The sequence below is a fragment of the Kitasatospora sp. MAP5-34 genome, from assembly GCF_029894335.1.
In the GTDB taxonomy this organism is placed as follows: Bacteria; Actinomycetota; Actinomycetes; order Streptomycetales; family Streptomycetaceae; genus Kitasatospora.
Genome location: NZ_JARXZC010000011.1, coordinates 113,361 through 161,293 on the forward strand (window position 1 = coordinate 113,361; position 47,933 = coordinate 161,293).

At 70.4% G+C, this 47,933-nt stretch carries 46 protein-coding genes and 1 pseudogene (1 of these 47 only partly in view); 18 read left to right on the top strand and 29 right to left on the bottom strand.

What is annotated here, in order from left to right; genetic code table 11:
* The 3 genes from P3T29_RS12620 to P3T29_RS12630 form a co-directional block, all read right to left on the bottom strand.
* On the bottom strand, positions 1-296 hold the 5' portion of the coding sequence (locus P3T29_RS12620; RefSeq protein WP_280716472.1) for a DUF4231 domain-containing protein. The gene continues 604 nt to the left of window position 1, outside the view; only the first 296 of its 900 coding nucleotides appear in the window; the start codon lies at positions 294-296; its stop codon lies beyond the left edge, outside the window.
* Between the two features lie 212 nt (positions 297-508).
* Positions 509-2,203, bottom strand: coding sequence for an LCP family protein (locus P3T29_RS12625; protein WP_280716473.1), 1,695 nt, complete (start codon positions 2,201-2,203; stop codon positions 509-511).
* Positions 2,196-2,651: a DUF6542 domain-containing protein gene (locus tag P3T29_RS12630; protein ID WP_280716474.1), complete on the bottom strand. Its 456-nt coding sequence runs from the start codon at positions 2,649-2,651 to the stop codon at positions 2,196-2,198. Before P3T29_RS12630 ends, P3T29_RS12625 begins: the two co-directional genes overlap by 8 nt.
* Positions 2,652-3,234: 583 nt before the next feature.
* Here P3T29_RS12630 and P3T29_RS12635 point away from each other — a divergent pair.
* From P3T29_RS12635 to P3T29_RS12650, 4 genes are all read left to right on the top strand, one after another.
* Positions 3,235-3,666 (top strand): BlaI/MecI/CopY family transcriptional regulator, encoded by a 432-nt coding sequence (locus P3T29_RS12635; RefSeq protein ID WP_280716475.1) that lies wholly within the window; start codon positions 3,235-3,237, stop codon positions 3,664-3,666.
* Positions 3,667-3,671: 5 nt separating this feature from the next.
* Positions 3,672-4,604 (top strand): M56 family metallopeptidase, encoded by a 933-nt coding sequence (locus P3T29_RS12640; RefSeq protein WP_280716476.1) that lies wholly within the window; start codon positions 3,672-3,674, stop codon positions 4,602-4,604.
* An 80-nt stretch (positions 4,605-4,684) separates the two neighbouring features.
* A complete protein-coding gene (locus P3T29_RS12645) occupies positions 4,685-5,401 on the top strand; it encodes an ABC transporter ATP-binding protein (RefSeq protein ID WP_280716477.1) in 717 nt (238 codons plus the stop codon).
* A complete protein-coding gene (locus P3T29_RS12650) occupies positions 5,398-7,182 on the top strand; it encodes a DUF6297 family protein (RefSeq protein ID WP_280716478.1) in 1,785 nt (594 codons plus the stop codon). Before P3T29_RS12645 ends, P3T29_RS12650 begins: the two co-directional genes overlap by 4 nt.
* Before the next feature lie 62 nt (positions 7,183-7,244).
* Here the strand turns inward: P3T29_RS12650 and P3T29_RS12655 are convergent, their stop codons facing one another.
* Positions 7,245-9,029: a SpoIIE family protein phosphatase gene (locus P3T29_RS12655; RefSeq protein ID WP_280716479.1), complete on the bottom strand. Its 1,785-nt coding sequence runs from the start codon at positions 9,027-9,029 to the stop codon at positions 7,245-7,247.
* Between the two features lie 130 nt (positions 9,030-9,159).
* Between P3T29_RS12655 and P3T29_RS12660 the strand changes: the two genes are divergently transcribed.
* Positions 9,160-9,942, top strand: coding sequence for a VOC family protein (locus tag P3T29_RS12660; RefSeq protein WP_280716480.1), 783 nt, complete (start codon positions 9,160-9,162; stop codon positions 9,940-9,942).
* 80 nt (positions 9,943-10,022) lie between these two features.
* On the opposite strand, the gene P3T29_RS12665 is transcribed toward P3T29_RS12660, so the two are convergent.
* From P3T29_RS12665 to P3T29_RS12680, 4 genes are all read right to left on the bottom strand, one after another.
* The gene (locus tag P3T29_RS12665; RefSeq protein WP_280716481.1) at positions 10,023-11,417 is read right to left on the bottom strand and encodes an ABC transporter substrate-binding protein; all 1,395 of its coding nucleotides are present in this window, start codon (positions 11,415-11,417) and stop codon (positions 10,023-10,025) included.
* A 63-nt stretch (positions 11,418-11,480) separates the two neighbouring features.
* Positions 11,481-12,287 (bottom strand): carbohydrate ABC transporter permease, encoded by an 807-nt coding sequence (locus tag P3T29_RS12670; RefSeq protein ID WP_280716482.1) that lies wholly within the window; start codon positions 12,285-12,287, stop codon positions 11,481-11,483.
* Positions 12,284-13,186 carry a sugar ABC transporter permease gene (locus tag P3T29_RS12675; RefSeq protein ID WP_280716483.1) on the bottom strand — a complete coding sequence of 301 codons (903 nt, stop codon included), beginning with the start codon at positions 13,184-13,186 and terminating at the stop codon, positions 12,284-12,286. The genes P3T29_RS12670 and P3T29_RS12675 overlap by 4 nt, the downstream gene beginning before the upstream one ends.
* Positions 13,187-13,429: 243 nt before the next feature.
* The gene (locus P3T29_RS12680) at positions 13,430-13,936 is read right to left on the bottom strand and encodes a universal stress protein (protein ID WP_280716484.1); all 507 of its coding nucleotides are present in this window, start codon (positions 13,934-13,936) and stop codon (positions 13,430-13,432) included.
* 364 nt (positions 13,937-14,300) lie between these two features.
* On the opposite strand from P3T29_RS12680, the gene P3T29_RS12685 reads away from it, so the two are divergent.
* Positions 14,301-14,483 carry a hypothetical protein gene (locus P3T29_RS12685; RefSeq protein ID WP_280716485.1) on the top strand — a complete coding sequence of 61 codons (183 nt, stop codon included), beginning with the start codon at positions 14,301-14,303 and terminating at the stop codon, positions 14,481-14,483.
* A 15-nt stretch (positions 14,484-14,498) separates the two neighbouring features.
* Here the strand turns inward: P3T29_RS12685 and P3T29_RS12690 are convergent, their stop codons facing one another.
* Complete coding sequence (locus tag P3T29_RS12690) at positions 14,499-15,122, bottom strand: universal stress protein (RefSeq protein WP_280716486.1); 624 nt, start codon at positions 15,120-15,122, stop codon at positions 14,499-14,501.
* Positions 15,119-15,355: a universal stress protein gene (locus P3T29_RS12695; RefSeq protein WP_280716487.1), complete on the bottom strand. Its 237-nt coding sequence runs from the start codon at positions 15,353-15,355 to the stop codon at positions 15,119-15,121. The genes P3T29_RS12690 and P3T29_RS12695 overlap by 4 nt, the downstream gene beginning before the upstream one ends.
* Before the next feature lie 360 nt (positions 15,356-15,715).
* Here P3T29_RS12695 and P3T29_RS12700 point away from each other — a divergent pair, with 360 nt between their 5' ends.
* Positions 15,716-16,189: a hypothetical protein gene (locus P3T29_RS12700; RefSeq protein ID WP_280716488.1), complete on the top strand. Its 474-nt coding sequence runs from the start codon at positions 15,716-15,718 to the stop codon at positions 16,187-16,189.
* 64 nt (positions 16,190-16,253) lie between these two features.
* Here P3T29_RS12700 and P3T29_RS12705 read toward each other — a convergent pair whose 3' ends face one another.
* The 4 genes from P3T29_RS12705 to P3T29_RS12720 all read right to left on the bottom strand — a co-directional run bounded on the left by P3T29_RS12705 (position 16,254) and on the right by P3T29_RS12720 (position 20,454).
* Positions 16,254-17,030 carry a VIT family protein gene (locus P3T29_RS12705; RefSeq protein WP_280716489.1) on the bottom strand — a complete coding sequence of 259 codons (777 nt, stop codon included), beginning with the start codon at positions 17,028-17,030 and terminating at the stop codon, positions 16,254-16,256.
* A 115-nt stretch (positions 17,031-17,145) separates the two neighbouring features.
* Positions 17,146-17,784 (bottom strand): TetR/AcrR family transcriptional regulator, encoded by a 639-nt coding sequence (locus P3T29_RS12710; protein ID WP_280716490.1) that lies wholly within the window; start codon positions 17,782-17,784, stop codon positions 17,146-17,148.
* Between the two features lie 206 nt (positions 17,785-17,990).
* Positions 17,991-19,355, bottom strand: a complete 1,365-nt coding sequence (locus P3T29_RS12715) for a DUF3533 domain-containing protein (RefSeq protein ID WP_280716491.1) — start codon at positions 19,353-19,355, stop codon at positions 17,991-17,993.
* A gap of 193 nt (positions 19,356-19,548) precedes the next feature.
* Positions 19,549-20,454 carry a S41 family peptidase gene (locus P3T29_RS12720; protein ID WP_280716492.1) on the bottom strand — a complete coding sequence of 302 codons (906 nt, stop codon included), beginning with the start codon at positions 20,452-20,454 and terminating at the stop codon, positions 19,549-19,551.
* Positions 20,455-20,511: 57 nt separating this feature from the next.
* Between P3T29_RS12720 and P3T29_RS12725 the strand changes: the two genes are divergently transcribed.
* The gene (locus P3T29_RS12725; protein WP_280716493.1) at positions 20,512-21,117 is read left to right on the top strand and encodes a winged helix-turn-helix domain-containing protein; all 606 of its coding nucleotides are present in this window, start codon (positions 20,512-20,514) and stop codon (positions 21,115-21,117) included.
* 145 nt (positions 21,118-21,262) lie between these two features.
* Positions 21,263-21,559 (top strand): hypothetical protein, encoded by a 297-nt coding sequence (locus P3T29_RS12730; protein ID WP_280716494.1) that lies wholly within the window; start codon positions 21,263-21,265, stop codon positions 21,557-21,559.
* A 349-nt stretch (positions 21,560-21,908) separates the two neighbouring features.
* Here the strand turns inward: P3T29_RS12730 and P3T29_RS12735 are convergent, their stop codons facing one another.
* Positions 21,909-22,127 carry a hypothetical protein gene (locus P3T29_RS12735; RefSeq protein WP_280716495.1) on the bottom strand — a complete coding sequence of 73 codons (219 nt, stop codon included), beginning with the start codon at positions 22,125-22,127 and terminating at the stop codon, positions 21,909-21,911.
* Positions 22,128-22,346: 219 nt separating this feature from the next.
* Here P3T29_RS12735 and P3T29_RS12740 point away from each other — a divergent pair, with 219 nt between their 5' ends.
* Entirely contained in the window at positions 22,347-23,057 is a 711-nt protein-coding gene (locus P3T29_RS12740; protein ID WP_280716496.1) for a hypothetical protein, read from the top strand.
* A gap of 207 nt (positions 23,058-23,264) precedes the next feature.
* On the opposite strand, the gene P3T29_RS12745 is transcribed toward P3T29_RS12740, so the two are convergent.
* From P3T29_RS12745 to P3T29_RS12780, 8 genes are all read right to left on the bottom strand, one after another.
* Positions 23,265-24,488, bottom strand: a complete 1,224-nt coding sequence (locus P3T29_RS12745; protein WP_348532821.1) for a helix-turn-helix domain-containing protein — start codon at positions 24,486-24,488, stop codon at positions 23,265-23,267.
* A 555-nt stretch (positions 24,489-25,043) separates the two neighbouring features.
* The gene (locus P3T29_RS12750) at positions 25,044-25,352 is read right to left on the bottom strand and encodes a DUF4193 domain-containing protein (RefSeq protein WP_280716497.1); all 309 of its coding nucleotides are present in this window, start codon (positions 25,350-25,352) and stop codon (positions 25,044-25,046) included.
* 266 nt (positions 25,353-25,618) lie between these two features.
* Positions 25,619-26,770: a glycosyltransferase gene (locus P3T29_RS12755; RefSeq protein WP_280716498.1), complete on the bottom strand. Its 1,152-nt coding sequence runs from the start codon at positions 26,768-26,770 to the stop codon at positions 25,619-25,621.
* A gap of 86 nt (positions 26,771-26,856) precedes the next feature.
* Entirely contained in the window at positions 26,857-27,420 is a 564-nt protein-coding gene (locus P3T29_RS12760) for a hypothetical protein (protein ID WP_280716499.1), read from the bottom strand.
* A gap of 133 nt (positions 27,421-27,553) precedes the next feature.
* Positions 27,554-27,967 (bottom strand): VOC family protein, encoded by a 414-nt coding sequence (locus P3T29_RS12765; protein ID WP_280716500.1) that lies wholly within the window; start codon positions 27,965-27,967, stop codon positions 27,554-27,556.
* Positions 27,968-28,064: 97 nt separating this feature from the next.
* On the bottom strand, positions 28,065-29,009 hold the full coding sequence (locus P3T29_RS12770; protein ID WP_280716501.1) for a phosphotriesterase: 945 nt from the start codon (positions 29,007-29,009) through the stop codon (positions 28,065-28,067).
* The gene (locus P3T29_RS12775; RefSeq protein WP_280716502.1) at positions 29,006-29,437 is read right to left on the bottom strand and encodes a carboxymuconolactone decarboxylase family protein; all 432 of its coding nucleotides are present in this window, start codon (positions 29,435-29,437) and stop codon (positions 29,006-29,008) included. Before P3T29_RS12775 ends, P3T29_RS12770 begins: the two co-directional genes overlap by 4 nt.
* 234 nt (positions 29,438-29,671) lie before the next feature.
* Positions 29,672-29,839: a hypothetical protein gene (locus P3T29_RS12780; protein ID WP_280716503.1), complete on the bottom strand. Its 168-nt coding sequence runs from the start codon at positions 29,837-29,839 to the stop codon at positions 29,672-29,674.
* A gap of 312 nt (positions 29,840-30,151) precedes the next feature.
* Here P3T29_RS12780 and P3T29_RS12785 point away from each other — a divergent pair, with 312 nt between their 5' ends.
* The 3 genes from P3T29_RS12785 to P3T29_RS12795 all read left to right on the top strand — a co-directional run bounded on the left by P3T29_RS12785 (position 30,152) and on the right by P3T29_RS12795 (position 33,263).
* Positions 30,152-30,991 (top strand): IS5 family transposase, encoded by an 840-nt coding sequence (locus tag P3T29_RS12785; RefSeq protein ID WP_280716504.1) that lies wholly within the window; start codon positions 30,152-30,154, stop codon positions 30,989-30,991.
* Positions 30,992-31,059: 68 nt separating this feature from the next.
* Positions 31,060-31,566, top strand: a complete 507-nt coding sequence (locus P3T29_RS12790) for a hypothetical protein (RefSeq protein WP_280716505.1) — start codon at positions 31,060-31,062, stop codon at positions 31,564-31,566.
* A gap of 113 nt (positions 31,567-31,679) precedes the next feature.
* Positions 31,680-33,263: a pentapeptide repeat-containing protein gene (locus P3T29_RS12795; protein WP_280716506.1), complete on the top strand. Its 1,584-nt coding sequence runs from the start codon at positions 31,680-31,682 to the stop codon at positions 33,261-33,263.
* Between the two features lie 72 nt (positions 33,264-33,335).
* Here the strand turns inward: P3T29_RS12795 and P3T29_RS12800 are convergent, their stop codons facing one another.
* Both P3T29_RS12800 and P3T29_RS12805 read right to left on the bottom strand, forming a co-directional pair.
* Positions 33,336-34,586: an FAD-dependent monooxygenase gene (locus P3T29_RS12800; RefSeq protein ID WP_280716507.1), complete on the bottom strand. Its 1,251-nt coding sequence runs from the start codon at positions 34,584-34,586 to the stop codon at positions 33,336-33,338.
* 197 nt (positions 34,587-34,783) lie between these two features.
* Positions 34,784-36,052, bottom strand: a complete 1,269-nt coding sequence (locus P3T29_RS12805; protein ID WP_280716508.1) for an extracellular solute-binding protein — start codon at positions 36,050-36,052, stop codon at positions 34,784-34,786.
* Positions 36,053-36,666: 614 nt separating this feature from the next.
* Here P3T29_RS12805 and P3T29_RS12810 point away from each other — a divergent pair.
* From P3T29_RS12810 to P3T29_RS12825, 4 genes are all read left to right on the top strand, one after another.
* Entirely contained in the window at positions 36,667-38,661 is a 1,995-nt protein-coding gene (locus P3T29_RS12810) for a ricin-type beta-trefoil lectin domain protein (RefSeq protein WP_280716509.1), read from the top strand.
* Between the two features lie 226 nt (positions 38,662-38,887).
* The gene (locus P3T29_RS12815) at positions 38,888-39,439 is read left to right on the top strand and encodes a hypothetical protein (RefSeq protein WP_280716510.1); all 552 of its coding nucleotides are present in this window, start codon (positions 38,888-38,890) and stop codon (positions 39,437-39,439) included.
* A gap of 150 nt (positions 39,440-39,589) precedes the next feature.
* Positions 39,590-40,306, top strand: coding sequence for a hypothetical protein (locus tag P3T29_RS12820; protein ID WP_280716511.1), 717 nt, complete (start codon positions 39,590-39,592; stop codon positions 40,304-40,306).
* A 308-nt stretch (positions 40,307-40,614) separates the two neighbouring features.
* A complete protein-coding gene (locus P3T29_RS12825; RefSeq protein ID WP_280716512.1) occupies positions 40,615-41,772 on the top strand; it encodes a CopD family protein in 1,158 nt (385 codons plus the stop codon).
* 197 nt (positions 41,773-41,969) lie between these two features.
* Here P3T29_RS12825 and P3T29_RS12830 read toward each other — a convergent pair whose 3' ends face one another.
* The gene (locus P3T29_RS12830; protein WP_280716513.1) at positions 41,970-43,316 is read right to left on the bottom strand and encodes a HAMP domain-containing sensor histidine kinase; all 1,347 of its coding nucleotides are present in this window, start codon (positions 43,314-43,316) and stop codon (positions 41,970-41,972) included.
* A 148-nt stretch (positions 43,317-43,464) separates the two neighbouring features.
* Positions 43,465-44,142 (bottom strand): response regulator transcription factor, encoded by a 678-nt coding sequence (locus tag P3T29_RS12835; RefSeq protein ID WP_280716514.1) that lies wholly within the window; start codon positions 44,140-44,142, stop codon positions 43,465-43,467.
* Between the two features lie 508 nt (positions 44,143-44,650).
* On the opposite strand from P3T29_RS12835, the gene P3T29_RS12840 reads away from it, so the two are divergent.
* The gene (locus P3T29_RS12840; protein ID WP_280716515.1) at positions 44,651-45,937 is read left to right on the top strand and encodes an endonuclease/exonuclease/phosphatase family protein; all 1,287 of its coding nucleotides are present in this window, start codon (positions 44,651-44,653) and stop codon (positions 45,935-45,937) included.
* Positions 45,938-46,004: 67 nt separating this feature from the next.
* Here the strand turns inward: P3T29_RS12840 and P3T29_RS12845 are convergent.
* Both P3T29_RS12845 and P3T29_RS12850 read right to left on the bottom strand, forming a co-directional pair.
* Positions 46,005-46,184 (bottom strand): annotated as a pseudogene (locus P3T29_RS12845) (hypothetical protein); the annotation flags it as partial.
* A 1,328-nt stretch (positions 46,185-47,512) separates the two neighbouring features.
* Positions 47,513-47,933 (bottom strand): transposase (locus P3T29_RS12850; RefSeq protein ID WP_280716516.1); only part of this gene is annotated, 421 nt, incomplete at its 5' end.

Here is a 47,933-nt window from a genome sequence, read left to right on the forward strand (position 1 = left end):
CAGGCCAGCGCCTTCACCGACTCGGCCGCCGCCCGGGCCTCGTGCCAGCGCCGCTGCGGGTTGTTCTGCCGTAGTCGGTACCAGTAGTACCCGGCGGCCAGGAAGGCGGCCACCGACAGCAGCGGCGTGACGTCGCCGTCGCCGCTGTGTTGCGGGCCCGGCACGGCGGCGATGGCCGCCGCCAGCACCAGGAGGGTGATCTGCCCCCGGTACCAGCGCACGGTCAGCCGCTGCCCCTGCACGGACGCCCGGTCCGCCGTCCAGAACGGTTCGGGCAGCAGCTCAGCCTCGTCCACCCCGGGTGGATCCTCTCGCACCATCTGCCAAAGCCCCCCTCGCGTCAGCCCCAGACAGTATGCCCACCGTCAACTGCCTTACCCGGGGTGACGGTTACCAATCCGTATCGGTGTCGATCGGTGCAGACCGGCGACCGGTTCCGATCGGAACCGGTCGCCGAATCGTGCTGGTAGCAGACTGGTTGCAGATCCGGGCGGGGTACCCGGGCTGGTCAGTCGACGCAGGGAATGCCGTTTCCGCCCTTCACGGCGGGCCCCTGCATCGGCAGGGTCGCCGCCGGGTCCGGGGCGTTGTCGGACGAGGACGAGGAGCCGCCGCTCTGGTCGCCGCCGGAGGGGGCACCGCCGTTCGCCTGGGGGCCGGTGTAGCCGGTGCCGAGGGTGACCACGATGTGCCCGGCCGGGACGGCCGAGGAGGCGGTCGCGGTCGCGCCGTAGCGGGCTGCGGCCGCCTCGGCGCCGCTCTTGGCCCCGGCGCCGTACGTCACGGTGGTGGACTTGGGGTGGGTGGTCGGCGGACCGATCCGGCCCTCCTTGAAGCCCATGCCGACCAGCGCCTTGGACTCGTCGGCGGCGGCGCCCTGAACGGTCGAGGCGTTGTACACGTCCACCGTCCCCGAGGCCTTGCCCGCCGGTGCGGCAGGTGCGTTCGACGAGCCGTCGCTCGGGCTGGAGGGGTCGGCCGCCGGTGCGGCGGGGGTCTCGTGGCCGAAGATCTGCTGGACGATCTTCTTGATCAGGTCGGGGTTGACCGTGTTGACGGCCTCGCCGCCGATGGTCTTGAACCCGGAGATCGGCAGCGTGTTGAACTCGACGTTCCCGCCCGTCAGGTTGGGCGCCTGCTGGGCGAAGTCCAGGATGTTCCACTGGTTGTCGATCACCACGTCCTTCTGCACCACCCCGAACAGCTTCTGCATCGCGCCCAGGTCGTTGAAGACGCCCTGCTGCTTGAGCTTGTACTCGACCGAGGAGATGAACGCCTGCTGGCGGTGGGTCCGGTCGAGGTCGCCGTTGGTGAGGTTGTGCCGCTGGCGGACAAAGGAGAGCGCGTCCGCCGCGTTGAGCGAGTTGATGCCGGCCGGCAGCTTGAGCCCGGTGCCGCCGCCCTCGTGGGTGGCCGTCCGCGAGATGATCGGGTCGCTGACCGCGTGGTTCAGGCAGACCTGGATCGGCTGCAGCGCCGCCGCGATGTCGTAGAAGCCGATCAGGTTGACCTCGGCGAAGTGGTCGATCGGGATGTTGAGGAAGTTCTGCACGGTCTGGATGGTGGCCGAGCGGCCCGCGTCGCGGCTCTGCTGCTCCATCTGCGGCTTCGTGAGGCCCTTGCCGGCGAGCTTCTGCTCGGCCGCGTCCTTGGCGATCCCGTACGCTTCCTTGATCTTGTGCATCTTGCCGTCGGCGCCGACGGTCTGCACGTAGTCGTCGCGCGGGATCGACAGCGCGGTGACCTTCCCGCCGTCCGCCGGGATGTGCATCACCATCAGGGTGTTGGTGTTGTAGCCGCCGATGTCGCTGCTGCTGCCGGCGTGCAGTTCGTCGGAGACGACGTTGTCGGGCAGCGGGTTGCCGTTCATGTCGTTCCGGCTGTCGAGGCCGATGAGCAGCAGGTTGACCGACTTGTCCAGGTGCGGCGGCGCGCTCTTCTTCGCGGTGTCCAGCGCGCTCGACGTCGTCAGGCCGTCGTTCAGGCTCTTGTACGCGTACCAGGTGAAACCGGTGGTGCCGAGCACGGCCAGCGACACGCCGCAGGCGACGGTCCGTCCGGCCACCACGAGCGGGGGCGTCCGCCGCTTCGGCGCGCCGCCGCCCGGGGGGCGGGTCCGGCGGGCCGCCCGGCCGTCGGCGGGGCCGTCCGGGCGTCCGCCGCCACGGTTGTCGTACCGGTTGTCATGTCGGTTCTCAGCCACGACGGCCCCGCCCATCCTTGACGATCCTGATCAGTACGACGAGCAGCGCGGCACCGACGGTTGCGGCCATCACGGGGAATCCGTGGATGGCCCAGCCGGCCGCGCCGGTGGCCAGGGCCTTGCCCTGGTACTTCGCCCCGTGCACGACCATCTCGGCGCCCGCCGTCAGCGCCAGCACGATTATCGGCGGGGCGGTCACCACCCACCACCAGCCCGGCCGGCTGCTGACCAGCGCGGCCAGCGCCGTACCGAGGACCGCGCACACGGCGAAGACCATGCCGATCCCGGAACCGATGGTCTCGTCCACCGCCGCTCCGAGCAGCGGCAGCCCGACCGCGAACAGCGCGGCCTTCCCGCCGCTCGTGCGGGTCGGCTCGCCACGGCGCTGAGCGCGCCCCTCGCCGCGACGGTCGGCCGCCCGGCCGCCGGTCATGGGTTCGTTACGCACAGGGTTGTCTCCCACGGACCGCTGGTCCCACGCTGAGTGTTCGGATCGGCGCTGAGCCGGTGGCGCGACTGCGCCGTGCGGGGCGTTGTGGCGCCCCGGTTCTGGGCTGCGGTCAGCAGTCCCTGCCCTCTGGCCTGACATTCGATCACCCTTCACCGGCGGCCGGAACAGCCTGCGGGACGGAACTGTCCGGGCAGATTACCCCGGAGTACACGCAGGAGCAGTGCCTCCTGAGCCGTTGCCGGAGCACGGCCGACCTGGAAGCTTTCATCTTCTACATGAGTGTAGAGACTGGCCGGATCATACAAAGACATCAGCTCGAAGTCACGGGGCGGGTCTCTACAACACTGTAGAGAGTACGGACTCCCGGGGTAGACTCGCGCATCGGCGAGGATGAGCCGGGAACCGGGTGTGGGGCCTCTGCCACTACAGACGCTTGCCGGAGGCGTTTCGTCACACCCTTGGGCGACCGAGGTGTGTGACGGAGCCCGCCTCCGACCGCCGGCCCGCGATCTGTCAGTGCGGCCGGACCCGGTAGCACCCCGGGGCGCGGGGTGATACGACCGAGAGGAGCAGTCTCCGGATGGGCGAGGAAACGGACGGTCCGCAGCAGCGGCCACGCGGCCGCAGGCGAGGGCAGGGCGAGCTCGAAGCCCAGGTGCTCGCGCTGCTGCAGCGGGCATCGGCGCCCACCACGGCGGGCTGGCTCCAGCAGCACCTCGAGGGCGACCTCGCCTACACCACGGTGGTGACCATCCTCTCCCGGCTGCACGCCAAGGGAGCCGTCCACCGGAACCGGGCCGGCCGCTCGTACGTCTGGCTGGCCGCCGCCGACGAGGCCGGACTCGCCGCCCTCCGGATGCGCCGCGTGCTCGACAGCGGGACCAACCGCGACGCCGTGCTCGCCAGCTTCGTCTCGACGCTGTCACCGCACGACGAGCAGGTGCTGCGAGCACTGCTCAACGAGGCCGGGCCACAGCACGCAGACGCCCGGCCGAGCACCCCCGAGGGCTGAAGCCGATGGGTGTCTTCTTCTTCCTCCCGCTCGTCCTGCCGCTGACGGTCCTGCCGATCGCCCGGCTCGCCGGTCAGCACCTGCACCCACGGAGCGCCACCCGCCTGCTGACCGTCGTCGGCAGCGTGCTCGCCCTGTGCAGCACGGTCTGCCTGGTGATGCTTGTGGTCGTCGGCACGGCCCAGGTCCCAGGTAACCCGCTGCCCGACGGCTGGTCGGACCCCGACGTACGGGCGGCGGTGCCGTACGCCGAGTTCTCCGGCACGCTGGCCACCGCCGCGCTCGCCGTCGCCTGCGCCGGCTGCGCGAGGGTCATCGCGCAGCACTGCCGGATCAGACGCCAGGCGCGCCTGGCGCTCGGCGAGCTGTCGGCCATGCCCGAACTGGCCATCCTGCCCGACGCGATCCCCTACGCATACGCACTGCCCGGCGCTCCCGGCCGGATCGTCGTCTCCACCGGCATGCTCGCCTGCCTGGACCCGGACGAACGACGGGTCCTCGTCGCCCACGAGCGCGCCCACCTGACCGGGCGGCACCACCGCTTCCTGCTCGCCACCCAGGTCGCCGCCAGCCTGAACCCCTTCCTGCGGCCGCTGCGCGCCGCCGTCGCCTACAGCACCGAGCGGTGGGCCGACGAGGAAGCCGCCCAGGTGGTCGGCGACCGCCGGCTGACGGCCCGCGCGGTCGGCAAGGCGGCTCTCAGCTCGCAGTCAGTGCACCACACCGGCGTACTCGGCTTCGCCACGTCCGGACCGGTACCGCGCAGGATCGCCGCCCTGCTCGCCCCGGCGCCGCCCACCCGCCGATGGCCCCCCGCCGGCACCCCCGCCGGTCTCGCCGCGCTGGTCGCCGCCGCCGGCACCACCGCCTCGGCCCTGTCGGCCCTCAACGCGGCCGTCGCGCTGCTGCTGGTCCTCCGCGAGGCCACGCCCCTCTGAAGCAGTGCAACCGGCCGTGGCCGGGCACCGTGACCCGCTCGGTAGAGTGGACGGACACCCGCAGCGAGAGGCACCCGTTCATGGCCAAGACGCCCACCGAGCCGCGCAAGGCTCTGCTCCAGCTGACCGGTGTGAGTCGCACCTACGGCGAACGGCAGGTCCTGCACCCCGTCAGTCTGAGGCTCGCGGCCGGTGAGTGTGTGGCGCTGCTCGGCCACAACGGCTCCGGTAAGTCGACCCTGCTGCGGATCGCGGCCGGACGCGAGCTGCCGACCAGCGGGACGGTCCGCTTCGACGGCCTCCCGATGGACGAGAACGACCCCCGGATCCGGGCCAGGGTCGCGGTCGTCGGCGACACGGTCGCCTGCTACCCCGACCTCTCGGTGCGCGAGCACCTGCTGCTGGTCGCGGTCGCCCACGGCGTCGCGGACGCGCGGGCCTGGATCGAGCACGTACTGGTGGACCGCAACCTCGCGGACCGTGCCGACGCCCTCCCCTCGGCACTGTCCTCCGGCCAGATGCAGGCGCTGCTGCTGGCCTGCGCGATGGTCCGGCCCCGGGACCTGCTGCTGCTCGACGAGCCGGAACAGCGCCTGGACCCGGACGCCCGGCGCCGGCTCGCCGACCTGCTCAAGGCCGAACTCGCGGACGGGGTCGCCGTCCTGCTCGTCACCCACCACACCGACCTCGCGCTCGAGGTGGCCGACCGGGTCGTGATGCTGGAGGACGGGAAGGTGCTGGCCAAGGGTGCCCCGCACACCGTCCTCGCCGCGAGCGCCCGGGGAGGCGCCCGGTGACGAGCACCCCTCTCGAAGCGGTGGACCCCGAAGCGGTGGACCCCGACGCCATAGATCCCGACGAGGTGCCGGACGGCGACGCGGACCACAGCGAGCCCGCGCCCGAGTGGACCGAGGACGACGACTGGACCGGCGAGGCGCTGGCCCTGCTGCGCACGCTCCGCGCGCCGCACCGCCGCAGCCGGGCCGGCCAGATCGGCTTCACCGTCTACTGCACCCTGCTGATCCTGGTCGTCTGGGGTGTGACCCCGAGCTTCGGGCTGTTCCTGCAGTCCTCGATGGGCGCCGACTACACCGGCAACGGCCCGGCACTGCTCGCCGCCCTCCCCAGCGGCATCGCGGCGGTAGCGCTGGCCACCCTCCTGTTCGCCGCCCGGGACGGCCTCTGGCGCGGCCCGGTGATCCCGCCGAGGGCGACGGCCGACTGGCTGCTGCCGCAGCCCGTCCGGCCGGGCCGGGTGCTGCGGCCCTGGTTCTGGCTCTCCGGCGCGCTGGCGGTGGCGCCCGGGATCGTCGCGGCGGCCGCCGGCATGGTCGCCCTCGGGCTGACCGTGAAGACCGGCCTGTTCGCCGCCTTCGGCTGGTGCCTGCTCGGCGGGGTCTGCCTGCCGCTGCTGGCCACCTGCGCGGGCCTGGCGGTCGAGCTGGACGACCGGGTGGCCGCCCTGGTCCGCAGGCTCACCCCCCTGCTGACCGTGGTCGTCCTGCTGCTCGTCGCACAGAGCGCCCTCGCCGTGCAGGGGCACCGGGTGCCCTGGCTGGAGCGGGTCGAGCTCTGGTCCGGCCCGTGGGGCTGGGCCGGTCTCGCCGCCCTCGCCCCGACGCCCGCGGCACAGCCCGGAGCCTGGGTGGCGGCCGGACTGCTGCTGCTCCTCACCGGGGTCTGCGCCTGGTACGCCGACCGATCCTGCGGCAACATCCAGCCGGCCCGGCTCCGCGAGCGCGCCCGGACGGCGGCCGGGGTGCTGGCCGCACTGCGGACCGTCGAACTGCGGGCGGCCCGCCTCGCCGTCACCAGCGCCGCGCCCGGCGCCGGACCGCGACGCCTGCTGAGCCTGCCCGCGCCCCGGGCGGCCTGGCAGGTCGTACCTTGGCGCGACGCCCTCGCGCTGCTGCGCTCCCCGGCCCGGCTGGGGCGCTCGCTGCTGCTGGCCGTACCCGCGATGGTGTGCGCGTTCCTGGTGCACTCGTCCAGCGGTGCCGTCTCCTGGGCGGGCACCGCGCTGGCACTGGTCTTCGGCTACCTGGCCGTGGCGCAGCTGCTGGAACCCGCGCGGATCGAGACGGACGACCTCAGGCGGGCCTCCTGGTCGCCGTACCCCTTCCCCGAGCTGATGCTGCGTCATGCGATCGTGCCTACCGTCCTCGGCGTTCTGCTGGGTTCGGTGTGCGCGCTGGTCGCTCTGCTGTCCGGCGGCGGGGCCGAGGCCTGGCTCGCACCGGCGGCGGTGCCCGCGCTGGTCGGCGCCGGGCTGGTGAACGCCTGTCGGGGCGTCGTGCGGCAGGACCTGATGGTCGGCTCCTCGCCGACACCGGGCTCGGGCATCGGCCCGTTCCTGTTCGCCGCCTGGTACGCGGCGGGCCCGGCCGTGGCGGTCATCGTGCTCACGGTGCCGTTCACCAAGGCCTTCACCGGCGGTTCGGCCGCCGCCACCCTCACCGCCGTGCTCTGGTGCGTCGCGGTGGCCGCCGTACTCCTCTGGTGGGCCCGCGAACGCGCCGCGAAGCTGACGCCCAGGGGCCGGAGCGGCGGTACGGCCACCGCGCCCGCCGCGCGGTGATCCGGTCGGGTCACGGCCGCGCGGGTCACGCCGGTCGGGCTACGGTCGGGCGTCCCCAGGGTTCACCTCGGGCGGACCCGCGCGGCGAGCAGGGCGATGTCGTCCTCGGCGGCATGCGGGGTCACCCCGTCCAGGACGGCGTCCAGCACGTGGTCCAGAGCCCCGGCGGCCGGTAGTCGCAGGGCGGCGAGCCGGGCGAGGGAGGCGTCGATGTCCTCGCCGCGCCGCTCGACCAGGCCGTCGGTGTAGAGCAGCAGCACCTGGCCGGGGAGCAGCTCGCGGGTGTTCTGCTCGTAGCCGCCGAAGCCGGTGCCGAGCGGGGGGCCGGTCGGGACCTCGATCAGCTCGGTCGGCCGGTCGGCGGTGATCAGCGCGGGCGGGAGGTGACCGGCGCTGGAGAACGTCCAGCGGTTGCGGGCGGGGTCGGCGAGCGCGAGCAGGCAGGTGGCCGGGCGGGCCGAGTCGCTCTCGGAGATCACCTCGTCGAGCTGCCGGAGGATCCGGTGCGGGGGCAGGTCCATGGCGGCGACGTACCGGAGCGTCGAGCGGTAGTAGCTCATGTCGACGGCGGCCTCGACCCCGTGGCCCATCACGTCGCCCATCACCAGCAGGGTGCGGCCGAACGGCAGCCGTACGGTCTCGTACCAGTCGCCGCCGACCACCGAGCTGGTGCCCGACGGCAGGTAGCGCGAGGCGAGTTCCAGGTTCGGGTGCGGGTTGCCCGGCTCGGCGAGCAGGGCCCGCTGAAGCTCCACGGCGATGCCCTGCGAGCGGGCGAAGCGACGGGCGTTGTCGATGCTGGTCGCGGCGCGGCGGGCGAGCGCGTCGATCAGCTCCGCGTCGTCGGCGGTGAACCCCTCGGACGTGCCCCGGACCCGGGCCAGCGACAGCACGCCTATCAGCTGCCCCCGGGCGAAGAGCGGCACCGCCAGGATCGAGCCGACCCCGACGGAGCCGTAGGCCGCCTGGCTCGCGGGGTGCCCGGCGGAACGGGCCAGCTCCTCGTCGGACCGTACGTCGGCGATCACCGCTCTGCCCTGCTCCAGGCTGCGCGCGACGGCGGAGCCCTCCCGGTAGCGCACCGGGCCGCCGGGCAGGGTGAACGCCTCGGCCCGGGCGCGGAGCGCGGGCGCGCAGGCGACGGCCGCCCGCCGCAGGCGCGGCAGACCGGAGGGCGGGCCGCTGCGGTGCTCGGCGGTGTCGGGCGGCAGCACGTCGACGGCCGCCAGGTCGGCCATCGCGGGGACGGTGAACTGGGCCAGCTCGGCGCAGGTGGTGTCGACGTCGAGGGTGGTGCCGATCCGCTCGGCGGCGGTGTCCAGCATGGCCAGCCGGGCGCGGGCCTGCGTCAGCTCGTGCCGCCGGTGGTCGTCCTGTCGGCGCTCGTCCTGCTGCCGGTCGTCCTGCCGGCGGTCGTTCTGCTGCCGGTCGGGCGGGTCGGTGGGGCTGAGGACCACGAGGAGCAGACCGGCCACCTGTCCGTCGACCACCAGGCGCTGGCAGCGGACGGGGAGGCCGCCCGGGCCGCCCGGCGCGCCGATGGTCAGCTCGCGCGGGTGGCCGTCGGCGAGGACCTGGCGGAGCATGTCGCCCGAGACGGGCGCGTCGCTGCCGAGGTCGGCCGCTCCCAGACCGGTCGCCAGGGCGAACGCCGGGTTCAGGTACTGCCACCGCAGGTCCGGGCCGACCAGTGCGAGGCCGACCGGCGCGTCCTCGACGACGGCGCGCAGCAGATCGGGGTTGCTGGTCGCCAGGGCGTCGGCCGCCGAGTCGATCAGGGCATCGGCGAGGGCGTCGCGGCCGGAAGCCTTGGGGTGCACCGCGTCCTCCTCTATCGCGCGCCGCAACGGCGGACACCTCCTATGGTCGCCCGGGCGGGCGTGCCTCAGCGATGTTGACACGTCCCGCGTGTTCCGGTGGCGGGCGGGGCCGTGCAAGGCCAAGGTGTTCACCGGGGGTCACCACTTGGGAGACGAGATGCCTGAAGTCACCACTGCGTACGCGCCCGGCACTCCCTGCTGGGTCGATCTGATGGCCAAGGACCAGCAGTCCGCGCTGGACCTGTACCGTGACCTGTTCGGCTGGCAGGGCCAGGTCGGCCCGGCGGAGTTCGGCGGGTACGCGATGTGCACGCTGAACGAGAAGCCGGTGGCCGGGATCGGCCCGGCGATGGCGCCGGAGGGACAGCCGACGCCGCCGACCGTCTGGACGTCCTACCTGTCCACCAACGACGCGGATGCCACCCAGGCCGCCATCACCAAGGCCGGCGGCACCGTGATCGTGCCGGTGATGGACATCGGCACCGTCGGCCGGATGCTGGTCGCCTCGGACCCGACCGGCGCCGTGTTCGGAGTCTGGCAGCCGGGGGACTTCTTCGGCGCGCACGTGGTCAACGAGCACGGCGCGCTCACCTGGAACGAGCTGCACACCGCTGACGTCCCCGCCGCGACCGCCTTCTACCGGGCCGTCTTCGGCGCCGAGATCGCGCCGATGGAGGGCATGGAGGGCGAGTACTTCGCGTTCAACATCGACGGCAGCGCCAGGGGCGGCGTGGCGAAGCTGCAGAACGACCCGCCCGGCACGCCGGCCCACTGGCTGACGTACTTCGCGGTGGACGACGCGGACAGCACGGTCGACGCGCTCGTGAAGAGCGGCGGCAGTGTGCTGGTCCCGCCCTTCGACATGGTGGCGGGCCGGATGTCGGTCGTCTCCGACCCGCAGGGCGCGATCTTCGCGGTGATCAAGACGAAGCCGATGTAGCACCCGTCGCCGAATAGGGCCGAACAGCCGCGCCCGGCGGGATCGATCCCGCCGGGCGCGGCTGTTCGGTGCCAGGAGGGTCAGCCCACCGCGCTGTTGTAGCTGTCAATGGCCGGCTGGAGCTGCTTCACGGCATCCGAGAGCGCCTGTTGGGCGGTCTTGGAGCCGCTGATGGTCTGCTCGATCGCGGTCTCGACGCCCTTGCGGGCCTGCGGCATCACGCCGAGCAGGCAGCCCGCCGTGGCGGGGGTGGGGTTGGTGGCGTGGAGTTCGTCGATCGCGGTCTGGAACTGCGGGTACCTGGCCAGCCACGCCTTGTCCCTGGGGTCGTCCAGTGCCTTGCGGTTGACCGGGAAGTAGCCGGTGCCGGTGTGCCAGACGGCCTGCTGCTCGGGTGCGGACAGGAACTTGACGAACTCCCAGGAGGCCCGCTGCTCGGCGTCCGAGTGGCCGGGGCCGTCGATCCAGAGCGAGGCGCCGCCGATCGCCGGGCCGCCCTGGTCGGTGGCGTTGATCTTGGGGAAAGGGGCCGTGCCGACGGTGAACTTCGCGGCCTCGGTGTAGCCGCGCAGCACCCCGGTGGACTCCAGGTGCATCGCGACCTTGCCGGCCTTGAAGGCCGCCTGCGCGTCCGCCGGCACCCGGCCGGTGTTGGCCGCGTAGCCGCCCTTGACCAGGTCGGCCCACCACTGGACGGCCTGCGCGCCCTGTGCGGAGTCGAACAGCACCTTGCCCGCGTTGCCGGTACGGCCGTTGCCCTGGTCGCAGTAGAGCGTCCCGGACTCGGCGAGCAGCTCCTCGACGAACCAGCCGTAGATGGCGGCCCCGAAGCCGTACCTGGTGGTCTGCCCGCCGGCGTCCTTCTTCGTCAACTTCTTGGCCATGTCGCCGAGTTCGGCCAGGTCCTGCGGCTGCTTGGCCGGGTCGAGGCCGGCCTCCTTGAATGCGTCCGTGTTGAGGTAGAGCAGCGGCATCGAGGAGTTGAACGGCATCGAGGCGAGCTTGCCGCCCGCTGAGTAGTAGTTGCGGATGTTGGGCTCGATGTCGGCGAGCGGGTAGTTGTCCCTGTCGACGAAGGCCTGGGCCGGCACGGTCTGCTTCGAGTCGATCATGAACCGGGTGCCGATGTCGTAGACCTGGACCAGCGAGGGCGTGCCCTTCTGCTGCACCGACGCCTTGTACTTGGCGATCACGTCGTCGTAGGTGCCCTGGAACAGCGGCTTGACCACTATCTTTCCCTGGTGCGCCGCGTTGAAGGCGTCGACCAGCGCCGTCAGGGTGGTGGCGTTCTGGCCGGTCATCGAGTGCCAGAAGTTGACGGTGGTGACGCCCTTGGCGTTGTCCAGCGCCTGTGCTCCGGGCGCGCCCGAGCCGGACGGTCCGGCGGGAGTGCCGCTCGACGTACAGGCGGTCAGCGTCAGACCGGCGGCGACCAGGGCGGCCGCGACCCTGACTCCCCATAGCTGCTTGCCCATCTGCGTTCTCCTTCTCGAGTGCTGCTGGTCAGGTGAGTTGGTGCGGGGATCAGGCGCAGGCTCTCAGCGGACGGCGCCGGCGGTGAGGCCGCGGACGATGAAGCGTTGGCCGAGGACCACCAGGGCCAGGGTCGGCAGCAGGGTGAGCACAACGCCGGCCAACACCAGTCCGGGGTCGGCGACTTCGGCGTCGCGCAGGCTCTCCATGCCGATCTGCAGGGTCTGCATCTGCGCGGTGCGGGTGATGATCAGCGGCCAGAAGTACTGGTTCCAGGCCGACAGGAAGACGTAGACCGCGATCGCGGCCAGCGAGGGCTTGCTGAGCGGCACCAGGACGCGCCACAGGAACCGCCAGTGACCGGCGCCGTCGATCCGGGCCGCGTCCCGCAGTTCGGCCGGGAACTGCCGGAAGGACTGCCGCAGCATGAAGGTGCCGAAGCCCGAGGCCAGGAACGGCAGCACCAGGCCGAAGTAGGTGTTGCCCAGCCCCCAGCCGGAGATGGTCAGGTAGTTGGGGATGATGACGGCCTCCCACGGCACCATCAGCGTCGCCAGGAACACCGCGAAGACGGCCGCCCGCGCGCGCAGCGGCAGGAAGACGAAGGCGTACGCGGCGAGGATCGAGGTGAGCAGCTGGGCCACCGTGATGACGGTCGCGGTGATGGCCGAGTTGAGGTACTGGCGGCCCAGCGGGATGGCGTGCACCGCCCCGGCGAAGTTCCGGCCGGTGACCGAGTGCGGCAGCAACGCCGGTGGGTAGCTCGCGAGTTCGGACGGACCCATCAGGGCTCCGGCGAACGCGTAGTAGACGGGGAAGCCGACCGTGACCACCGCGAAGGCGAGCAGCAGGTAGACCGCGATCCGGCTCATGCGTAGTGCACCTTCCGTTCGAGAACACCGAACTGCACGCCCGCGCAGGCGAGTACGACCACCAGCAGCACCACCGCCTGGGCGCTCGCCGTACCGAAGTCGCTGGACCCGTACGCGAACGCCTTCTCGTAGACCGAGTAGACGAGAGTGCGGGTCGCGCCGTCCGGGCCGCCCTTGGTGAGGATGTGGATCTGCCCGAAACTCTGCAGCGCGTTGATGGTGGAGACCACGACCAGGAAGAACAGGTGCGGTCCGAGCAGCGGCACCGTCACCGAGCGGGCGAGCCGCAGGCCGCTCGCGCCGTCCAGCCGGGCCGCCTCGGTTATCTCCTGCGGGATGGAGCCGACCCCGGCCGAGAGCACCAGGACGTTGTAGCCGAGCGTCATCCAGATCGTGGCCGCGCCCACCGACAGCAGGGCGTAGCGCTGGTCGGTCAGCCAGCCCACGGGTGCGACGCCCAGCTGCGAGAGCAGGCCGTTGAGTACGCCGCTGGCCGGGTTGTAGAGCACCGAGAAGACCACCGAGGCGCTGGCCACCGAGAAGGCGAACGGCAGCGCGAAGGCGGACCGGAAGGCCCGCACGCCATGTATCCGGCTCTCCAGCAGCAGCACCAGCGCGAGCGCCCCGACCACCCCGGGGACGACGGTCAGCAGCACGAAGAGCGCGGTGGTGACCAGCGTCTGGTGGAATTCTGCCGAACCCAGCAGGTCGGTGTAGTGCCGCAGGCCGACGTAGCGGGACGGGGCGCCGAACAGGTCGTTGGCGTGGGCGCTCAGGTAGAAGGTACGGCCCAGTGGGTAGCCGATGAAGAGGGCGAACACCACCAGCGAGGGCGTCAGGAACGCCCAGGCCAGTGTCCGTTCGCCCCAGTCGCGCCGGGAGCGCCGCGCGGTCGGCATGGAGGGGCCGCCTTTCCTGGGAATCACGTACGCCCGAACCGTGTCCGGTCCGGGCGGCGCACCGGCTACCACCGGGTAACCGCGCGGTGGCGCCTGGATTACGCGTTCGCGTCAGGTGCCCCGGCCCCGATCCCTACCCCGTGCGTACGGTCCTGCACCTCGCACTCCGTCAGTTCACATCCAGTCTCTGAGGCGGCGTCAGGACGTGGCCGTTCGCGGAGGCGGGATTCCGGCGGGGGAGCGTCAGGCCGCCGTGAGGGTGCGCCACTCCTGGTGGCTGAGCACCACGGCGGGGGCCGCCGGGGCGTCGGTCGGCGGGACGGCGACGACGGAGCAGGTGGCGTGCGCCAGGCAGTGGCGGCTCACCGAACCGTGCAGCAGCCGGGCCAGCCGGCCACGGCGGCCGGTGCCGACCACCAGCAGGTCGCCGGGACGGTCGGCGATCGCCGTCAGGACGGGGCCGGCCTCGCCGCGTACGACGAGCGGCTCGATCCGGACGGCCGCCGGGGAGTCGCCGAAGGCCTCGGTGAGCGCCGCTTCGAGCCGCTCGCGGGCGGCCTGCTCCCAGAGCTCGGCCAGCGGCGGGCACGGGTGGGTGCGGTAGGCGGGCTCACCGCCGACCGGGGTCCAGGCCAGGACCGGGACGAGGACGGCGTCGCGCCGGACGGCCTCGCCCCACGCCTGCCGCAGGACGGCGGAACCGCGCTGCGATCCGCTGACTCCGACGAAGACCCGGGTGGTGACGGCCATGGTGTTTCGCTTCCTTCGATCTGCGATTCCGGCGAGAGTGCCTTTGAATCGTTGGTCCAATTGCTCAGCTTGCGCTTAATCTTACGATATCTGCGCACCATCTCCTTCGATCATTAGAGACCCGGTGTCAGCGGAACGCAGCCTCCCTTGACGCGCCGGATACGCGGCGCGAGCACTTCTTGACGGATTCCTGACGTCGGGGAACCGGCCGTCGGCGGTGATCCGCTGGTGGACTACCCTCCTGTTCGGCCGGGCCGGGGCCGGGACGTCCGCCCGGCCCCTGTCACTACGCCCCAAGGAGTCGCCCGGTGCGCACCCGGATCCGCACAGCCCAGACCCACGGCTGCACCGGACGGCTCCGCTGATGCGCGGTGGGGTGTTCCTGGAGGCCGACTGGCGGCGCGAGACGCTGCGCACCGACCTCTGGCTGGTCCCGGCCGTGGAGGCCTCCGTGCCGGAGGAGGCCGACCGGCAGGACGTGCGGGGACGCTACGACGCGCTGCTGGCCCTGCACGACGGCTCGGTCCTGGGGGATTCCACCGCCTGAGCCCCCCGCGACGGCTCAGTCCGCCGGTACCACCGCGACCGGGCACTGTGCGTGCTGTACGACGGCCTGGCTCACCGAGCCGAGCCGGCCGAGTGGGCCGCGCGCGGCGCCGTGACGGCCGACCACGACGAACTGGTGCGAGGCGGAGAGCGCGACCAGCTCCCGGGCCGCGCCCGACCGTACGGAGACCGTCGTCACCTTCACCTCGGGGTGGTTCTGGCGGTACCCGGCCAGCACCTCGGCGAGCAGACGTTCCTGCTCGGCCTTGATGTGGCTCTCCTCGAAGACCGGCCCGGACGCGTGGCCGATCCCGGTGGCCAGCGGGTAGCTCCAGGCGTGCGCGGCCACCAGCGGCAGACCGCTCTGCCGGGCCGCCTCGAAGGCGAAGGTGAGCACGCGATCCTCGGGCGCCCGCCCGTGCACACCCACCACGACGCCACCGGCCGCCGCCCGGTCGGCCGCCGGGTGGACGACGATCACCGGGCAGGTGGCGTGCGCGGCGACGTGCAGGCTCGTCGAACCCACCAACAGGCGCGGGAAGCCGCCCGAACCACGTGCCCCGAGCACCAGCAGCTCCGCCTCCCGGGCGGCGGCGACCAGGGCGTCCCGGGCGTGGCCGTCCACCAGTTCGGTGGTCACCCCAGGTCCGGATGGCGCAACCGGGCCTGTTCGCGGGCCGCGCCGAGTGCCTCCTCGCCGGCGTCCCTGCCGAGGAAGCTCTCCCGCCCGGTGAACGCCTCCGTCAGCTCGCCGTACCAGGCGTGCAGGAGATGGAGCGAGCCCCGGCGCAGCCGCGCCTCGTCCGAGGCCCGGTCGACGGCGTCGTGACTGGCGTCCGTACCGTCGATCCCGACGATCACTCGGTACCGCATGGTGTACTCCCTCGCAGTTGGGCTTCCGGCGACGCGTCATCCGGCCTGGGGATCTCCCGCTGCTCCCATGGTCACCCGGCCACCGCCGGGCGGCCCGCCGTCGTGGCCCGGGGGCCCGCCCTCCAGCCGCCGCCGTCGCGACGGCCGGCGTGAGGGCGGACCTGTCGGGCGGTCCGCCGGGGTGCCAGGGCCCGCCGGGTCGGAGCGGAACGCCGTCGAATCGTCAGATCCGGGACGGGAGGGCCGGTTGGTCCACGTGCTGACGGGGTGTTGGGGGCCCGGACGTCGTCGTGTCTGGCATAGGGCTTGCAGGTCCGCGGGGTACGTGCCTTTGCATGGTCGGTGGGCGTTGGGTATGACATGGAAGACACCTCTGCTGAGAACGCCCGTTCGCTCGCCCGCGAGGCGTTGTCGATGCTCGGCCAGCGCAGATGGGACGCCGCCTCGGCTCTCGCCGCAGTCGCGTTCGTCTACGCGCGGATGGCCTCGGCGATGCCCGAACCGAAACCCACCGTGCTGCCCGGCTCCCGGACACACCCGGTGGCAGCTGCCGACATCGACGTCCCGGACCTGCTGCTGAGAGCTCACCGGGCCGTCGAGCAGGCCGGCGGCCGGATGTACTGCGCCGACCTCGCCAACGCGCTGGCCCTGGACGCCCAGGTGCTCGCCACCGAGCTCAGTTCGCTCTTCCGGCATGTCGGCATCACCCGTCCGGGCGCGGGCACTCTCCCGGTGCCGGGCGGACAGTCCCGTCCCGGCTACCTCGCCGACACCCTGGCCGCCGCGATCGACGCCTACCGCAGCCTTACGGCGGTCGGCCCCCCGCGACTGTAGGGGGGAGGCCGTCGGGGGTGAGGTGGACAGGGGCTCGTCCCACCCCGACGGCCGGAGAGTGGCGTCAGCCTCCCGCCGCTCCCACGAGCCGGCCGATGCCGAAGGTGACGGCCATCGCCAGCGCGCCGCCGAGAACGAGCCGCGCGACGGCCGGCCGCTTCTCCGAGCCGCCGAGGACAGCGCTCACCGCGCCGGTGAGCGCGAGGGCGAGCAGGACCACGGCGAAGGTGACGGTCACCCGCCATCCGGCCGGGGGCAGCAGGATGGCCGCCAGCGGCAGCAGCGAGCCGAGCGTGAAGGCGAGCAGCGAGGCCCGCGCGGCCTGCCAGGGATTGGTCAGGGCCTGCGGATCGATCCCCAGCTCGGCGTCGGCGTGGGCGGCGAACGCGTCGTTGGCCGTCAGCTCCTGGGCCACCTGGCGCGCGGTGGCCGGCTGGAGGCCCTTGGCCTCGTACAGCGCCGCCAGTTCCGCGATCTCCTCCTCGGGGAACTGCTGGAGTTCCGTGCGTTCGACGGCCAGCAGCGCGCGCTCGGTGTCCCGTTGGCTGCTGACCGACACGTACTCGCCCAGGGCCATCGACACCGCTCCGGCCACCAGTCCCGCGATGCCGGCGGTGAGGATCGGTCCCCTGGAGGTGGTCGCTCCGGCCACACCCACGACCAGTCCGGCCGTCGACACGATGCCGTCGTTGGCGCCCAGCACGCCGGCGCGCAGCCAGTTGAGCCGTCCCGCCAGGCCCTGCGCGTGCGGCTCGGTCTCGTGCGCGGAGTCGGAGGGGTCGGACGGGTCGGTGGAGCCGGCGGTGGGGACCGAGTTGGAGTCCGATCCGGCGGTGCTCATCAGGGCTCCGTTTCGACGCGGGTCGCGGGCGACGACTTCCCCATCCTGCCCCGGCCCGGGTTCGGGTGCACAGGAATTCGTCACCTTGGCATTCGTCACCTTGGCGGGAGGTGGTTCAGCAGGGGGTGCCGGTGGTGGTGCCGGTGGTGGTGGCTGCGCGGAGTGCCGCCTGCGTCAGGGTGCTCGCGGTCCGTACAGCGCTGGCCACGGCTTCGTCGGGGCCGAGCCGGCAGAGGTCGGTGAGGCAGAAGATCGCCTCGGCGCTCATCACCACGGCGAGGTCCCGCTGGAGCTGGGCGAACGCCTCGGGGGCGGCCGTCGCGAGGGTGTCCGCCAGTGGCGCCAGCGCGTGGTCGATCAAACCGAACCGGATGCCCGGGCGGGTCGCGGCCAGTTCGGGGCGGGTGATGGTGGTCGAGATCATCGCCCGCACCGCGCCCTGGTAGGCCAGCACCCCACGCAGCAGGAACTCGCAGGCGAAGGCGATGCGTTCGACGGGGTCGTCGGACCCCGCGACCGGTTCGAGCGCGTCGGCCGGGCTGGGCCACAGGCCGACCATGGCTTCGGTCAGCAGCGAGACGAGGTCGGGGAAGTACCGGTACGCGGTGGCCTCGGAGACCAGTGCGGCCCGTGCGACCTCGGGCATCGTCACCTCGTGGCCGGAGCGGATGAGCTCGCGGGTGGCCTCGACGATCGCGGTCCGCGTCCGCAGCTTCTGGTTGGTCCGGCCGGTCGGGGCCTGGGTCGCCGTCATCGGTACGTTCTCCTGTCCTCGGTGCCGATGTTATCAGTCCGGACTCTCTTCGTGAGAGGGCACTTGTATATTGAGGGTCGACATCCTGCGGTCGGATCGTAGGGGTTGACTCTCGCGAACTTTCCCGACCGGCCTGCGCCGAGCCTGAGGAATGACCTGAGGAATGGTCAGATGACACCACCGGCCGACCGGGGCCGGTGCCCGTCTCAGCCGTCGGTGGCGGCGGAGTGGGCGGCGGGCGCCTCGGCGTGTTCGGGGACGATGCGGTGCAGGCCCCTCCGGTCGTAGTACGACGTCATGGCGAATCCGAAGGCGAGCGCGGCCGTCAATCCCACGGCCATCATGATCCACGCCCGGGTGAGCCCGGCGTCGGCCTGGGCGTTGAAGTAGAGGATCGCGCGAACGCCACCGGTGAGCTGTCGCATCGGCTCGAACTCGGACAGCACCCGGTAGAAGCCGGGGAGCGCCTCCAGTGGGACGGTCGCACCGGAGGAGGGCAGGGCGAGGGCGATGAAGACGAACATGCTGATCAGCTGACCGATCCCGCCGAATGCGGCGAGCAGGGCCTGGACGCCGATCCCCACAATGGCCGTGGCACAGAAGGAGAACACCCACAACAGCGGCAGGTGGGAGGCGTCCATGCCCAGCACGACGACGGTGGCGATCATGATCAGGGTGGAACTCAGTACCGAGAGCCCGACCGACATCGCGCAGGTGACCGCGAGGGTCTGGGTGCGGCTGATCGGGACGGTCGGCAGCTGGGTCCGCAGCGGGCCCAGCTCGCTGGCCGCGTAACCGAGTGCCACGTCGACGCTGTTGCTGATCACACTGGCGCCGAGGAAGCCGGCCAGCACCAGCAGCAGCGTGTAGTAGAAGGCGGTCAGGCCCAGACCGCTGTGCATGCCGATCGCGTGGCCGACCACGACGTTGACCGTGATCGGGTCGGCGATCAGCAGGCGCGTGGCATTGATCGGGATGCTGCCCGCCGCCTGGGACTGGGCCCGGGCCTGCGTCTGCAACTGGGCGCCGAGCTGCGCGGATGCGGTATGCGCCGCCAGTTGGGCGATGGAGGTGGCCAGTGAGGAGGCCAGGCTGCCGGCCCCGGGATTGGTGAGAACCGACATCGTGGGCCGGGCGGGTGGCTGCGGACCGGAGGCGCCGAGCGCCGCCACGGCGGCGGTGAAGCCGTCCGGTACCTCCAGGACCGCGTACAGCTTCGACGAGGTCAGGCCGTCCGCGGCACCGGCCGCGTCCAGCACCCGCCAGGACACCTGGTGCGCCGGGTCCGGGGCGGTGGCGATGCCGGCGGTGATCTGCGCGCCGAGATTGGTCGGTTGCCCCGCCACCACCGCGCCCCGGTCGAGGTTGACCAGCCCGATCGGCATGCGGTGCAGGTCGCCGCGCGGGTTGAGGATGCCGCCCATGTAGACGAGGGAGAGCAGCAGCGTCACCAGGCCGATGATGATCGTCGGGACCAGCCAGACCCGTGGGGTGCGCAACACCCGGGCGGCCGTCGCCCCGGTCTTTCCGGTCGTCCCTGCGGTACCCGCCGGGTGTTCGCTCGAAGGCATGGCTCTCCCCGGTGTCGGAACCGCCGTATCGCCCCACAAAATATCCGCTATGCGTGGATTTGGTCCGCTGCCTCGCCCGGCGGGCCCGAAAGGGGCGCCGGAGCGGTGCGTTGTCCTCGCGGGTGCGGGTGCGGGTGCGGGTGCGGGTGCGGGCGGGGTGACGGTGGGTCGGGGTGACGGTGGGTCGGCCGGGTCAGTTCGCCAGTCGGGTGCGGGCCAGCGCGTGGGCGTGGTCGAGCGCGTCGGCGGCGGCGCAGGGGACGTCGGGCTGCACGCCGGTGCCTTCCCAGTTCGTACCGGAGACGGGGTTGACGGCCCGGCCGACCGGGATGTGGGCCTCCAGGTGCGAGTGCAGTGTCCAGCTCTCCCGGGGGTGGGCCCCGCCGCCGGTGCGTTCGCCGACCACGACGGCGCGGCCGAGTTGCTGCAGGTCGTAGGCCAGCTCCTCGGCGCCCGAGAAGGAGCGGCCGCTGGTCAGTACGTACAGCGGCTTGCTGCCGCCGAAGCGCGCGCCGGGGACGTGCGGCGGGCTCCAGGACTGCTCGAGTCGGTCGCCGTCGCGGTAGTACATCGTGTTGAGGTGGGTGCGTTCGTCGAGCAGGTAGCCGCAGACGAAGGCGACCGTGTCCGGATCGCCGCCGAGGTTCCCGCGCAGGTCCAGAATGAGCGCCTGGGCCCGTGCGGCCAGGGTGAGTGCGGCGCCGAGCGGCTCGGCGGCCCAGGCCAGCGGGAACAGGGCCGGGGCCAGCTCCAGGACGGCGACCCCGCCCGCCAGCAACTCGAGCCTGGGCGCGCCGCCGAGCGAGGTGTCGAAGTCCCGGCGCATGGCCGCGAGAGAGGCGGCGCCCTGCTCCTGCGGAATCTCCTCGGGGTGGTACTTGAGCCTCAGGTGCCCGTCGCTGTTGACGGACTGCAGATCGGCGGTGACCAGCCGGCCGAGCTCCTCCGCGCTGTCGACCTCGTACGCACCCTCGGCGAGCCGTCGGTGCAGCAGGGCGGCGAGCTGCTCGGCCACCTCGGGGAAGACGTAGTGCTCGGTGAGGAGCCGGGTCAGCTCGGTTATGACGGGGGAGGGCTGAAGCTGAGTCAGAATTGTCATGAGGGGGAGTGAAGCACCGCTCTTGCGAAAGCGTCAAGAGAGTTAGACACTTACCTCATGCCCGAGCACCCGTCATATCCGCCGCCTCCCGAGGACGTCCAGGAGATCGGAGCACCCGAGCAGTTCGCCGCGCTGGCCCACCAGTTGCGACAGCGGCTGCTCTTCGCGCTGAGCCACCGCCCGGCCACCATCAGGCAGCTCGCCGCACAGCTGGACGCGACCAAGGGCAACGTGGCCCACCACCTCAAGGTGCTGCGCGAGGCCGGGCTGGTCCACGTCGCCGAGACCCGCCAGGTGCGCGGCGGCACCGAGCAGTACTACCAACGTACCGCCCGCCGCATCGCCGTAGCCGAGCCCCAGGCGGCCGGCACCGCCGCGATGCTCGGCGCGGTCGCCCAGGAACTGGACCGCTCACCCGCTGAGACCCTGTCGCTGCGTCACCTGCGGCTCAGCCCGACGAAGGCGCGCCAACTGGGGGAGCTGCTGACCCGGTTGGTCGACGAGGCGGAGGAGGAGCCGGAGGACCAGCCCGTGCACGGCGTACTCGTGGCGCTGTACCAGCACTTCCAGCCGGATGACGCCGAGGCTTCCGGCGGTGTGGACGGCGGTGTGGACGGCCGCGTGGACGGCGGCGCTCGAGCCGACGTCGGCGGTTCCGGGTAGCGGCGCCCCCGGCTTGGCAACCTCCCCGACGGGCGCCGTTCACCCCGGTTGGACAGGAGCGTCGAGGCGGGGCTGCGCCGGGTACCGGGCCGGTGGTTCGTGAAAAGGCTCGGCGCGGGGGCGGGTGAGCAGCGATGATGGCTTGATGACCTCTCCCAACGGCCCGCGTCAGGCGAGCAACGACGCTGCGATGTTCGCCATCTCTCTGCTCAAGGCACGCGTCGGTGCCGGCTCCGCCGAGGCAGCCCTGGTGCCCTTCACCGAACTGCTCGACGGCTTCGAGCAGAGGTTCGGCGCCGAGGGCCTACGGCTGCTCGTGGCCCATCTGGCGGAGATGACGGCCTCTTTCGTCGGCATCGGCCGGGGCGCTGACATACGCCTGGAGGCTTACGAGATGGAGCTGATGCGCAAGCAGCAGTCCGGAGGCTCGCCCGGGGCCTGAGCCACCGTCCGCTTCACCTTCAGTGGGCGACCCGGGACAGGTCCGGTCTCGCCGCCCGCAGCTCCGGCGAGCCCCGAGCCCCGAGCGGTGAGTGGTGCCGCGTGCGCCGGGGGCGCGTGGCGGAGGCGTGCGCCCGTAACCCGGCCCCGGGCCACCTTCCAACCGGCACCGCCGTCCGAGCTGCGACGGTGCGCGGACGCTCGGTGGTCGGCCCGCTCGTCCGTGAACTGCCGGGGAGTTCGGGGGGAGTGGTGCCGGGCGCTCGCCGGTGCCGGCGGTGTGGGCTCGGCGTTCGGTGTTGGGTTCGGTGTTGGATTCGGCGTGGGGTTCGGCGTGGGGTTCGGCGACCTCAGTGGCCGAGGTGGGACGCGAGGTCGGATCCCAGGTTTGCGATCTTGGTGAGGTCGCCGATGTCTGTGACGGTGCCGACGGGGATGCTGTAGGTGTGCTCCTGGCGAGAGGGGGCGGGGTAGGCGGTGCCGCCCGCTGCGGCTGCCGTCGTGGTGGCGGTGAGGGCGGCAGCGGCGAGCAGGGTGCCGAGGAGGGTGGTTCGGACGAGGGTGCGCATCGGGGCCTCCGGAAGCTGGCGGTGTGTCGGCCTGATCAACTGTCGGAGGGTGTCGCGGTCACGGGTACGGTCCGTCCGGGTTGGCCCGGGAGCCCTCGGTCTCGGCATCGGCATCGGCATCGGACGAACGGCGGCTGGGTGGCGGGCCACCGTTGCCGCCTCAGCGTCGGGGGGAAATCCGTTCGACGGCCGGGTCGGTACGGGCCATGATTCGCACTTGTGACGACGCCGAAGCAGTCCCCGGTCCAGGCCGCCGCCCGGAACAACGCCGAGTGGTGCGCGACGATGAGCCGGTCGCACGGCTTGGCGGGCGAGTTCGGGCCGCAGGCCTGGGCCGCCCCGGCCCGTACGCCGCTGTACTACCCCGACGCGGTGACGCTGGTGCCGGGTGCCGACCCGGCCGCGCTGGCGGCCCGGATCGACACCGCCGCGCCCGGTGCCTCCGTCAAGGACAGCTTCGCCGACCTCGACCTGACGGGGGCCGGTTTCCGGGTGCTGTTCGAGGCACAGTGGATCCATCGCCCGGCGGGTGCGCCCGCCACCGCGTCGGATCTCGGCTGGAACGTCGTGGGCGACCCGGACGCGCTGCGCGCCTGGGCGCTCGCCTGGGATGACGGGGACGGCAACGCGGACCTCTTCCGGCCCGAACTTCTCGACGACCCCGCCACGTTCGTGCTCGCCGGACAGTCCGCTGACGGCCGGGTGGTCGCCGGTGCGGTGGCGAGCCGCAGCGACCAGGTGGTCGGAATCTCCAATGTGTTCGCGCTGGACGGGGATTCCGACGCGGCCTGGCCGGTCGTTCTGGACGCAGTGCACCGGCTGTTCCCCACCCTGCCGGTGGTCGGCTACGAGCACGGCGAGGATCTGGCAGCCGCCGTCCGCCACGGCTTCGAGCCGGTCGGTCTGCTGCGGATCTGGCTGCACGGCTAGGGACTTGTCCGGCCTGATGAACCGTCCTCCACGGCCCGGCACGCTCCCCCGTGGCGTGCCGGGCCGCCGACCGGTGCCGACCCCTCCACACCCGACCGGCCCGGCGCGAGATGGAAGGCGGCGTGCCGCTGCGGTGTTCCTCGTCGAGGATGTCAGGACGCCGCCCGGCCGTGTTGGCGCTGCGTCGACAGTTCCTTCGCTCTGCGTCTACTCGCCTGCGAGCCCGGACAGCGCTCGATGCCGGTGCTCGCTGGGTGAGAGGCCGTACGCGGCCCGGAAGGCGCGGCTGAAGTCGCCGGCGCGGGGGATGCCCCAGCGGGCGGCGACGGCGTGGATCGGCATGGCGTACAGCGCGGGGTTCGCCAAGTCGCGGCGTGCCTTCTCCAGCCGCTGGCGGCGGATCCAGGCGGCGACCGGCTCGCCTTGTGACTGCTGGGTGAAGAGGCGGTGTAGATAGCTGACGGAGATGTGGTGCGCGGTGGCGATCACGGACGGCGACAGTTCGGGATCGTGCAGGTTCCGTCGGATGAACGCCCGGACGTTCTCGACCATGACCCGCTGCCGGGCCTCCTCCGGCAGCGCGGCCTCGGCGTCCAGCTCCCGGGTCAACCAGGCGGCCACCAGGTCGACGACGACCCCTCCCAGGCGGGGTGCCTCGGCAGGTCCCAGGGCGGCGGCCTGCCGGTCCAGGCCGACGAGGAACTCCGAGAGCAGCGCACCCGTACCCTCCCGCCCCGAGAAGCCCCGGCCCAGCAGGTCGCGCAATCGGTTCGGCGGCAGCGGCAGCAACGATGCGCGGAAGTCGACGCCCACTGCTTCGACCCGGAGTTCCCGTCGTTCGGTGGCGCGGGCGCCGAAGGCCCGCAGGTCGAACGGATGCGAGCTGTGGAGCATGTGCAGGTCACCTGGCCCGAACGTCGCTGTCCGACCGGCGTCGCGCGTCAGCGCCAGGCCTCCGTCGAGCAGCAGCGTCAGGTTGTACACCTCCGGATCCGACTGCCGCACCATGCCCGCAGTCCGCCGGAACCGCGCCGGCGGGAAGGACGTCCTGAGAAGGGTCACCGGCCCCAGTTCCAGTCGCCGCATCTCCGCCGTGAAGTCGTCGGTGTGGGCACTGGTCACCTCGCTGGCCCGCGTCTGCCCGATCAGTTCCCGCCAGCTGTCGAACCGTTCCTTCCCGGACGGGTTGTCACTCCGGAACACGCTCCCCGTCCTCGCGGCCACGCTCTGCTCGCCCGTCAGGTGCTTCCTCGTCAGGTGTTCCACCGTCAGATTCCCCTTCGGGGTAGCCGGTCGGGGTGGGGCCGGGGGCTGGTGGTCGAGCTGGACGGTCACCTGTTGCTCCTTGGTGATGATGGCGGCGGTGCCGGGGCGAGGGTCCGCATGGTCGACGGTAACGGGAACGATGGTCGGTGGGACGGGCCGGGTCACGCGGTGGCGCTCCAGGGCGGTCGGCCGGCGGGCGGGGTGCGGCAGGACAGCGCTGACCCGGTTCGGCACGGGCGGTGGCGGCTTGGTGGAGGCGCGGAGCTCGCGACTCCATATTCGATGGACGTTATGCGGCCCCTCGGCAACGCGCGGGCCAAGTCCCCGCCGCACCAGGCGTTCTGCCTCACCGGGGCACTGCGGGCGGCCGACCTGGTGCGCGAAGCACCGTTGCGCGGAGCGGTCATCGCCGACCGCTACCTCGCGTCGGTCATCGACAGCCACGCCGCCGTTCACCAGCCCTCGGACGAGGACGCCCGACGGGCCGCGCAGGATGACGGTCGTCCGGCCGGGCCGGCGCGGGCGGGCCCGGCCGGCGTTCCCCCACGGAGCGACGACCGGGCCCGAGCTGGGCAACAGGGCCCGGCCGACGCTCCCCCCACGGAGCACAGGCCGGACCCGGTGTTGCAGCTGACGCCAGCAGAACGCAGCGTACATGTCAGTTCTACGTACGGCTACCACGCGTCGTCCCCGGGATTGCCGGGGCCGGCGACCTGCCGGTCAGTAGGTGGACGCGCAGTCCCGGCAGATCGGCTGGCCGTTCTTGTCCTCCCCGGCGAGCTGGCTGCGGTGGTGGACCATGAAGCAGTTCACGCAGGTGAACTCGTCCTGCTGCTTCGGCAGCACCCGGACGAAGAGCTCCTCGTCGGAGAGGTCGGCGCCCGGCAGTTCCAGGCCTTCGGCCGTCTCGAAGTCGTCCACGTCGGTGGTGCCGGCCGACTTGTCGCTCCGGCGGCTCTTCAGCTCCTCGATGCTGTCGTCGTCCGCGTCGTCGCTGTTCTTGCGTGGGGCGTCGTAGTCGGTTGCCAAGGCGTTGCCTCTTCGTCCAGTGGGTGGAGGTGCGGGTCGGTGCACCAGCCTGCCTTGTCCGCGCCGGGCGCGGGTCCGCGACACATGATCCTTGCGCCCGTTCGGATGACGCTCACCGGCAGGCCCGCGCAGCCGTCGGCCTGTCCGTCCCTGTCGGGCGCGGTCGCCGGGTGCCTGCTCAGGTGTTGCGTAGCGGTCCGCACCGAGGGGCGGCGACGGGCGCGGCCATGGCTGCGCCCGTACGGGCCCGTGGTGGGGAGGGACGGTCAGCGGAGCCCCTCGAGCAGGGGAATCGTCTGCTCGGGTCCCGGGAGAGCGTTGATCTCGTCCCGGATCCGTTCGGCGGCGCGGCGGTAGTTCTGGTCGGCCAGTACGGCCGATACCGTGGCGTGCACTTCGTCCGGGGTGACGGTCACCGGGTCCAGGACCTTGGCGGTACCGAGTTCGACGCACCGCCGCGCGTTGTACGGCTGGTCCGCGCCGTGGGGGAGCAGGACCGACGGCAGGCCGTGGGCGAGCGCTCCGACGAGGCTGCCGGAGCCGCCGTGCGAGACGGCCAGATCGCACTGCGGGAGGAGCTGCTCCTGTGGAACGAACCTCTCGACCCGGATGTGCCCTGGCAGCGGCCCGAGTTCTGCGGGGTCGACACGGTCGCCGACCGTCACGACCACGTTCGCGGGAAGGTCCCGGAGCCCGGCCAGGACCCGGGTGAACAGGTTGCTGGTGTTGTTCACGGTGCCGAGGGTGAAGTACACGGTGGGTGTGCGCGGGGTGGGTGCGTGCGTGCTGGTGACGGAAGGGCTGGTAGTGGACGGACCGGTGGCGGCGGTCTGTCGGAACGAGAACGTGTCGGCCGGCAGAGGGAATCGCGGGTCGCGGAAGCTCGGCGGGAACGGCGACAGGACCAACTTTCCTTCCAGCATGGCGAGTTCTGGATCCGATGGCAGACCGTACTCGGCTCGCAGTTCCCGCAGCGGCTCGGCGACGACCTCCTTTCGCAGAAAGCCCCCGGCGCCGAGCACGAGGATGGTCGCGCAGGGAATCGCGAGCGATTCGGCCGCTATCGCGCTGCCGAAGTCGACCTCGTCGCGCACCAGGACATCGGGCTTCCAGGTGCGGGCAAGTTCAAGAACCGCCGCAGCGTGCCGCCGTGCCCCGCGTCGGCCGAAGCCCTCTGCGAGCTGCCGAACCTCCGCCTCCGGGTCGGGTGCTGTCAGCGGCTCGCTCGTCGCCGTGACGGTACGTTCGCGCGGCTCGCTGGTGGCGAAGGCGGTGAATCCGGCCGCAGTGATCTCAGCCACCCGCCCGCCCCCACCGGCCACCGCGACCGTGTGCCCTGCGGCCTGAGCGGCACGGGCCACTGGGATGAGAGGGCGGAAGTGACCGCTGCCGGCGATGAACGTGAACAGGATTCGCATCGGGCGAGGCTATCGCCACTGTGGCTTCCGAGTAGGGGTTTTCGGAGATTTGATGATCATGGTTCGGGTTCTACCGGACCTGCCCGTCAGCTCGGCGGCCCGTCAGCCGGTGGGGTAGCGAGCGATGCGGCGTAGGCCGCGAGGATCGCGAAGTCGTCCTGGCGCAGCCCGATCCGCGGATTGACGTGGTGCAGCAGGGCGGGCGCGGCGTGGTTGGAGGCCACGTGAGCCTGGTCCGCGTCGCCCTGCTCGTCGTCGACCCAGACGAACGGCCGACCGTCGGCGTATGCCACCAGTGGCGCGGTCTTCCAGTGGACTCCGTCGGGGCGCTCGCGGTGCAGGGCAGCGCCGAAGTCCACGAACGGCAACTCGGGCAGGCCGAGCACCGGACCGATCCACTCGTTCGCGTCACTCATCCAGGTCGTGGCCCAACACAGCTCGTAGCCGAGCGCCAGCAGCGCCGGCCCGTGGCCGGGGTTGAGCCACACCCGCATCGGCCTGCGGTGAGTCCGTGGTAGCCCCGAGTCCCACGCGGTCCTGTTCTTCAGAGGCACCCGGAGTGTGGTGTAGCCCTCGGGACGTTTCTCAGGTTTGGCCGCGTACGGATTGAGGGGGCCGTCGACATCCAGGAACAGCAGCGGTCGACTCATCGGCGTCCCTTGGTCCCCTCGGCCTTGCTCCCGGACTGTCGTCTGTCGTGTCCTCAGAAGCGGATCTGCCGAAGCATATCTTCGGCGCGAGCTCGCCACCGAGGTTTACTGAGTGCCCGCTGCCACTGCACTCCTATGCCGACGCGCCATCAGCCTCTTCGCGCAGCGCCAGCCATTCCTGAAGCTCGATCAGATTTCCGTCCGGATCCTCCAGGTATGCGACCCGTATCCGGTCGCCCATCGGTTCCGGAGCCCGGATGAACTCCGCTCCCCGTGAGGTGAGTTCGGTGTGAGTGGTGTCCAGGTCGTCCACCCGCAACACCACCAGTGCGCGAAAGCCCGTCGGCTCTGCCCCCAACCGCCCGAGCACGTCGGCCATCTGGGCCCGATCCTGCAGCGCGATCGCGGCGTCTCCGATGTCGGGGCTGAGCTTGGCGTACGGGCCGTTCTCGGCCTCGAACTGCGGCTTGAGTCCGAGTACGTCCCGGTAGAAGCGGTAGACGGTGGGGAAGTCGGACACCAGCAGGCGTATTTGGGTGAGTTCCATGGTGACCTTCTTACCGTAGTTCCGGTTGCATCGCGATCCCCGAAAGGATCAGCCGTGATGGTCCGAAAGGCTGCGACGGACCAGGGTTGAGGGGAGGTCAGGGACGCTTCCAGTGGGCGGCGAAGGCGTGGGCCGGATTGGTGACGAACACCGACTCGGCGAGGCCGGTGCCGAACTCGCGGATGATGCGCGGACGGAGCGAGTTCAGCAGGTGCGGCATGCCCGGGACGCCTCGGGCGGCGGCTGTCGTGGTGTCCCCGCCGAGCAGCAGGCGGTCGGCGTGGCCGGACTCGGCGAGCGCCGCGAGGGTGTCGAAGAGGTGATGGTCGGTCGCGTGGTTGCCACGTGACGGTCCGTCGAGGGCGACGTACGCGCCGGCCTCGGCGGCCTGGCGCTGCAGCCTGAGATCCGGGAAGCGGTTGAGGTGACCGAGGATCACCGACCGCGCGGGCACCCCGAGCCGCCCGCAGAGCAGGTCCAGTACGTCCAGCGCGCCGGTGCCGAGTTCGTGGTGGACGGCGATCGGCGCGCCCGTCGCGTGGTGTGCCTCGGCGGCTGCGGCCATCGTCCGGCGGGCGTGGGCGTCCAGGCCGTGGTAGCCGCCGGCCACCTTGATCAACCCGGCTCGTACGCTGCGCTCGTCGACGCCCTTGTCGACGCTCTCGATGGCGCTCTCGATGGCGCTCTCGCCGACGAGTTCGGTGATGAAGAGCTCCGCCAGGTCGAGACCCCGCAGCTGCTCCGGGTCGTAGTGGGCCGCCTGGTGCAGCCCGGTCGCCGACACCAGGTGCACACCCGTCGCCCGCGAGAGCGTGACGAGTTCGGGGAGCCGACGGCCCAGGCCGTACGGCGTCCACTGGACGACGGCGCGGCCGCCGAGCGTGGCGAACGCCCGTAGCTCCGCCTCGGCCGCCGCCGGGTCGTCCAGCTCCTGACCGGGGAGCAGGGGGCTGCTCATGAAGAGGTGGTCGTGGGCGTCGCAGACCCCGAAGTCGCCGGGCGGGAGCTCGCCGAGGACGGTACGGATCGTGGCCGGGGTCACCGGTCCGTACCGTCCACGGTCCCGGCGCCGGCCTCCTGCTCCGCCTCGGCCAGGGTGGCGGCCGCGACGCGCAGGCCCGCGAGCGCCTTGGGCGTGCCCACGTACGGAGCGAGGTGCACGAACACCTCGGTGATCTGCTGGGGTGTCAGGCCCACCCGCAGGCTGCTGCGGACGTGGTCGGAGAGCTGCGGGTCGACGCCGCCGAGCGTGGTGAGTGCCGCCAGGTTGAGCAGTTGGCGGTCGCGCAGGTCGAGGCCCTCGCGCTGGTAGGTGCCGCCGAAGAGGCTGGTGACTATCCAGTCGGCGAAGCCGGGTGCGATCTTCTCCAGCCCGGGCAGGGCCGCGTTCTGGGTGGTCTCGTCCTGCAGGACGTCCAGCAGTCGGTAGCCCGCGTCGCGGTCCAGCTCGGCGGGGGTGAGGTCGGGCATGGTGTCGGTCCTTGTCGCGAGCGGGGAGGGCGGGTCGCCCTACTGTACATACTTGTAGGTACAGAATGCTAGATCGGACCGGGAAGCGGCCCAGGTCGCAGATGAGAGAGTGCGGTACGGGTGCGGGCGGCAGCCCGGCTCTTCAGGGCGTTGCTGCACATTGGCGCCGTTCGGCGCAAAGGGTGCAGGGGAGGCCGGGCCGCCGGATGGCGGGCTGACTGCTCATGGGGCTGACTACCCGTCGGTGAACGGCTGGGTACAGATCGCGGTCAGGCTGGGCACGCCTTGGCACGTCCCGGCTGCGGTGGAGATCGGGGCGAGCAGAGTGACGGCGACGCCGATCTTGGCGGTGTCGAGCCCGGTCCCAGCGGCCAGCGTCCGGGAGGATTTCAAGCCGAACAAGCTGGTCTCCGTCGGCTTCGACGGCGTTGGCGGATGCGAGCCCGCGTTTGCGTGTTCCGGTGGGGGTGCCTCACTATGGCGCGGTGTCAGTGGGCGCTTGGAGAGCTTTATTCCGTCATGCGGCTATTATTCCTGACCGCATTCGTAGTGTTATCGCCGATATAGGGAGTCTGTCCTTGCCTCGGCCGCCAGCATGACTGTCCGTCTCATCCGCTTCTGTGTCTGGAAGTCCGTCTGGTTTGAAGATGTCATAGAACCGCCCATAGGGCAGCGGAACGGAGTCTTCCGCCACGTTCATGCAGACGCTGTGCCGTGAGCCAGCGGAAGCCGTACCCCAGCGACCTGTCCGACGCCCGATGGGCCCTGATCGAGCCGAAACTGACGGCCTGGCGGAAAGCCCGGCTCGACCGCAGGCCCACCGGACAGCCGGCAAAGGTCGAACTGCGCGACGTGTTCAACGCGATCCTCTACGTCAACCGCACGGGAATCCCCTGGAAGTACCTCCCGCACGACTTCCCCAACCACGGCACCGTCTACGCCTACTACGCCGCCTGGCGCGACGAGGGAATCTTCGCGGAACTCAACTACGACCTGACCGGCCTCGCCCGCGTGAAGGAGGGGCGCAACCCCGAGCCGACAGCATCCGTGATCGACACCCAGAGCGTGAAGACCTCCACCAACGTGCCCCTGACCAGCCAGGGAACCGACGCCGCGAAGAAAATCGTCGGCCGGAATCGCGGCATCCTCACCGACACCATCGGGCTGATCCTCGCCGTGACCGTCACCGCCGCGAGCCTGTCCGAGAACGCCGTGGGAATCCACCTCCTCAACCAGGCCAAGAAGACCTGCCCGAGCATCTCCAAAAGCTGGGTCGACACCGGCTTCAAGAACGCCATGGTCGAGCACGGAGCCAGCCTGGGAATCGACGTCGAGGTCGTTCACCGGAAATCGGACCTCCCCGGATTTCACGTGGTGAAAAGGCGGTGGGTGGTCGAACGAAGCCTCGGGTGGATCATGCTGAGAAGGCGCCTCGCCCGCGACTACGAGACCCTCCCGGCCAGCTCCAAGGCCATGATCCACATCGCCTCGATCGACAACCTCACTAAGCGCATAACGGACGAGAGTACACCAACCTGGCGAGGCACTTACTAGGACATAAAGGGCAAACTACTCTCATCAAATGTCCTCTGACAGCTTCAGAGGACGTCACCGTCGGCAAGTTGCTCCTGGCCGAGTACGACAGGGTGAAGGAAGAGCAGAAGACCCGAATAGGTTTCCGGGACAACCTCCTCTACGTCACGCTGGCTGCGATGATGACAGTACTGATCGGTACAGCGCAGACGCACCACGTCACACTGCTGTTGGCATTGCCTGCCGCCACCTCGGTCCTAGGGTGGACGTATCTGGTGAACGACCAGAAGATCAGCGCGATCGGCCGCTACGTCCGCACCGAACTCGGACCGCAGCTGGGCGCACTCGCAGGTGAACAGGTAAGCCTCTTCGGATGGGAGACGGCCCACCGCCGCGACGGCCGCCGCACGCAGCGAAAGATCATCCAGTGCACAGTGGACCTCACCGCCTTCGCGGCCGTCCCCATGACAGCCCTGACCGGCTACTGGATCTACGGGATAGGCGGAGCTCTACCAGTGACCGTCTCCCTCCTTGAAGTTGTCGCTGTTGTCTTTCTGGCTGTTCAGATCGCCCTCTACGCCGAGACCGGACCGTAGCGGCACTTGTTGGCCCGCCCGGCTCTCAGTTGCTGTCCGCCGGGTTGAGTTACTCGTCTTGCCGACCTGGGCGACGGTAGATTCTGAGCAGTCCGGCAGTTGCCCGAACGAGGGTGGGGGAGGGTTTCGTGCCCGCGGAGCGACAGGTTTCCGATTCGTACCAAGCCGCCGTCGAGCGCCTCGGTGGCGAGGACGCTGCTCTCCAACGCTCCGCGCTACGGGAGTTGGAGGCTCTGGCTGTTGGCTGTCCCGGGCAGCGGCAGCCGGTGGTGGATGCGATCTGCGGCTTGCTGCGCACGAGGACGGAGGCCGAGATGGAGGTGCAGCACGCGGACGTGCGCCGGGAGGCCCTGCGGGTGCTCGAGTCGAGGCTGCGGCCGGGGGTTTCGGGCGGGATGGAGTTCTGGGAGGGCATGAGTGTCGATCTCTCCGGTGCCGTGCTGGTGGATGCCGATTTCAGTGGTTGCCGGCTGACGGCTGGGCGCTTCGCGGACACCAGATTCCAGGGGGACGCCTCGTTCGAGGGCGCGCGGTTCGGGGACGCGCTCTTCTGGCGCGCCCTGTTCGAGGGGGACGCCGGATTCGCGGGCGTGCGGTTCGACGGGGACGCGGCGTTCGGGCGGGTGCGGTTCCACGGGGACACGGACTTCGAGGATGCCCGGTTCGGTGGGATGGCCTGGTTCGGGCGCGGTGAGGAAGGGCTCGACGAGGACGACGCGGTCTGGGAGACGGTGGGGGAGCCCGGATGGGCCCCGCTGCCGTGGGACGAGCTGAACGAGAAGGACCCGGGCTGGCCGATTGCCGTGCTGGTGGAGGATTACCAGGAGTGGACCGAAGGCGGGGACGGCGCTCGGTTCAACGGCCGCGCGTCGTTCCGGAACGCGCGGTTCGACGGGGCCGCCTGGTTCTGGAAGGCCCGATTCGGCGCGGGTGCGGCGTTCGGGGGCGCCAGGTTCAACGGTCCCGTGCACCTCGACCAGCCCACCGTGGACCTCACCGGTGCCCGGGCTGCTCTCCCAGCCGACAACGACCCGCAGGACTGGCCGTTCGGATGGAGAGCGGATATCGAAAGGACGGCGGAGCCCGAACACGATGGGTCGACACCACTCGTTCCGGACGAATCCGTCAGCCCTTACGCTCGCCAACTGGCCGACAGCAGCTGCCAGGTGAGGCTGTCCGGCCTGCAGCTCATGCAGGCCCTCGGCGATGCTGCTCCGGAGCTCAGGCAGCGCATTGTGGACGCCCTCTGCGAGTATCTCCGGATACCACTGGACTTCGACCTCGCCGACGGGACCGCTGCCCGCACGGCCGACCAGGCCGAGGAGTTGACGGTACGGCGCGCCGCCCAGCGGATCCTCACCGAACGGCTCCGCCCCCGCCCGGCAGCGGGGGGTACACAAGTGCCCGCGCCTGGGTCGGAGTTCTGGGGCGACCTGCGGCTCCGGCTCTCCGGAGCCACCCTGATCGACTTCGATCTGACGGAGTGTCAATTGACCGCCGGCGACTTCTCGGGCGCGCAGTTCTACGGCGTCAGCTCGTTCGAGCGGAGTTCGTTCGGTGAGCGCGCCAGCTTCTGCCTCGGCGGGGGTGGCGAGGGTACAGCTTCCTTTCACGGTGACGCCAACTTTGCCGGTGCCCGGTTCACCGGGGAGTGGCATCGTGGTTGCTGCGACCTGCACGCGAACTTGGCGGGCTGAGTCGGTGCGGCCGGTCCCGCCGCCAGCCAGGGCGACCAGGCCGGTGGTACCTACCGGTCAAGGGCGTGCTGGTCAGGCGGGTCGAGGTGTTCGCGGCAGTTCGGCGTCCCAGTCGAGGAGTTGCAGCAGTTCCTCGTCCAGGCGCGCGGCAGGGCGTTCGGAGTCGCGCGCCTGCGGTGCGGTGCTGCCAGGGGCCTGGTCCCCTTCCGTGGTCCTGCTCGCGGTGAGTTGGGCGCTCACGGTGAGGTTCCGCTCGGCGCGGGGCCTGCGGTGCTGTTCGTAGGAGTCCAGTGCGGCGCCGGGTGTGTCCGCGTCGCGCAGCGCTTTGGCCAGCACCACGGCGTCCTCCAGCGCCATCGAGGCGCCCTGTCCGGTCGCGGGTGAGGCCGCGTGGGCCGCGTCGCCGATCAGCACGATGCGTCGGCTGTGCCAGCGGTTGCCGGGGCGCAGGTGAAGGGCATTGGTCGCCATGAGCCGGTCGCCGGTTGCCGCGACGATGTCTGCGGCGGGTGTCCGGTCGGGGCGCAGGAGCGGCAGCAACTGGTCCCGCCACTGCCTCGGCGTCGTACCGGTGATCTCTTGGGCGGTCAGCGCCGGGCCTGCCACCCGCGCGAACCAGAACGTCTCCCCGGCGGGGGAGACCAGGTAGCCGAGTGCGGCGCCGCTGCCACGGACCATGGTGATCCGGTCCTGGGCGTCGGGTGGCGGCGTGGCGTCGGCGGTTAACTCGTCGGTGGTGAAGTCGTGGGCAGTGAAATCGTAGGCGGTGGTGTATCCGTAGAAGACGCGCTGGCCGGCGTAGTCCGGTCCGGTCGCGGCCGGGTCGAGCTGGGCCCGCACGGCGGAGTGCAGCCCGTCGGCTCCGACGATCAGGTCGGCGCTCGCCGAACTGCCGTCCGCGAACGTCGCGGTGGCGCCCGTCGCGCTCTCGGTGACGGTGGTGAGCCGCGCCGCGTGCCGGATCCGGATCCCACGCCGCCGGACCTCGTCCTGGAGTGCCGCGCCGAGGTCGGCACGGCGCAGGCAGCGGTAGCGGGTCAGCGGGCGCTCGTGCTCACCCAGCGGAATGGCCGCGAGTCGGGCACCGGTCTCGTCGATGACGCTCATGCCGGTGATCGGGAAGCCGAGGTCGGCGACCGGTGCGGCCGCGTCGAGCTGCGCGAGTGCGTGCATGCCGTTGCTTGCCAGGGTGAGGAAGGCGCCGATGTCCGCCCCGGTGTCCGGATGCGCCTCATGGACGGTGACTTCGAATCCCGCCTTGTGCAGCGCCAGGGCAGCCGCTGTTCCGGCGATGCCGCCGCCGATGACCATGATCGCTGTCAACTCGGTCCCCCCTCGTCACGCCGCCCTGCCGGACTCCACTGCGGCACCTGCCATCAACTTCCCATCACGACCATAGCTTTGACGTGCTGGACCTCCGGACCGAACCGGCGCGTGTGTCCGGATTCCGCTCCCCCTGCCCCAAGTCCCCGGTGCCGGAGGGGAGTCGGCACCGGTAACTCGGGCGCGTACGGGTACGGCTACTTGTTGGCGGCGGCGTCCTGGGCCTTCTTCTGCAGGTCGCCCAGCACCTTGACCGGGTCACCGGAGACGGCGGTGCCGATGCTCTGCTTGATCTGGGCGGAGACGGCATCCCAACTCGTCTCGCCCAGCGGGTAGAAGGAGGCGCCGGGGAGCAGTGCGAAGAACGGCTCCAGGTCCTTGTGCTTGCCACTGGAGGTCATGTCGGTCAGGGTGTCCTGGGTGACCGGCATCAGGTTGTACATCTCGTCGAACTTCTCCGTGTTGTCCTTGGAGTAGGTGAAGTCGAGGAACTTCTTGATCTGCTCCCGGTGGCCGTTCTTATTGAAGGCCATCATCCAGTCGGCCACGCCCAGCGTGGACTTGAGCGCACCGCTCTTGCCGGGGATGGGGGCGACGCCGTAGTCGACCTTGCCGTCCTTGGACATCTGGATCAGCGAGGGGTGGCCGTTGAGCATGGCGGCCTTGCCGGCGGCGAAGTCCGCGAAGGCGGTCTTGCGGTCGGTGGTGGCGGGGTTGGCGTACGTCAGGCCGGGGTCGACGAGGTTGGTCTTCAGCCAGCTGAAGGTGTCGATGTTCGCCTGGCTGTCGAGGGCGTATCTGCCCGAGGAGTTGGTGACGCCGCCGCCGTTGCCGAGCTCCCACATCATGCTCTCGCCCTGGGCCTCCTCGGGACCGAGCGGCAGCGCGTACGGGGTGACACCGGGGACCTTGGCCTTGATCAGGGAGGCGTCGGCCTTGACGTCGTCCCAGGTCTGCGGCGGCGCGGTGATCCCGGCCTGGGCGAAGATCGCCTTGTTGTAGAAGAAGGCGCGGGCCGACGACACGAACGGGATCCCGTACTGGGTGCCGTCGACCTCCCCGGCCTGGGAGAACGAATCGATGAACGAGGCCTGGGCGCTGATGGACAGTACGTCGCTCGCCTTGTACAGCAGCTTGTCGGCGACCTTGTCGGCGTAGCCGCCGGTCTGCAGGACGTCCGGCACGTTGCCACTCTGGATCATCGTCTTGACCTGCTTGTCGATGTCGTTCCAGTTGATCACCTGGACGTCGACCTTGATCTTCGGGTTGGCGGCCTCGAAGGTCTTGACCAGGTCGTTCCAGTACAGCGTCGAGCTGTTGGACGCCTTGTCACCGTAGTCGGCCGCGACGAGCTTGAGGGTCACCGTCCCGTCTGCGGCGGTCCCGCTGGTGGTGCTGCCGCATGCCGTGAGGCTGAGGGTACCGACCGCACAGACCGCCGCAAAACTGAGCACACGCTTGTTCACTGCCGTTACCGCCTTCGCGCCTTCGGACCCGAGCCTGACCGGGTCCACTCCTGGAATTTCAGAGCCGGAACAGTCTTCGGATCACTGCCGGGCGAGCAACCAGGTCGGTGGCCACCTGCCCGGTCGCCGGGTGGGCCGACTGGCGGAAGCCATGCGTGAAACCGGCGATCTGCTGGCTGAAGCTGCGTGGACTCGGCAGGTTTCGATCAGATCCGAAAGGGCCCTGCTGTGCCGCGAAGTATTCACGAGCGAGACCCTTGGGTCCATACGCTGTTATTGGACTGTTGCGATTCGGTGGCCTGCGTGCTGGTCCGAGGCGCTGGTCCGGAGCGCCGACCTCCCGGACTTGTCGCTCTGTCAGGGCGGTGTGTGCGGTGATCGCTTTCAGGCGGGTGCTGCCTTGCGACGGGATTCGCGTGCGCATTCTTGTTGACTAGACCCTAGTTATGAGCAGATTATGTCATCAGCTCATCAGGATTCACCTGTCCATGACAGGTCGGTCCGCCATCCCTACGCGCCGATATCCCTACGCGCCGACACCCCGTGACGAGCCGTCGCCGACCGCAGCCGGATCGTGCTGCGCGGCACCACCTCGCCCGAAGGAGCCCACCCCCGTGGCAATCCGAAAGCTCCGCAAACCCCTCCTCGCCGCCCTGAGCGCCGCGCTGATCCCCGCCGGTTGCCTCCTGGGCGCCGGCTCGGCCGCCGCGAACGACGGCGTCAGCCAGGCCGCCGCGAACTTCTCGCCCGTGGCGACGCCGAACACCCCCATCGCCCCCGTACCGCCGATGGGCTTCAACAACTGGTCCCGTGCCACCTGTACACCGCAGGCGCCGCTGGACGGCTCCAACCGGCTGAACTACTCGTTCCAGCAGTACATGGAGGACAACGCCAAGGGCCTGTCCGACGCGGGACTGATAGGCGCCGGCTACAAGACGATCACCGTCGACGACTGCTGGATGTATCGCAACAGCTCCGGCTACCTGCACGGCGCCCTGAACTGGGGTGGCGCGACCGACGTCCGGGACGCCACCAAGCAGCCCGGCTTCGACTACGAGCTGAGCGCGTACGGCAGCTACCTGCACAGCCTGGGCGCGAAGTTCGGCATCTACGAGACCTCCGGCACGCACACCTGCAGCACCGCCGCGCCGACCTCGCCGAACCTGCCCAACGGCAGCGAGCACTACGAGCAGAGCGACGCCAACTCGCTGGTCTACTGGGGCGTCGACACGCTCAAGTACGACAACTGCGGTACCCAGGAGCCCATACCGACCCTCGACGCCCGGATGTCCGGCGATCTGAACACCGCCGTCACCAACGCGAACAACGCCGGTACCCCGACGCCGAACGTCATGTTCAACATCTCCGCACCGGCCGGCTACGGGAACGGCCCGGCCAAGTTCGCCACCATGAACTCGGTGCGCTCGCTCGGCCAGCTGTGGCGGGTCGGTCCGGACATCTGGAACTACGGTGACGGCAAGGACCCGTGGAGTCAGGTGCTACCGAGCGGCGGCTACAACTTCGGTGCGTACCAGAGCTTCGACAATACGGTGGAGCTCAGCCGCTACCAGGGTCCGGGAAACTGGAACGACGCGGACATGCTGCTGATCGGTGACAACGGCATGACCACCGCCGAGGAGCGCAGCCAGCTGGCCCTGTTCTCCTCGCTGGCCGCGCCGCTGGTCATCAGCACCGACGCCCGCAAGTTCGAGCCCTCCTACATAGCCGCCCACCCGGCCGAGGCGGCGCACCTGAACGCCTCGGTCGCGATCCTCGGCAACTCCGAGGTCATCGCGGTGGACCAGGACCCGCTGGGCGCGGGCGGCTACCGGGTGTCCGGCGGCGGTGCCAACGCCGACGGCTCGCCGGCCGCCACCAGCGGCGTCGACGTCGTGGTCAAGCCGCTCGCCGACGGCAGTCGGGCCGTAGTGGTACTCAACAAGGGTTCGGCGTCGGCCAGTTACCAGCTGAACCTGTCGGATCTCGGCTTCTCCGGCGCGGGTTGCGGCTACGACGTGCGCGATCTGTGGGCGCACAGCACCAGTTCGTCCACCGGTTCCGTCCCGCTGACCATCGGCTCGCACGACAACGCGATGCTCAAGGTCACCGCGAAGGCCGGCTGCGGCGGCTTCACCCCGCGCGGCCAGATCACCGCCTCGCGCGACGACTGGGGCAAGGCCTCGCTCTGCCTGGACAACTACCGCTCCGGCACCGCCGCCGGTAACCCCGTCGACCTCTGGCCCTGCTCCGGCGGCTCGAACCAGCGGTGGCAGCTGAACACCGACGGATCCGTCCAGCTCCTGCAGACCGGCACCTCCAACCTGTGCCTCACCGCGCAGAGCACGAGCACGACCGGGGTGATCAACGGGCAGTCGGGCCAGTGGGCCGGCGTCGCGGCCTGCGGGTCCGCCCCGGGCTACCAGACCTGGAGCTACAACCGGGACGGCAACCTGAAGCTGGCCGGTACCACCCAGTGCCTCGACGCCTACGGTGGTGCGACGACCACCAACGGCACGCCGGTCGACCTGTACAGCTGTGGGGCCTCGCCCGACTCGGTGCAGACCAACCAGACCTGGGCCGCGCCCTTCAGTACACCGCCGGCCTCCTGACCTGAGCGGCAACTCCACCACTGGGTGCACGAGTTGGGTCTCCGGTGCCATCCGGCGCCGGAGACCACTGGCATGGGGACGAACCCCCGGCGCCCCTACTCGGTGGCCGTGCACTGGCTCAGCGCCGCCACGGCGGCCTGGACCTGGGCGGGGAGGGACTTGAGGTCGGGGCTCTGGTTGGTCCGCGCGCTTTCGGCGAGCTTCTGGTAGACGTCTCGACACCACGGTGGCCGCGACCGGCGCCACCGCAGCCGACAGCGCCACCCTGCTCGCCAACGCGCAGGCGCTGGGCGCTGCCGCAGTGGCCGCCCAGGGCACCGCCGCTGCGGCCGACGCCCGGACGGCCGCGCAGCAGGCGGCCACCGCAGCCGCCCAGGCCGCGACAGCGTCCGACCAGGCAGCGGCTCAGGCCAAGACCGCCACCGACACGGCGGTCGCCGCGCGGGCGGCTGCCACCACCGCCGCTGCGGCCTCGGCACGGGCCACCGCGTGGGCGGCCTACGCCGACGCCAACGCCCTGCTGACCTGGTCGACCGCGATGGACGCGGAGGCCGCCGCCGCGACCGATCACCAAGGTGCAGACGGCGGCACAGCACGCCTCCGACGCGGCGAACAACGCGTCGCAGGCCGGCCAGGCAGCGCTGGCAGCCGACACCAAGGCGGTGGCTGCCTCCCAGCAGGTCGACCAGGCCGTCGCGGCGAGCGCCACGGCCTTCGACATTTCCGCTGGCGTACAGCTTGCCCAAGTCCTTGTGGAGCTCCTGCGTACGGATATTGACGATCCATCAGGTCTATCTCCTGACGGGCGCGGTAGGTCGGCCGGACGATTCGGCGGTAAGGCGGTACCAGGCTGGAACCGGATCGAGGGCTGCGACGTCGAACCGCCCGGCACGGTACCGGGATTCCAGAGCGGGTAGGGTGGTCGGGCATGGCGGCACGGCGGTACTGGTTCACACTGGCGGTCTTCGGGGTGTTGCTCGCGCTCTCGCTGCCGATGTATCTCACCAAGGGGGCGTCCTGCCCGGTGCTGCTCGGCGGGATGGACCAGACCTGCGGGGTCGGCATCGCATCCCCCGAGGGGATACTCGGCGTTTCCGACCTTGCGCGCCCGGGCTGGCTGGAGGTGTACTGGGCGCTCGCCGGGGTGGTCGGTGGGGGAGTCGCCGTCTGGTGGTACCGGCGGTCCGGGTACGGGCGCAGGATCGTGCCCTTCCTCTCCGTGCTGGTGGTCCTCGGCGTGGCCACGACCGTGCTGACGGCGACGCAGTGGAGCGGCTTCCGCTCCGCGTCGGCCTGGGCGGAGCCCGCGTGGCTGCTGGTCTTCAATGGCGCCACCCCGTTGCTGGTCCTCGCGCCCGCATTGTCGGCGCTGGCCCTCGCGGAGCGTTCCGTCGGACTGGCCGTCTTCTCGCTCGGGTACTGCGGGGTCGGCTATCTGTTCGCCACCCACGACTCGTTCTACGTCCTGCACGGGCTGGGCGTACCGCTGGACCTCACCAGCGACCCGGCCGGGATCCGGCAACTGCTGAACATCGCGATCCCGGCGGCCGTACTGCTTCTGGCGGCGGCCGCCGCCCGCCTGCTGCCGCTCGCGCGGCGGCGCCTCCCGGCCGGGGAACCGGGAGTCCGGGGAGGAGCCGCCTGACGGAACGGATGCCACACCGGATCGTCTTGGCTGCTCCGAGAGATCAACCGCTCCGGGCCCGGAACGGCTGGATGACGTGGTGTCAATTTTTGGGAGAGGGGCTCGGCTGGGCGCTCCGGGCCCGCTGCCGGTGCCCTGCCTCACGATCGGCCATTCGCGGTGGAAGACCGGCGGCGGCAGGTCCTTCTCGCGGAGTGGGGTGCCCAGGACGGCGCTGCGCGCCACCAGGGCCCTGTCGAGGTCGATCCCGCCGTAGAGGCTGGCCTCGCCGCGGATGAGTTCATGAAACTTAGGTTAGCCTTGCCTTCATGACTCTCGCTCATCTGGCCGCTTCGGCCGGCTATACCCTGCCTCCGCTCTGGCGGATTCTCACCAAGTCCGGTTACTTCATCGGCCTGTGCGGAGCCGTCGGATCGACCGTGACGTACGCCGCAGTGGTCCGCCCGGCGCTTCGTGCGCCCATGGCCGGGCGGGGTGACGCCGACGCGTTGCGTCGGCGGACGGCGGGGTGCCTGGCCTGGGCCGGAGTCGTCCTGCTGATGGCGGGCTACCTCCAACTCGCCGCGCGCCTGGCCCGGGCCGGCAAGGGCATGCCGTTCGGCGACGCGCTCGCGCCGGGACGGATCTGGGACTTCCTGCGTGCACCTGCGGCGAAGGGGACCTGGGTGGCCCAGGGCACGATCTACCTGGTCCAGAACGCCGTGCTGGTCCTGGTGTCCGCCGCCCTGATCGCGCTGTTCGTGCCACAGGCGCGACGGCACCTGGACGCCTTCGCCCTGACCGCCCTGCCGCTGGCACTCTCGGTGACGCTCATCGCAGCGATACCGGCCTCCGTGCCGAAGGACGCGGACCACCTGCTCGACCCCCTGTTCGACCAACTCCACATCGTCAGCGGCACGGTGTGGATCGGTGGGCTGGCTCTGCTCGCTGCCCTCGCCGGCACCCGAGCCCGGCTGAGCGAGAACGCCGGCCTGCTGTGGGCGGACCTCTGGCGCCGCTTCGGTCTCGTCGCCCTGGTCTGCGTCGGCGTGGTGCTCACCTCCGGCCTGTGGATGAGCTGGAAGCACGTCGGCGGCATCGGGCAGCTCTGGACGACGACGTACGGACTCTTTCTGCTGATCAAGATCGGACTGGTCCTGGCCATGGTCGTGGCCGGCGGCGTCAACCAGTTCTGGCTGATGCCCCGGATCGTCCAGGCCCGCCGCGCCGACTCCACGACTCCACTTCTGCACCTGACGCTGCGGCACTTCCCAAGGGTCGTCCGGGTCGAGGTCACCCTCGGAGCCGCTGTCCTGGCAGTCGTCCCCTTCCTCGGCGGCTCTGCCCGCTCCGAGGTCGGCAGCCCACCGCCCGTCACGAGTGGCAGCATCCTCGCCGTGGGCGCCGCACTGGTCCTCGCCCTCGCGGCCTCGCTCTACATCACGCTCAGGACCTCCGACGCTCTTGCCCGGCGCAGAATGCCCTGAGCACGGCTTGGCGGCACGCGGCACGCGGCAGGCGGCTCCGTGCTCCGGATCGACTGTGGCTCAGATCCGCGCGATCAGGACGTAGCGCTCGTCGTCCACCGGACCGCCCCACAAGTCCGTGTCCCGCCGAGGTGTTCGATCCACAGGTCGGCGACGAGCGGCCGGACGACGTCCGCCACGTCGTCCGGCCGGCCCGGTCAGGAACACCGCTCGCGGTGGAGGGGGAGCCGGACCAGCAGACAGGCTCCGCCGCCGGGGCCTGGTTCGATGGCGGCTGCGGTGCCGCCGAGGGAGCGGGAGATGGTGCGGACCAGTGCGAGTCCGAGGCCGGCGCCGCCCTCGGAACGGGTCCGGGCGGCGTCGAGGCGGACGAAGCGGTCGAAGACCCGCTCCCGGTCGGCCGGGGCTATGCCGGGGCCGTCGTCGTGCACGGTCAGGACGGCCCAGTCGGCTTCGGTCCGCACCCGGACGACGACCTCGTCAACGGCGTAACGGGCCGCGTTGTCCAGCAGGTTGCGGATGATCCGGCCGACCAGCACCTCCCGGCCGTGGACGACGGCCGGCTCCAGCTCCGGTGCCCGGAATCGCGGCGGTCCGCCGCCGTGGGTCCGTTCGGCGATCTGCTCGGCGACGAGGTCGCTCAGGTCCACGGTGTCGGTCTCCGTGGTGCCGTGCTCCTCCTCCGCGCGGGCGAGCAGCAACAGGTCTTCGGCGAGGGCCTGGAGCCGTCTGGTACTGGTCAGCGCATCCGTCACGACGTCCGGCCAGGAGGCGACCCGGTGCGGGTGTGCCAGTGGAACCTCCAGCGAGCTGCGCAGCGCCGCGAGCGGGCTGCGGAGCTCGTGCGAGGCGTCGGCGACCAGGCGGCGCTGCTGCTGCAGGGCCCGTTCGAGCTTGTCCAGCGTGGTGTTGGTCGTCTCGGCCAGCCGTCTGATGCCGTCCCGGGCGGGTGGCACGGGAACTCGTTCGCCGATGGCACCGTCGCCGATCCGGACCATACGTCGTCGGATCGCCTCCACCGGCCGCAGCGCGAGTCCGGTCACCGACCAGGCGACCAGGGCGACGAACAGCGTGGCAAGGGGGGTGAAGTACCCGTCGAGCACCAGGTTGACCTCGGCTGAGGCCAGGTCGGCGTCCGTCGGATCGATCAGCACATAGACCGCCAGCGTCTGAGGTGGCAGACCGTCGCGCCTGGTATACGCCTGCAGTTGCGCGGTGGTGAACGGCCCGACGGCACACCGCCAGACGGTGATGGTGCGACCGGCCAGCGAGCGGTAGCCGGGGACGTCCGGGCCGTCGGGGAAGCGGGCGATGTGCGCCAGGCCCGTCCACGTGTCGGTGGGGTTGGCCGGTGCCGGTGGCAGTTCGGAGAACCAGCCGCTGTGTGTGTCCAGCCTGTACAGGTCGAAGAGGTTGCGGGCGTTGAACCACTCTCCTCGCTGGTCGACCACCACGTACGACATAAGGCTCTCCGGCGGGGACAGGCCCTTCGGAATGTCGTAGGCGATGCTGCTCCCTTCCTGGCGGGCCTGGTCGACCGACATCGCCAGGACCTTATCGTGCACAAAGAGGCTCACCGCGTGGCTGGCCAGGGAGCAGACCAGAGCGGCGGCGGCTGCTGATGCCAGCGCGGCCCGGGTCCGGACCGCGAGTCGGCGCCAGAGCCGTAGCCGGGACAGGGGACGTAGGCGGTCAGCGCGCAAGGGACACCAGCCGGTATCCGATGCCCCAGACGGTCTCGATGGCGCAACCCGCCCCGGCGGCTGAGAGTTTGCGTCGCAGGGCCGCGATGTAGACCTCGACGATGTTCACGTCCCCGCGGAAGTTCGAGTCCCAGACGGCGTCGAGGATCTCGCTCTTCGCCACAGCCTGCTGAACGCGCCGGGCCAGGCACTCCAGAACTCCGAACTCCTTTCCCGTGAGCCGAAGTTGCTGTTCGCTGACGGTGCATCGCCGAGCCGCCGGATCGATCCGCAGGTCGCCCGCCGACAGCACTGCGGGACGTCCCCTCGCGCCACGGTGTACGAGTGCGCGCAGGCGAGCCGTCAGTACCGGGTAGGAGAACGGCTTGCTGAGGAAGTCGTCGGCGCCGCAGTCGAGAGCGTCGACCTCGTCGTACTCACCGTTCTTCGCGGTGAGCATGAGGATCGACACCGGATTCCCGGCGCGGCGCAGTTCCTCGCAGACCCGGTAGCCGCTGAGCCCGGGAAGCATGAGATCGAGCACGATCGCCGCGTATTCCCCGGCCTGCGCGAGTTCCAGCCCCCGGATCCCGTCAAAGGCCACGTCGACGGCATAGCCATCGGCCCGCATCCCCTGGCCGAGCAGCTCGGCCACCCGTACCTCGTCCTCGACTATCAGCAATCGCATTGCTTCAGCATAGTCAACTCGCCGTCTCTGTAGTGGTGTTGTCTGAATTGCCGGGAAGATCCGGTCCGTGGACGTTTGTGGAGCCCGTTGGTGAATAGCGGATTCCGGTCGGGGCAGGGTGAATTCCGAACTTCCTCGTGGACGTATCACCAGGTCTGAAGAAATCCTCAGCTCTTCTCAGACTTCATTCAGGACGATCGGCCTACTGTCATCCACACGGACCGGATGTCGCCGGCAGGCGCTGGGCGGTCGAGCGCGCCCACGCGTGGATGAACGACTACGGTAAGTTCCGGCGCCACACCGGGAGAAGTGGCGAGGCTACGGACTTCCGCCCCCTACCCCGCCGCCACCTGTCGGCGCCACTGTCATGACACCGAGCCCTCTACCAGCCGCCATCCCGGACTAGGCACAACATCGCAGAAACTGACGAACCATCAATGTCCGTACCTCTCAGGGTCACCGAACCGCCCATTCGCACCTCTATGAGCGATGGATTCCTGATTAGAACGTGAACATCACTGTCTTCCGAGGGAAGGTGGCTTCCTTGCCACGCTCTGACGCCTTTCGCACACTCGCCAAAGTGCTCGCCCCGCTGATAGCACTGGCCGCGCTCATCGGTCTCGTCATCGGCCTGCCGGCTCCAGTAGCCCAGGCCGCTGAGCCCAACCAACACACCATCGTGACGTACAACTCGCAGGGTGCCAAATGGGATAACATCCGGAGGATCGTCCCCGACAACGACATCATTGCCATTCAGGAAGCGGGGCCGGCTCCGGATCGCGGCTATGGCATGACCCTGCTGGGCGTGGTGCCTGAAGGCAACTACAGCATCAGGGCGTACCGGTGGGACACCGGGCCAGTTGTGAATGACCACCCCCCATTCGTCTACTGGATGAGTCAGGACGGAGGCTGTGACGGTCGGGTCAACCTGGCCATGGTCACCCACGAGCCGGTGCAGAACTTCTTTGTTGCCGAACCAGGGCCGCGCGGCGGGCGGCGGGCGGCGGTGGGGCTGGAGTTCGGCAACACCATTTACTTCAACGTTCATGCCGGCGCCTGCGGTACGTACAACAACGCGCTGGACCTGCTCGCCAATATCAGGCGGGTGGCGCAAATCCAGAACCGTCACTGGGCCGCCGTGGGCGACTTCAATCGCGATCCGGACAGCGGCGTCACTGCCTGGGCCGGCGCTAACGGAGCCTTCGTCTATCGCACCGGGCGGGCGACCCAGCAGAGCGGCGGCGAGCTTGATTACATGGTCTCATCCCTTGACATGGCTGACTATCACGCGGAGATACATGGCGGCATGGGATCCGACCACTATCCGGTCTTCTTCCGCGAGCACCCCGAGGCGAACGCGAACGCGATCGATCTGGTCAGCGGAAAAGACCCTGGCAAGTTCATCGGCTTCGAAAATCGCAGCAACGCCAACGGCACTCACGTGGTCACGGACACCTACGGCCCCACTGGATCCTGGATGCTGCGCAAGGCCGCAGACGGCCGCCGGGGCACGTACTACCTCATCAACAACACGACCCACAAGTGCATCGACGTCTACGGGGAGCCCAACCCGACAAGCATGGACCCTCTCGACGAATGGGACTGCCTGGGGCAGTCCTCCGCGATCTTCCAGATCAGCAGCTGGCCGCAAGAGCCCGGGTCCTGGATGATCAGGCAGATGAACACCGGCCTGTGCGTGGACACCATGGGTGACCAGCCCAAGTATCTCGCCCTGTACAAGTGCGGGTACGCCGCCAACCAGCACTTCTTCCCGCAGTTCTCCGGTCGGTACTGAACTGATCGGGTGATGCCGGGGCCGTTCGGCTGACAGGCGTCGGGTATCGCACCCGGCGCCGCCAGTCCTACGCCTTGGTCGGCCGCATGTCAGAGGGCAGGATGCGGAGGGTGGCGGGAGTGGCGGCGAGGTAGAGGTAGAAGTCCACGACCTCGCCGCTCCTCTCAGTACAGCGCCGCAGCTTGCCGTAGTCGTTCATCCACGAGTGCGTGCGCTCGACCACCCAGCGCTTGCCGGCCTGGATCGGGGCCGGCACATCCTTGCGCACGATCTCGGCCGTGAACCCCAACTCGGGTACCAGCAAACGTGATTGGCGCTGTCGTAGCCGCGGTCGAGGTTGGCGTTCACCGTCTCCGGCATCGCGCCGACTTGGGCTTTCGCCGCGTCCAGGGTGGGGCCGAGCAGGGGAGATTCGTGCCGGTCGGCCCCGTCGGAGACGATCCCGGGCGGGACACCGCAGGCATCGGGCGGAACGTGGGTGAAGCACGTCACCGCGCAGGTCAACTCCGTCGGTCACCCTCGACGGGTCAGACAATGCCAGTGGCACGGCCCATCGCACCGCTGGAAGCGGCAGAATTGGCGCCGACAAACCCATGCGGAAGCTCATTGCCACCGATCGCCTGCGCCAATCACAGCCACGATCCCATCCTCCCAGCACCGGAAGCCGGCCCGGATCTGGTCGAGTGACTTCGCGCACAGGGAAGGCCGACCGTCCATCACATAGACCTGATAGAAGCTCCCCCTGCATGGCATACGTACCCCACCCTGGTGAAACCACAGTCTCCCGGGGCCGGGTCAGTGCACACGAAGACGGTAAGCCAGTCGACTTGGGATCAGGGTCAGGTGAGACGAGAAACAGTCCTCTCCGCTCCACCTCGTGCCGTACGCGATGATCAATCCTCGGCATGTCCGCAGCCTTCAAACACGTACCCCCATGCACGCTGGGACCATCGTCATCGGCGACCAATCACACTCTGAGAGGCAGATGGGACGGGTGCAAGCCGTTCGGCTCAATTCATGGCACTAGCAGTCGAATTGGAGCCACATCCATCGTCGGCCAACCCGGTTTCCGCCTTGCCGGACACGCCAGCCTCTGCCGCCACGCCCGCGGCGCCACCCCGTCCACCGACCGCACTATGCATCACATGATCAAATCGGATCGGCCCGCAGAATGACGTCGCCCTGGCTCACGGGCAGGCCGGCAGACGAGATGCCGCAGGGGAACGAACTAGCGGGGAGGGTAGTTGGGCTGGACTCCGCGGAGCTCTGGTCGGAGCCGCATTCGCCCAACCCCATCATGCTCAGCGTCGAAAGGGCACGCTTGAGTAGTAGTAGTAGAGCGTAATGTCATCCGGATGGTGGGTTCGCAGCTCGCTGCCACCGACTTCCACCAGCTGCAGGTGGATACGGTCGAGCGGGTGCTGAGCCCGAATCCACCGGGCTGATTCCGGACTGAGCGTTTTGCTGGATTTGTCAGGTGGACCGGCCGGAGGGTGTGGAGTGTCCGCTGGTCTGCCCAGCTCTTCCACGTGTGCTCCGGTCGGGCCTTGATGGGCTGGGTGGTCAGGTCGGTGGTCAGCCCGGTGGTGCGTGGGCGGCGTCGAACAGGTCGGTGAAGGCGTGCTGCCAGGGCCAGCGGTCGGGCGGGCGGAGCGTCAGTCGGCGGGCTGAACGGGCGATGCGGGCGGGGACGTTGACCAGGTGGGCGCGCAGGGTCGCTGTGGTTGCCCGGGCGTGGAAGGTGCCGGCGAGGCAGCCGGCTGCCCGCAGCAGGTTGAACGCGATCGCCCGCAGCGTCAGCCAGGCGTTGTTGGCCTGGAAGTTCCCGGAGGGCAGGTGGGCCAGCGGCCCGGACTTGCCGTCCGCGATGACCTGTTCGATGACGGCGTGCTGCCGGTGCTGCAGCTCGGCCTGGAGCATGGTGAACGGGCTGTCGGTGAACACGGCGTGGTAGCGCCGGGCGGTGAACAACTCGCCCTGCCCGGCGGCGGTTTCG

Coding starts and splice junctions, on each gene's coding strand:
- P3T29_RS12635 (WP_280716475.1), top strand. CDS start 3,235: ATGGGCGAGGAAACGGACGGTCCGCAGCAGCGGCCACGCGGCCGCAGG.
- P3T29_RS12640 (WP_280716476.1), top strand. CDS start 3,672: ATGGGTGTCTTCTTCTTCCTCCCGCTCGTCCTGCCGCTGACGGTCCTG.
- P3T29_RS12645 (WP_280716477.1), top strand. CDS start 4,685: ATGGCCAAGACGCCCACCGAGCCGCGCAAGGCTCTGCTCCAGCTGACC.
- P3T29_RS12660 (WP_280716480.1), top strand. CDS start 9,160: ATGCCTGAAGTCACCACTGCGTACGCGCCCGGCACTCCCTGCTGGGTC.
- P3T29_RS12665 (WP_280716481.1), bottom strand. CDS start 11,417: ATGGGCAAGCAGCTATGGGGAGTCAGGGTCGCGGCCGCCCTGGTCGCC.
- P3T29_RS12670 (WP_280716482.1), bottom strand. CDS start 12,287: ATGAGCCGGATCGCGGTCTACCTGCTGCTCGCCTTCGCGGTGGTCACG.
- P3T29_RS12675 (WP_280716483.1), bottom strand. CDS start 13,186: ATGCCGACCGCGCGGCGCTCCCGGCGCGACTGGGGCGAACGGACACTG.
- P3T29_RS12680 (WP_280716484.1), bottom strand. CDS start 13,936: ATGGCCGTCACCACCCGGGTCTTCGTCGGAGTCAGCGGATCGCAGCGC.
- P3T29_RS12685 (WP_280716485.1), top strand. CDS start 14,301: ATGCGCGGTGGGGTGTTCCTGGAGGCCGACTGGCGGCGCGAGACGCTG.
- P3T29_RS12695 (WP_280716487.1), bottom strand. CDS start 15,355: ATGCGGTACCGAGTGATCGTCGGGATCGACGGTACGGACGCCAGTCAC.
- P3T29_RS12700 (WP_280716488.1), top strand. CDS start 15,716: ATGGAAGACACCTCTGCTGAGAACGCCCGTTCGCTCGCCCGCGAGGCG.
- P3T29_RS12705 (WP_280716489.1), bottom strand. CDS start 17,030: ATGAGCACCGCCGGATCGGACTCCAACTCGGTCCCCACCGCCGGCTCC.
- P3T29_RS12710 (WP_280716490.1), bottom strand. CDS start 17,784: ATGACGGCGACCCAGGCCCCGACCGGCCGGACCAACCAGAAGCTGCGG.
- P3T29_RS12715 (WP_280716491.1), bottom strand. CDS start 19,355: ATGCCTTCGAGCGAACACCCGGCGGGTACCGCAGGGACGACCGGAAAG.
- P3T29_RS12720 (WP_280716492.1), bottom strand. CDS start 20,454: ATGACAATTCTGACTCAGCTTCAGCCCTCCCCCGTCATAACCGAGCTG.
- P3T29_RS12725 (WP_280716493.1), top strand. CDS start 20,512: ATGCCCGAGCACCCGTCATATCCGCCGCCTCCCGAGGACGTCCAGGAG.
- P3T29_RS12730 (WP_280716494.1), top strand. CDS start 21,263: ATGACCTCTCCCAACGGCCCGCGTCAGGCGAGCAACGACGCTGCGATG.
- P3T29_RS12735 (WP_280716495.1), bottom strand. CDS start 22,127: ATGCGCACCCTCGTCCGAACCACCCTCCTCGGCACCCTGCTCGCCGCT.
- P3T29_RS12755 (WP_280716498.1), bottom strand. CDS start 26,770: ATGCGAATCCTGTTCACGTTCATCGCCGGCAGCGGTCACTTCCGCCCT.
- P3T29_RS12760 (WP_280716499.1), bottom strand. CDS start 27,420: ATGAGTCGACCGCTGCTGTTCCTGGATGTCGACGGCCCCCTCAATCCG.
- P3T29_RS12765 (WP_280716500.1), bottom strand. CDS start 27,967: ATGGAACTCACCCAAATACGCCTGCTGGTGTCCGACTTCCCCACCGTC.
- P3T29_RS12775 (WP_280716502.1), bottom strand. CDS start 29,437: ATGCCCGACCTCACCCCCGCCGAGCTGGACCGCGACGCGGGCTACCGA.
- P3T29_RS12820 (WP_280716511.1), top strand. CDS start 39,590: ATGGCGGCACGGCGGTACTGGTTCACACTGGCGGTCTTCGGGGTGTTG.
- P3T29_RS12825 (WP_280716512.1), top strand. CDS start 40,615: ATGACTCTCGCTCATCTGGCCGCTTCGGCCGGCTATACCCTGCCTCCG.
- P3T29_RS12830 (WP_280716513.1), bottom strand. CDS start 43,316: ATGTCGGTCGACCAGGCCCGCCAGGAAGGGAGCAGCATCGCCTACGAC.
- P3T29_RS12835 (WP_280716514.1), bottom strand. CDS start 44,142: ATGCGATTGCTGATAGTCGAGGACGAGGTACGGGTGGCCGAGCTGCTC.